The organism is Pseudomonas sp. JL27(2026) (assembly GCF_056933555.1).
Genome location: NZ_CM167794.1, coordinates 5,260,075 through 5,307,500, shown reverse-complemented (window position 1 = coordinate 5,307,500; position 47,426 = coordinate 5,260,075). Strand labels below are relative to the sequence as shown.

Genomic DNA, 47,426 nt, shown 5'->3' with positions numbered 1-47,426 from the left:
TTTAAAGAAAGCGTAATAGCTCACTAGTCGAGTCGGCCTGCGCGGAAGATGTAACGGGGCTCAAACCATACACCGAAGCTACGGGTATCACTTAGGTGATGCGGTAGAGGAGCGTTCTGTAAGCCTGTGAAGGTGAGTTGAGAAGCTTGCTGGAGGTATCAGAAGTGCGAATGCTGACATGAGTAACGACAATGGGTGTGAAAAACACCCACGCCGAAAGACCAAGGTTTCCTGCGCAACGTTAATCGACGCAGGGTTAGTCGGTCCCTAAGGCGAGGCTGAAAAGCGTAGTCGATGGAAAACAGGTTAATATTCCTGTACTTCTGGTTATTGCGATGGAGGGACGGAGAAGGCTAGGCCAGCTTGGCGTTGGTTGTCCAAGTTTAAGGTGGTAGGCTGGAATCTTAGGTAAATCCGGGATTCTAAGGCCGAGAGCTGATGACGAGTGTTCTTTTAGAACACGAAGTGGTTGATGCCATGCTTCCAAGAAAAGCTTCTAAGCTTCAGGTAACCAGGAACCGTACCCCAAACCGACACAGGTGGTTGGGTAGAGAATACCAAGGCGCTTGAGAGAACTCGGGTGAAGGAACTAGGCAAAATGGCACCGTAACTTCGGGAGAAGGTGCGCCGGTGAGGGTGAAGGACTTGCTCCGTAAGCTCATGCCGGTCGAAGATACCAGGCCGCTGCGACTGTTTATTAAAAACACAGCACTCTGCAAACACGAAAGTGGACGTATAGGGTGTGACGCCTGCCCGGTGCCGGAAGGTTAATTGATGGGGTTAGCTAGCGCGAAGCTCTTGATCGAAGCCCCGGTAAACGGCGGCCGTAACTATAACGGTCCTAAGGTAGCGAAATTCCTTGTCGGGTAAGTTCCGACCTGCACGAATGGCGTAACGATGGCGGCGCTGTCTCCACCCGAGACTCAGTGAAATTGAAATCGCTGTGAAGATGCAGTGTATCCGCGGCTAGACGGAAAGACCCCGTGAACCTTTACTATAGCTTTGCACTGGACTTTGAATTTGCTTGTGTAGGATAGGTGGGAGGCTTTGAAGCGTGGACGCCAGTCTGCGTGGAGCCAACCTTGAAATACCACCCTGGCAACTTTGAGGTTCTAACTCAGGTCCGTTATCCGGATCGAGGACAGTGTATGGTGGGTAGTTTGACTGGGGCGGTCTCCTCCTAAAGAGTAACGGAGGAGTACGAAGGTGCGCTCAGACCGGTCGGAAATCGGTCGTAGAGTATAAAGGCAAAAGCGCGCTTGACTGCGAGACAGACACGTCGAGCAGGTACGAAAGTAGGTCTTAGTGATCCGGTGGTTCTGTATGGAAGGGCCATCGCTCAACGGATAAAAGGTACTCCGGGGATAACAGGCTGATACCGCCCAAGAGTTCATATCGACGGCGGTGTTTGGCACCTCGATGTCGGCTCATCACATCCTGGGGCTGAAGCCGGTCCCAAGGGTATGGCTGTTCGCCATTTAAAGTGGTACGCGAGCTGGGTTTAGAACGTCGTGAGACAGTTCGGTCCCTATCTGCCGTGGACGTTTGAGATTTGAGAGGGGCTGCTCCTAGTACGAGAGGACCGGAGTGGACGAACCTCTGGTGTTCCGGTTGTCACGCCAGTGGCATTGCCGGGTAGCTATGTTCGGAATAGATAACCGCTGAAAGCATCTAAGCGGGAAACTAGCCTCAAGATGAGATCTCACTGGAACCTTGAGTTCCCTGAAGGGCCGTCGAAGACTACGACGTTGATAGGTTGGGTGTGTAAGCGCTGTGAGGCGTTGAGCTAACCAATACTAATTGCCCGTGAGGCTTGACCATATAACACCCAAGCAATTTGTTGACCTGAAAAGGCACCAGATTGCGGTGTGTGAAGACGAAATGAACCGAAAGTTCGACTCTTGCAAAACACCGAAACCTACCACATACCCAATTTGCTGAAGCGAGGCCTGCTGGCCACGACTCAGTACCCGAATTTCTTGACGACCATAGAGCATTGGAACCACCTGATCCCATCCCGAACTCAGCAGTGAAACGATGCATCGCCGATGGTAGTGTGGGGTTTCCCCATGTGAGAGTAGGTCATCGTCAAGATTGAATTCCGAAACCCCTATCTGCGTATGCAGGTAGGGGTTTTGTTTTGCCTGCGAAAAAAGCTGTTCCGCTGGGTTTCTATGCAACAGCTCAAGGCATGGCTATCATGCGGGCCTCATTCTGAGGCGAGGCACGCATGCTGACGTTGTTAAAACTCCTGGGGGATGGCCGCTTCCATTCAGGCCAAGTGTTGGGCGCTGCCTTGGGCATCAGTCGTAGTGCTGTGTGGAAGCAACTCCAGCATCTTGAGGCGGAGTTGGGTCTTTCAATTCACAAGGTGCGTGGTCGTGGTTATCAGCTTGCCACGCCGGTTGCACTGCTCGACCCTGTCGAGATATCTCGGTATTCGTCTGCCTGTGCCTGGCCTGTATTCGTCTTTGACTCTATTGACTCCACTAATGCCGAGGCCTTGCGCTTTATTGAGAGAGGTGTGGCTGCGCCGTTTGTTGTGCTTGCTGAGCGACAAGTTTCTGGTCGTGGGCGGCGTGGTCGCAAATGGGTGAGTCCGATCGCAGAGAACATTTACTACAGTCTTGTTCTGCGTATGGATGGCGGGATGCGCCAGCTGGAGGGGCTTAGCCTTGTTGTCGGTCTTGCGGTTATGCAAACACTGCGCGAGCTGGGTGTTACGAGGGCGGGCTTGAAGTGGCCCAACGATGTCCTGGTGGGTCGGAAAAAAATCGCCGGCATATTATTAGAGCTGGTTGGTGATCCGGCTGACGTATGTCATGTGGTTTTGGGGATCGGGATCAATGTGAATATGCAGGTTGCTGATGAAGTTGATCAGCAATGGTCCTCTATGCGGCTTGAGGCTGGGCGGGCATTTGATCGTAATCATGTTGTAGCGCTTCTGAGTGATGTGCTTCGGAAGCATTTGAGTCGCCACCGGTCTGAAGGATTTGTAGCGCTTCAGGGGGAGTGGGAAAAAGGGCATCTGTGGCAGGGGCGCTCGGTTTCATTGGTTGCCGGCGTTAACCAGGTTGATGGTGTGGTCATGGGGATCAATGGGCAAGGTGCTTTGCGTTTGAGTGTTGGTGGTGTGGAAAAGGTCTTTAGTGGCGGAGAGCTAAGTCTGAGGTTGCGCGATGATTCTTGAGCTCGACTGCGGAAATAGCTTCATTAAGTGGCGAGTGCTGCATGCGGATGCTGCGAGTTTGTTTGAGGAGGGGGTGGTTGACTCCGATCTAGCCCTCCTGGAAAGCCTGGGCAGCTGTGATGGCCTTGCTCTTAGACATTGTCGTCTTGTCAGTGTGCGGACGAGTGAGGAGACCTGTGCGCTTGTTTCCTTGTTGGAAGATGCCTTTGCGGTCACTGTTTCCTGTGCCGTGCCCGCTCGTGAGATGTCTGGCGTTCGCAATGGTTATGATGATTACGAGCGGCTAGGGCTTGATCGTTGGCTTGCGATGCTTGGTGGCTTTCATCTCGCTGGGGGGGCGTGCCTGGTGCTCGACTTTGGCACGGCGCTAACTGCAGATTTTATTGCGGCAGATGGCGAGCACCTGGGCGGATTTATTTGCCCGGGGATGCCTTTGATGCGAAATCAGTTGCGCACGCATACCCGGCGAATCCGCTATGACGATCTTTCGGCCGCAAGGGCGCTGGAGAATCTCGAGCCGGGTCGAACAACGGTAGAGGCTGTGGAGCGTGGGTGCGTGCACATGTTGAGGGGCTTTGTTCTTGCTCAGATGGAGCTTGCCCGCAGTTACTGGGGGGGAGAGTTTGCAGTATTCCTCACTGGTGGTGATGCGGTTCTGGTTGCAGGCGTGGTGCCGGAGGCGCGAGTGGTTCCGGATCTTGTGTTTGTAGGATTGGCCATGGCTTGCCCATTGTCCTGAGGTTTCTATGCGTTGGTTGTTTTTGCTGTTGCTGGTTCTCAATGGTTTCTATTATGTCTGGCATCAGCAGGAGGCTCCCCTTCGTGCGAAGGATGTCACGCCGTTGAGTTTGTACCGAGGTTCGCAGCAGGACATACGCTTGCTGAGCGAGACTGGGGATGCTGCTATGGCAAGAGACAAGGGTAAGTTTGCGCCGGTTGAAAGCCATTGCATCTATATGGGAGGATTCGCTCGTCAAGAGGCGCTCCAGCGGCTTGAGCAGAGGATGAGCAGCCTCAATATCAAGGTTCAGCGACTGTCGATGGCTCCCCCTGGTTCTTCAGGTTACTGGTTGCGAATCGCGCCAGAAAGTCAGCATCTGGTGGAGGAATCCTTCATTCAGGAGCTTGTTAATGAATTCAATGAGTTAAAACACAAAATAATGCCGTGCGAGGGGGTTGCAACTGTCGAATAGGTTGCATAGAATGGCGCCCGCTTCGCAGTGAACGTCTCTTGAGACGGAAAGTACGAAGCGGTGTCAATGCAGCTAAGCTCAGGTTTTTAATGAGAAAAATGCTTGACAGAAGGTCGGCGTGATGTAAAATGCCGGCTCGCTTAGGAGGGGTTCCCGAGCGGCCAAAGGGATCAGACTGTAAATCTGACGTCTACGACTTCGAAGGTTCGAATCCTTCCCCCTCCACCATATTTAAGCGTGAGCTGCAAGCTCTGCGGGTATAGTTTAGTGGTAGAACCTCAGCCTTCCAAGCTGATGATGCGGGTTCGATTCCCGCTACCCGCTCCAAGTTTGCAGGTCGTGCAAAGTGTTTCGCTCTTGTAGCTCAGTTGGTAGAGCACACCCTTGGTAAGGGTGAGGTCAGCGGTTCAAATCCGCTCAAGAGCTCCATATAACAAGGCAGATATGAAAATATCTGCCTTTGTTTTAATGGCTTGTGTGACTCGCTAATTCTTCTGCTGGGGTGATTTCGATGGCTAAGGAAAAGTTCGAACGTAATAAGCCGCACGTCAACGTAGGTACTATCGGTCATGTTGACCACGGTAAAACTACTTTGACAGCTGCTCTGACTCGCGTCTGCTCCGAGGTTTTCGGTTCGGCAAAGGTTGACTTCGATAAGATCGATAGCGCCCCAGAAGAAAAAGCTCGTGGCATCACCATTAACACTGCTCACGTTGAGTACGATTCGGCTGTGCGTCACTATGCGCACGTTGACTGCCCAGGTCACGCCGATTACGTAAAAAACATGATTACCGGTGCTGCTCAGATGGATGGCGCTATTCTGGTTTGCTCGGCCGCTGATGGTCCGATGCCGCAAACTCGTGAGCACATCCTGTTGTCCCGTCAGGTTGGCGTTCCGTACATCGTTGTCTTCCTGAACAAGGCTGACATGGTTGACGATGCTGAGCTGCTGGAGCTGGTTGAGATGGAGGTGCGCGATCTGCTGAGCACTTACGACTTCCCGGGTGACGACACTCCGATCATCATTGGTTCGGCTCTGATGGCTCTGAACGGCCAAGATGACAACGAGATGGGCACTACTGCCGTCAAGAAGTTGGTTGAGACGCTGGATAGCTACATTCCGCAGCCTGAGCGTGCTATCGATAAGCCGTTCCTGATGCCAATTGAAGACGTATTCTCGATTTCTGGTCGTGGTACGGTTGTGACTGGTCGTGTTGAGCGTGGTATTGTCCGCATCCAGGAAGAAGTTGAGATTGTTGGTCTTCGTGACACTGTCAAAACTACTTGTACTGGTGTTGAGATGTTCCGCAAGCTGCTCGATGAGGGTCGTGCTGGTGAGAACTGTGGCGTATTGCTGCGTGGCACCAAGCGTGATGATGTTGAGCGTGGTCAGGTCCTGGTTAAGCCGGGTACCGTTAAGCCGCACACCAAGTTCACAGCAGAGGTTTACGTTCTGAGCAAGGAAGAAGGCGGGCGTCACACTCCGTTCTTCAAAGGTTACCGTCCACAGTTCTACTTCCGTACGACTGATGTGACTGGTAACTGCGAATTGCCAGAAGGTGTTGAGATGGTAATGCCAGGTGATAACGTCCAGATGACGGTCACTCTGATCAAAACCATCGCAATGGAAGATGGCTTGCGTTTCGCTATCCGTGAAGGCGGTCGTACCGTCGGTGCTGGTGTCGTAGCCAAGGTTATCGAGTAAATTGTTGTAATGTCTTTTTCGGGCCGGCATAATGGTCGGCCTGATTTTGTTTTAGGTCAGTAGCTCAATTGGCAGAGCGACGGTCTCCAAAACCGTAGGTTGGGGGTTCGATTCCCTCCTGACCTGCCAGATTCACTTCGTGTGTCTGGCTTTCTTTTCACAGGATCTTCATAGATGACTCCTAAGGCTGAAGCTCAAGGCTCTCGCTTCGATCTGCTCAAGTGGCTTGTAGTAGTCGCTTTGGTGGTTGTTGGCGTTGTTGGCAATCAGTATTATTCTGCTTCGCCGATCCTGTACCGTGTACTTGCTTTGCTTGCTATTGCTGCTGTAGCTGCCTTTGTAGGCCTGCAGACTGCCAAGGGCAAGTCTTTCTTTGTACTGGTCAAGGAAGCTCGCACCGAAATTCGTAAAGTCGTGTGGCCAACTCGCCAAGAAACCACGCAGACCACCCTGATTGTGGTGGCTGTTGTTCTGGTTATGGCGTTGCTGTTGTGGGGGCTTGATTCCCTGCTTGGTTGGCTTGTTTCCTTGATTGTTGGCTAAGGGTGTCCCGTGGCTAAGCGTTGGTATGTTGTGCATGCTTACTCGGGTTACGAGAAGCATGTTATGCGCTCGCTGGTAGAGCGCGTAAAGCTGGCTGGCATGGAAGATGGCTTCGGCGAAATTCTGGTTCCCACTGAAGAAGTGGTTGAAATGCGTAATGGCCAGAAACGCAAAAGTGAACGTAAGTTCTTCCCTGGCTATGTGTTGGTCCAGATGGATATGAACGAGGGTACTTGGCACTTGGTCAAGGATACTCCTCGTGTGATGGGTTTTATCGGCGGTACTGCTGATAAGCCTGCACCAATCACCGATAAAGAGGCAGAAGCAATTCTGCGTCGCGTTGCTGATGGTAGCGACAAGCCGAAGCCGAAGACGTTGTTCGAGCCGGGTGAAGTGGTTCGTGTTACCGATGGTCCATTTGCTGATTTTAATGGCACTGTCGAAGAAGTTAACTACGAAAAGAGCCGGATCCAAGTGGCGGTGCTCATTTTCGGTCGCTCTACTCCGGTAGAGCTAGAGTTCAGCCAGGTCGAAAAGGTCTAACTGAACAAGCATCCCAACCCCGCAGCCCTAGGCTGTGGGGTTTTGTCGTCACTGGGATAAACGCGCAAGTAACCGGGGAGCCTCTCGAGGCGTTTGAACCCGTAATTGGAGTGCCTCATGGCCAAGAAGATTACCGCTTACATCAAGCTGCAAGTGAAGGCCGCTCAGGCTAACCCAAGCCCACCTGTTGGTCCTGCTCTGGGTCAGCACGGCGTGAACATCATGGAATTCTGCAAGGCTTTCAACGCCCGTACTCAGGGTCTTGAAGCAGGTCTGCCGACTCCAGTGATCATCACTGTCTACAGCGACCGTAGCTTCACGTTCGAAACCAAGTCGACCCCAGCTTCGGTTCTGCTGAAGAAGGCTGCTGGTTTGACTAGCGGTTCCGCTCGTCCAAACACCGTTAAGGTTGGCACTGTAACTCGTGCTCAGCTGGAAGAAATCGCGAAAACCAAAAACGCGGATCTGACTGCAGCTGATATGGAAGCAGCCGTGCGTACTATCGCCGGTTCTGCTCGTAGCATGGGCCTTAACGTGGAGGGTGTGTAATGGCTAAGCTGACCAAGCGCCAAAAGGCTATCGCCGGCAAAATCGAAGCAGGCAAGGCCTACAGCTTCGTTGACGCAGCTGCTCTCCTGACCGAGCTGTCGACCGTCAAGTTCAGCGAGTCGGTAGACGTCGCTGTAAACCTGGGTGTTGACCCGCGTAAATCTGACCAGGTTGTTCGTAGCGCTACTGTGCTGCCACACGGCACTGGCAAGACTGTTCGCGTTGCTGTGTTCACCCAAGGCCCAGCAGCTGAAGCTGCTCTGGCCGCCGGCGCTGATCGCGTAGGCATGGACGACCTGGCTGCCGAAATGAAAGGCGGCGACCTGAACTATGACGTAGTTATCGCATCCCCGGATGCAATGCGCGTTGTAGGTCAGTTGGGTCAGATCCTCGGTCCACGTGGTCTGATGCCTAACCCTAAAGTCGGCACCGTAACTCCAGACGTAGCTAACGCGGTTAAAAACGCCAAGGCTGGTCAGGTTCGTTATCGCACCGACAAAAACGGCATCATCCACACTTCCGTTGGCAAGGTCGGTTTCGACGCTGTCAAGCTGAAGGAAAACGTTGAAGCCCTGATCGCTGATCTGAAGCGTATCAAGCCGGCTTCTTCGAAAGGTATCTACGTCAAGCGCGTTACCCTGAGCACCACTATGGGCCCAGGTCTGGTCATCGACCAAGGCTCGCTGGACGTATAAGTAATACATTGGCGCGAGCGATCGCGCCAATTGAAAAATTGGGGTCCCTGCCTGGCGGGGGCTATCCAAGACCGTAGGCGACGCAAGTCTTAAACCTCAAGCCTACGCAGATGGTGCTCCCGGTTCCTTACCGAATCAGACACCAAAACGACATCTGGCTTCGGCTGGATGAAACGGTAACAAGCAGGAGTTAAACCCGTGGCAATTAAACTCGAAGACAAGAAGGCCATCGTCGCTGAAGTCAACGAGGCTGCCCAAGTTGCCCTGTCTGCTGTTGTGGCTGATGCCCGCGGCGTGACAGTTGGCGCTATGACCGGACTCCGTAAAGAGGCTCGTGAAGCTGGCGTTTACGTACGCGTTGTACGTAACACCCTGCTCAAGCGCGCCGTTGCTGGCACTCAATATGACGTGCTCAACGACGTGTTCACCGGCCCGACCCTGATTGCATTCTCCAAAGAACATCCGGGCGCTGCTGCCCGTATCTTCAAAGAGTTCGCAAAGGGTCAGGATAAGTTCGAGATCAAGGCAGCTGCGTTCGAGGGCAAGTTCCTCGCAGCTAATCAGATCGACGTACTGGCAAGCCTGCCGACCCGTGACGAAGCAATCTCCCAGCTGATGAGCGTGATTCAAGGCGCTACCAGCAAATTGGCTCGTACTCTGGCGGCACTTCGCGACCAGAAAGAAGCTGCTGCAGCCTAAGGCTGAGCGACTCCTTTCAGCGTTTATTGTTTATTTCGATGGCCGCGTAGGCTGTCACCCCAATACAGGAATTTATAGTCATGTCTCTGACTAACGACCAAATCATCGAAGCAATCGGCGAAAAATCCGTTCTGGAAATCGTTGAGCTGATCAAGGCCATGGAAGAGAAGTTCGGCGTTTCCGCTGCCGCTGCTTCCGCAGGTCCTGCAGCTGTTGCTGCTGTTGTTGAAGAGCAAACTGAATTCAACGTCATGCTGACCGAAGCTGGCGAGAAGAAAGTTAACGTGATCAAGGCAGTACGTGAACTGACCGGTCTGGGCCTGAAAGAAGCCAAGGCTGTAGTTGACGGCGCTCCTGCCATGGTTCTGGAAGCTGTTTCGAAAGACGCAGCTGACAAAGCCAAAGCAACTCTGGAAGAAGCAGGCGCTAAAGTCGAGCTGAAGTAAGCATCGACTTTGCGTCTCCAGCCCGAGCGTTAAGCGAAAGGCTGATGGCTGGTGGCTCTTGCCACCGGCCTTTTTCCGTTATTGGCAGCCGACTGGGTCGGTGCTGATTGCGAGCTGTAACCACCCGATGCGGTGGCGCAAACCATGGGGTTTGCACGATTTTCTGGCTGCTCCCGTCGGGAGGGGCCAAACAAGCAGGTGACCAAGCTGGGGAACGCTGATGGCTTACTCATATACTGAGAAAAAACGTATCCGCAAGGACTTTAGCAAGTTGCCGGACGTCATGGATGTGCCGTACCTCCTGGCCATCCAGCTGGATTCGTATCGTGAATTCTTGCAAGCGGGAGCGACTAAAGATCAGTTCCGCGACGTGGGCCTGCATGCGGCCTTCAAATCCGTTTTCCCGATCATCAGCTACTCCGGCAATGCTGCGCTGGAGTACGTCGGTTATCGCCTGGGCGAACCGGCATTTGATGTCAAAGAATGCGTATTGCGCGGTGTAACTTACGCCGTACCTTTGCGGGTAAAAGTGCGCCTGATCATTTTCGACAAAGAATCGTCGAACAAAGCGATCAAGGACATCAAAGAGCAAGAAGTCTACATGGGTGAAATCCCCCTGATGACTGAGAACGGTACCTTTGTAATCAACGGTACCGAGCGTGTAATCGTTTCCCAGCTGCACCGTTCCCCGGGCGTGTTCTTCGACCACGACCGTGGCAAGACGCACAGCTCCGGTAAACTGCTGTACTCCGCGCGCATCATTCCTTACCGCGGTTCGTGGCTGGACTTCGAGTTCGACCCGAAAGACTGCGTATTCGTGCGTATCGACCGTCGTCGCAAGCTGCCTGCATCGGTACTGCTGCGCGCGCTGGGCTATACCACTGAAGAAGTGCTGGACGCGTTCTACACCACCAACGTTTTCCACCTGAGCGGCGAAACCCTCAGTCTGGAACTGATTGCTTCGCGTCTGCGTGGTGAAATCGCTGTTCTTGATATTCAGGACGAGAAGGGCAAGGTCATCGTTGAAGCTGGTCGCCGTATTACTGCGCGCCACATCAACCAGATCGAAAAAGCCGGTCTCAAGACCCTGGAAGTGCCTCTGGACTACGTCCTGGGCCGCACTACCGCCAAGGCCATCGTGCATCCGGCAACCGGCGAAATCCTGGCAGAGTGCAACACCGAGCTGAACACTGAGATCCTGGCAAAAGTCGCCAAGGCCCAGGTTGTTCGCATCGAAACTCTGTACACCAACGATATCGACTGCGGTCCGTTCGTCTCCGATACTCTTAAGATCGACTCCACCAGCAACCAATTGGAAGCGCTGGTCGAGATCTATCGCATGATGCGTCCAGGCGAGCCGCCAACCAAAGACGCTGCCGAGACTCTGTTCAACAACCTGTTCTTCAGCCCTGAGCGCTATGACCTGTCTGCGGTCGGCCGGATGAAGTTCAACCGTCGTATCGGTCGTACCGAGATCGAAGGTTCGGGCGTGTTGTGCAAAGAAGACATCGTCGCGGTACTGAAGACCCTGGTCGACATCCGTAACGGCAAAGGCATCGTCGATGACATCGACCACCTGGGTAACCGTCGCGTTCGCTGTGTAGGCGAAATGGCCGAGAACCAGTTCCGCGTTGGCCTGGTACGTGTTGAGCGTGCGGTCAAAGAGCGTCTGTCGATGGCTGAAAGCGAAGGCCTGATGCCGCAAGACCTGATCAACGCCAAGCCAGTGGCTGCGGCGGTGAAAGAGTTCTTCGGTTCCAGCCAGCTGTCCCAGTTCATGGACCAGAACAACCCGCTGTCCGAGATCACCCACAAGCGTCGTGTTTCTGCACTCGGCCCTGGCGGTTTGACTCGTGAGCGTGCTGGCTTTGAAGTGCGTGACGTACACCCGACTCACTACGGTCGTGTATGCCCGATTGAAACGCCGGAAGGTCCGAACATCGGTCTGATCAACTCCCTGGCCGCCTATGCGCGCACCAACCAGTACGGCTTCCTTGAGAGCCCGTACCGTGTGGTGAAAGACGCTCTGGTCACCGACGAGATCGTTTTCCTGTCCGCCATCGAAGAAGCCGATCACGTGATCGCTCAGGCTTCGGCCACGATGAACGACAAGAAAGTCCTGATCGACGAGCTGGTAGCTGTTCGTCACTTGAACGAGTTCACCGTCAAGGCGCCGGAAGACGTCACCTTGATGGACGTATCGCCGAAGCAGGTTGTTTCGGTTGCTGCGTCGCTGATCCCGTTCCTCGAGCACGATGACGCCAACCGTGCGTTGATGGGTTCGAACATGCAGCGTCAAGCTGTACCAACCCTGCGCGCTGACAAGCCGCTGGTCGGTACCGGCATGGAGCGTAACGTGGCTCGCGACTCCGGCGTTTGCGTCGTGGCTCGTCGTGGCGGCGTGATCGATTCCGTTGATGCCAGCCGTATCGTGGTTCGTGTTGCTGATGACGAAGTTGAAACCGGTGAAGCTGGTGTCGACATCTACAACCTGACCAAATACACCCGTTCCAACCAGAACACCTGCATCAACCAGCGTCCGCTGGTGAGCAAGGGTGATCGGGTTCAGCGTAGCGACATCATGGCCGACGGCCCGTCCACCGATATGGGTGAGCTGGCTCTGGGTCAGAATATGCGCATCGCCTTCATGGCATGGAACGGCTTCAACTTCGAAGACTCCATCTGCCTGTCGGAACGTGTTGTTCAGGAAGACCGTTTCACCACGATCCACATTCAGGAACTGACCTGTGTGGCGCGTGACACCAAGCTTGGGCCAGAGGAAATCACTGCAGACATCCCGAACGTGGGTGAGGCTGCACTGAACAAGCTGGACGAAGCCGGTATCGTTTACGTAGGTGCTGAAGTTGGCGCAGGCGACATTCTGGTCGGTAAGGTCACTCCGAAAGGCGAGACCCAACTGACTCCAGAAGAAAAGCTGTTGCGTGCGATCTTCGGTGAAAAAGCCAGCGACGTTAAAGACACTTCCCTGCGTGTACCTACCGGTACCAAAGGTACTGTTATCGACGTACAGGTCTTCACCCGCGACGGCGTTGAGCGTGATGCTCGTGCACTGTCGATCGAGAAGACTCAACTCGACGAGATCCGCAAGGACCTGAACGAAGAGTTCCGTATCGTTGAAGGCGCGACTTTCGAACGTCTGCGTTCCGCCCTGGTCGGTCACAAAGCCGAAGGCGGCGCCGGCCTGAAGAAAGGTCAGGAAATCACCGACGAAGTTCTCGACGGTCTTGAGCACGGCCAGTGGTTCAAACTGCGCATGGCTGAAGATGCTCTGAACGAGCAGCTCGAGAAGGCTCAGGCCTACATCGTTGATCGCCGCCGTCTGCTGGACGACAAGTTCGAAGACAAAAAGCGCAAACTGCAGCAGGGCGATGACCTGGCTCCAGGTGTGCTGAAAATCGTCAAGGTTTACCTGGCAATCCGTCGCCGCATCCAGCCGGGCGACAAGATGGCCGGTCGTCACGGTAACAAAGGTGTGGTCTCCGTGATCATGCCGGTTGAAGACATGCCGCACGATGCCAATGGCACCCCGGTCGACGTCGTCCTCAACCCGTTGGGCGTACCTTCGCGTATGAACGTTGGTCAGATCCTTGAAACCCACCTGGGCCTCGCGGCTAAAGGTCTGGGCGAGAAGATCAACCGTATGATCGAAGAGCAGCGCAAGGTTGCCGAGCTGCGTAAGTTCCTGCACGAGATCTACAACGAGATCGGCGGGCGTCAAGAGAGCCTTGACGACTTCTCGGACCAGGAAATCCTGGATCTGGCGAAGAACCTGCGTGGCGGCGTACCGATGGCTACTCCGGTGTTCGACGGTGCCAAGGAAAGCGAAATCAAGGCCATGCTGAAACTGGCAGACCTGCCAGAAAGCGGCCAGATGCAGCTGACTGACGGCCGTACCGGCAACAAGTTTGAGCGCCCGGTTACCGTTGGCTACATGTACATGCTGAAGCTGAACCACTTGGTAGACGACAAGATGCACGCTCGTTCTACCGGTTCGTACAGCCTGGTTACCCAGCAGCCGCTGGGTGGTAAGGCGCAGTTCGGTGGTCAGCGTTTCGGGGAGATGGAGGTCTGGGCACTGGAAGCATACGGTGCTGCATACACTCTGCAAGAAATGCTCACAGTGAAGTCGGACGATGTGAACGGCCGGACCAAGATGTACAAAAACATCGTGGACGGCGATCACCGTATGGAGCCGGGCATGCCCGAGTCCTTCAACGTGTTGATCAAGGAAATTCGTTCCCTCGGCATCGATATCGATCTGGAAACCGAATAACACGTGACGCGAATGAGAGCGGGGCAGGATTGCCCGCTCTCTGCTCCGCCAGGAGGAAAGGCCTTGAAAGACCTACTGAATTTGCTGAAAAACCAGGGTCAAGTCGAAGAGTTCGACGCCATCCGTATCGGATTGGCATCGCCTGAGATGATCCGTTCGTGGTCGTTCGGTGAAGTTAAAAAGCCGGAAACCATCAACTACCGTACGTTCAAACCTGAGCGTGACGGCCTGTTCTGCGCCAAGATCTTTGGCCCGGTAAAGGATTACGAGTGCCTGTGCGGTAAGTACAAGCGCTTGAAGCACCGTGGTGTGATCTGCGAGAAGTGCGGCGTTGAAGTCGCACTGGCAAAAGTTCGTCGTGAGCGCATGGCGCACATCGAACTGGCCTCGCCAGTTGCCCACATCTGGTTCCTGAAATCGCTGCCGTCGCGTATCGGCTTGCTGATGGACATGACCCTGCGTGATATCGAACGCGTTCTCTACTTCGAGAGCTATGTCGTTATCGATCCAGGCATGACCACCCTTGAAAAAGGTCAGCTGCTCAACGACGAGCAGTACTTCGAAGCGCTGGAAGAGTTCGGCGACGATTTCGATGCCCGCATGGGTGCCGAAGCTGTCCGTGAACTGCTGCACGCTATCGACCTGGAACACGAGATTGGCCGTCTGCGCGAAGAAATTCCGCAAACCAACTCCGAAACCAAGATCAAGAAGCTGTCCAAGCGTCTGAAGTTGATGGAAGCCTTCCAGGGTTCCGGCAACTTGCCAGAGTGGATGGTGCTGACCGTTCTGCCGGTTCTGCCGCCAGATCTGCGTCCACTGGTCCCATTGGACGGCGGTCGTTTCGCGACTTCCGACCTCAACGATCTGTATCGTCGAGTGATCAACCGTAACAACCGCTTGAAGCGCCTGCTTGATCTGTCCGCTCCGGACATCATCGTGCGCAACGAAAAGCGTATGTTGCAGGAAGCCGTCGACGCCCTGCTCGACAACGGTCGTCGTGGCCGCGCTATCACCGGTTCCAACAAGCGTCCTCTGAAATCCCTGGCTGACATGATCAAGGGTAAGCAAGGTCGTTTCCGTCAGAACTTGCTCGGTAAGCGTGTTGACTACTCGGGTCGTTCGGTAATTACCGTTGGTCCGACCCTGCGTCTGCATCAGTGCGGTCTGCCGAAGAAAATGGCTCTCGAGCTGTTCAAGCCGTTCATTTTCGGCAAGCTGGAAATGCGTGGTCTCGCGACCACCATCAAAGCTGCCAAGAAGATGGTCGAGCGCGAGCTGCCGGAAGTGTGGGACGTTCTCGCTGAAGTTATCCGCGAACACCCGGTTCTTCTCAACCGTGCACCGACCCTTCACCGTCTGGGTATCCAGGCATTTGAACCGGTTCTGATCGAAGGTAAGGCTATCCAGCTGCACCCGCTGGTCTGCGCCGCGTACAACGCCGACTTCGACGGCGACCAAATGGCCGTGCACGTACCGCTGACACTGGAAGCCCAGTTGGAAGCGCGTGCGTTGATGATGTCGACCAACAACATTCTGTCGCCAGCCAACGGTGAGCCAATCATCGTTCCGTCGCAGGACGTTGTATTGGGTCTGTACTACATGACGCGTGAAGCGATCAACGCCAAGGGCGAAGGTCGTGTGTTCGCGGATCTGCAGGAAGTTGACCGTGTGTTCCGTGCCGGCGAAGCCGCACTGCACGCCAAGGTTAAAGTCCGGATCAACGAAACCGTCAACGACCGTGATGGCGGCAGCGTAAGCAACACCCGTATCGTCGACACCACTGTCGGTCGTGCGCTGTTGTTCCAGGTTGTGCCAAAAGGTCTGTCGTACGACGTCGTCAACCTGCCAATGAAGAAAAAGGCGATCTCCAAGCTGATCAACCAGTGCTACCGCGTGGTTGGTCTGAAAGAGACCGTGATCTTTGCTGACCAGTTGATGTACACCGGTTTTGCCTATTCGACCATTTCCGGCGTTTCCATCGGTGTTAACGACTTCGTTATCCCGGATGAAAAAGCCCGCATCATCAGTGCTGCCACCGATGAAGTGAAAGAGATCGAAAGTCAGTACGCCTCCGGCCTGGTAACCCAGGGCGAGAAGTACAACAAAGTGATCGACCTTTGGTCCAAGGCGAACGACGAAGTTTCCAAGGCGATGATGGCCAACCTCTCGAAAGAGAAAGTCATCGACCGCCATGGCGTCGAAGTCGAGCAAGAGTCCTTCAACTCGATGTACATGATGGCCGACTCGGGCGCACGGGGTTCTGCTGCGCAGATCCGTCAGCTCGCCGGTATGCGTGGCCTGATGGCCAAGCCGGACGGTTCCATCATTGAAACGCCGATTACTGCGAACTTCCGTGAAGGTTTGAGCGTACTTCAGTACTTCATCTCCACTCACGGTGCTCGTAAAGGTCTGGCGGATACCGCGTTGAAAACGGCGAACTCCGGTTACCTGACTCGTCGTCTGGTAGACGTAGCGCAGGATCTGGTTGTAACCGAGATCGATTGCGGCACCGAACACGGTCTGCTGATGACTCCGCACATTGAAGGCGGTGACGTTGTAGAGCCGTTGGGTGAGCGCGTATTGGGTCGTGTTATTGCCCGTGACGTATTCAAGCCAGGTACCGAGGAAGTTATCGTTCCTGCCGGCACTCTGGTAGACGAGAAGTGGGTCGAGTTCATCGAGCTGAACAGCATCGACGAAGTGATCGTGCGTTCGCCGATCAGCTGCGAAACCCGCTACGGCATTTGCGCCAAGTGCTACGGCCGTGACCTGGCTCGTGGTCACCAGGTGAACATCGGTGAAGCTGTCGGCGTAATCGCTGCACAGTCGATCGGTGAGCCGGGTACCCAGCTGACAATGCGTACGTTCCACATCGGTGGTGCGGCAAGCCGGACCTCCGCAGCCGACAGCGTTCAGGTGAAGAATGGCGGTACCGTCCGTCTGCATAACCTGAAGCACGTTGAGCGAGTGGATGGTTGCCTGGTTGCTGTGTCCCGTTCCGGTGAGCTGGCAATCGCTGATGACTACGGTCGTGAGCGCGAGCGTTACAAGCTGCCGTACGGTGCTGTGATTTCGGTTAAAGAAGGTGACAAGGTCGACGCTGGCGCAATCGTGGCCAAGTGGGATCCGCACACTCACCCAATCGTTACCGAAATGAAAGGTACCGTGACCTACGTAGGCATGGAAGAAGGCATCACGATCAAGCGTCAGACTGACGAATTGACCGGTATGACCAACATTGAAGTACTCGACGCCAAAGACCGTCCAGCGGCCGGTAAAGATATCCGTCCTGCTGTGAAGATGGTTGATGACAACGGCAAGGATCTGTTGCTGCCAGGCACTGACGTAATCGCTCAGTACTTCCTGCCAGCCAACGCCCTGGTCGGTGTTGCGGATGGTGCGCGGATCGCGATCGGTGATGTTATCGCTCGTATCCCGCAAGAAACTTCGAAAACTCGCGACATCACCGGTGGTCTGCCGCGTGTTGCCGACTTGTTCGAAGCCCGTCGTCCGAAAGAAGCCTCGATTCTGGCTGAAGTCAGCGGCACCATCGCGTTCGGTAAAGAGACCAAAGGCAAGCGCCGTCTGGTTATCACCCCGAACGACGGTAGCGATCCGTACGAAGAGCTGATTCCGAAGTGGCGTCACCTGAACGTGTTCGAAGGCGAGCAGGTAAACCGCGGCGAAGTTATCTCCGACGGCCCGAGCGATCCACACGACATCCTGCGTTTGCTGGGTGTGAGTGCGCTGGCCAAGTACATTGTTAACGAGATCCAGGACGTTTACCGTCTGCAAGGCGTGAAGATCAACGATAAGCACATCGAGACCATCCTGCGTCAGATGCTGCGTAAAGTTGAAATCGCTGAATCCGGCGATTCCAGTTTCATCAAGGGCGACCAGATGGAATTGACTCACGTTCTGGTAGAGAACGAGCGTTTGGCTGGCGACGACAAGTTCGTTTCCAAGTTCACTCGCGTTCTGCTGGGTATCACCAAGGCGTCGTTGTCCACCGAATCGTTCATCTCGGCGGCCTCTTTCCAAGAGACCACTCGCGTACTGACCGAGGCGGCGGTAACCGGCAAGCGCGATTACCTGCGCGGCCTGAAAGAAAACGTAGTCGTGGGTCGTCTGATCCCGGCGGGTACCGGTCTGGCTTATCACAGCGAGCGTAAGCGCCGCCGTGATGCTGACAAACCGTTGCGCGTAAGCGCCAGTGAAGTGGAAGCTGCACTGACCGAAGCGCTGAACTCGAGCGGTAACTGAGTTCTGCGATAAATAAGTGTGGGGCCCTGGCGCTTCCGCTCATCGAATCGAGGCAATTTGTCGAGGTTCGATGAGTGGGGAGGTCGGGGCCTTGCCTTGACTGGGGGCAAGATCCTCTTTAGACTCTTGTACCCCTAAATTTGGCGGGAATTCGTTCCTGCCATTTTGCTTTTCTTGCAAGACAATAGCGTCGCAAGACAACAGTGGAGCTAGTAGATGGCAACTATCAACCAGCTGGTACGTCAGCCGCGTAAGCGTATCGTCGAGAAATCCGACGTACCTGCGCTGCAGAACTGCCCGCAACGTCGTGGCGTATGCACCCGTGTGTATACCACCACGCCGAAAAAACCTAACTCGGCACTGCGTAAAGTATGCCGTGTGCGTCTGACCAACGGTTTCGAGGTTTCCTCGTACATCGGCGGTGAAGGCCACAACCTGCAAGAGCACAGCGTGGTACTGATCCGCGGCGGTCGTGTAAAAGACTTGCCAGGTGTTCGTTACCACACCGTACGCGGTTCTTTGGATACTTCCGGCGTTAAAGGTCGTAACCAGGGTCGTTCGAAGTACGGTACCAAGAAGCCTAAGTAGTAGCGGCTTTTTGTAAAAACTGAATTATCTATTTTTCTGAGTCGATAAGAGTAAGGTCGGAGGCGTCCCGAAAGGGCACCGATTCCGAGCGAACCTGAAGACCGTTTGAGGGCTTATCCATGCCAAGAAGACGCGTAGCAGCCAAGCGCGAAGTGCTTGACGATCCAAAATACGGAAGCCAAATCCTGGCCAAGTTCATGAACCACGTGATGGAAAGCGGCAAGAAAGCCGTTGCCGAGCGTATCGTTTATGGCGCGCTGGAAAAGGTTAAAGAACGCAAGAACAGCGATCCCCTGGAAATCTTCGAGAAAGCTCTCGACGCCATCGCTCCGCTGGTCGAAGTGAAGTCGCGCCGTGTAGGCGGTGCTACTTACCAGGTTCCGGTCGAAGTTCGTCCGTCCCGTCGTAACGCCCTGGCAATGCGCTGGTTGGTAGACTTCGCCCGTAAGCGCGGTGAGAAGTCTATGGCTCTGCGTTTGGCCGGCGAACTGTTGGACGCTGCTGAAGGTAAAGGTGCTGCTGTTAAGAAGCGTGAAGACGTGCACCGTATGGCCGAAGCTAACAAAGCTTTCTCGCACTACCGCTTCTAATTTTAGCTTCACTAATTTTGCGAGGGCTTTATGGCTCGTACTACTCCGATTAGTCGCTACCGTAACATCGGTATCGTCGCTCACGTGGATGCTGGTAAAACCACCACCACCGAGCGCGTCCTTTTTTACACTGGCAAAAGTCACAAGATGGGCGAGGTGCATGACGGCGCCGCGACCACAGACTGGATGGTTCAGGAGCAGGAGCGTGGTATTACCATTACTTCTGCTGCCATTACCGCCTTCTGGCAGGGTTCCGAGAAGCAGCACAAAGATCAGTACCGTTTCAACGTCATTGACACCCCGGGCCACGTTGACTTCACCATTGAAGTTGAGCGTTCCCTGCGTGTTCTCGACGGCGCGGTCGTTGTGTTCTGTGGTACCTCGGGTGTTGAGCCTCAGTCGGAAACCGTATGGCGTCAAGCCAACAAGTACGGCGTTCCACGTCTTGTTTACGTAAACAAGATGGACCGTGCTGGTGCGAACTTCCTGCGCGTGATCGGTCAGATCAAGCAGCGTCTGGGTCACACTCCGGTGCCAATCCAGTTGGCTATCGGTTCCGAAGACAACTTCCAGGGTCAGATCGATCTGATGTCCATGGAAGCTGTTTACTGGAATGACGCTGACAAAGGCATGACTCCACGTCGCGAGCCTATCCCTGCCGAGCTGCAGGAACTGGCTAACGAGTGGCGCGGCAATATGGTTGAGGCTGCGGCCGAAGCCAGCGAAGAGCTGATGAACAAGTACCTCGAAGGTGAAGAACTCACCAACGCGGAAATCAAGGCCGCTCTGCGTCAGCGTACTATCGCTGGTGAGATCGTTCTGGCTGTTTGCGGTTCTTCCTTCAAGAACAAGGGTGTTCCCCTGGTTCTCGACGCCGTTATCGACTACCTGCCGGCTCCTACCGACATTCCTGCCATCAAGGGTACTGACCCGGATGACGAGGAAAAGCAGATGGAGCGTCATGCGAACGACGACGAGCCGTTCTCGGCTCTGGCGTTCAAGATCGCTACCGACCCATTCGTGGGTACCTTGACTTTCGTCCGCGTTTACTCGGGCGTGTTGGCCTCCGGCGACGGCGTGATCAACTCGGTCAAGGGCAAGAAAGAGCGCGTGGGTCGTATGGTGCAAATGCACGCAAACGCCCGTGAAGAAATCAAGGAAGTGCGCGCTGGTGACATCGCGGCCTTGATCGGCATGAAGGACGTCACCACTGGTGAGACTTTGTGCGACGCTGCCAAGCCAATCATCCTGGTTCGCATGGACTTCCCGGAGCCGGTTATTTCGGTTGCCGTTGAGCCTAAGACCAAGGATGACCAGGAAAAAATGGGTATCGCTCTGGGCAAACTTGCTCAGGAAGATCCATCTTTCCGCGTTAAAACTGATGAAGAGACTGGTCAAACGATCATCTCTGGCATGGGCGAGCTGCACCTGGACATCCTGGTTGATCGGATGCGCCGTGAGTTCAACGTCGAAGCCAACATCGGTAAGCCTCAGGTTTCCTATCGTGAGCGCATCACGAAGAACTGTGAAATCGAAGGCAAGTTCGTTCGTCAATCCGGCGGTCGTGGCCAGTTCGGCCATTGCTGGATTCGTTTTGCTCCTGCTGACGAAGGTCAGGAAGGTCTGCAATTCGTGAACGAGGTTGTGGGTGGTGTGGTTCCTAAGGAATACATCCCGGCGATCCAGAAGGGTATCGAAGAGCAGATGAAGAACGGCGTTGTTGCCGGCTATCCGCTGATCGGCCTGAAGGCTACCGTGTTCGATGGTTCTTACCACGACGTCGACTCCAACGAGATGGCGTTTAAGGTGGCTGCTTCCATGGCGACCAAGCAACTGGCCCAGAAGGGCGGTGGTGAGTTGCTTGAGCCGATCATGGCGGTAGAGGTTGTTACGCCTGAAGACTATATGGGTGACGTGATGGGCGACCTTAACCGTCGTCGCGGCATGATCCTGGGTATGGAAGATACGGTTTCCGGCAAAGTAATTCGTGCCGAGGTTCCGTTGGGTGAGATGTTCGGTTATGCGACCGACGTCCGCTCCATGTCCCAAGGTCGCGCAAGCTACTCTATGGAATTCAAAAAATACAATACAGCTCCGTCGCACATCGTCGAAACTGTTACCAAAAAACAAGGCTGATTCAGCCCTTTAGGCAAGGAGTTAATTGTCGTGGCTAAAGAAAAATTTGACCGTACCCTCCCGCACGTCAACGTTGGCACCATCGGTCACGTTGACCATGGTAAAACCACGCTGACCGCTGCTCTGACTCGCGTCTGCTCCGAAGTTTTCGGTTCGGCCGTTGTTGCTTTCGACAAGATCGACAGCGCTCCGGAAGAAAAGGCTCGTGGTATCACCATCAACACCGCGCACGTTGAATACAACTCGCTGATCCGTCACTACGCTCACGTTGACTGCCCAGGTCACGCTGACTACGTGAAGAACATGATCACCGGTGCTGCTCAGATGGACGGCGCTATCCTGGTTTGCTCGGCCGCTGATGGTCCGATGCCACAAACCCGTGAGCACATCCTGCTGTCCCGTCAGGTTGGCGTTCCGTACATCGTTGTCTTCCTGAACAAGGCTGACATGGTTGACGACGCTGAGCTGTTGGAACTGGTTGAGATGGAAGTGCGCGATCTGCTGAGCACTTACGACTTCCCAGGTGACGACACTCCGATCATCATCGGTTCGGCTCTGATGGCTCTGAACGGCCAAGACGACAACGAAATGGGCACCACTGCCGTTCGTAAACTGGTTGAGACTCTGGATAGCTACATTCCAGATCCAGTTCGTGTTATCGACAAGCCGTTCCTGATGCCAATCGAAGACGTATTCTCGATCTCGGGTCGCGGTACTGTTGTAACTGGTCGTATCGAGCGCGGTATCGTCAAGGTTCAGGATCCACTGGAAATCGTTGGTCTGCGTGACACTACTGTCACCACCTGCACCGGTGTTGAAATGTTCCGTAAGCTGCTCGACGAAGGTCGTGCTGGCGAGAACTGCGGCGTGCTGCTGCGCGGCACCAAGCGTGACGACGTTGAGCGTGGCCAGGTTCTGGTCAAGCCAGGTTCGGTTAAGCCGCACACTACCTTCGAAGCTGAAGTGTACGTGTTGAGCAAAGAAGAAGGCGGTCGTCACACTCCGTTCTTCAAAGGCTACCGTCCACAGTTCTACTTCCGGACCACTGACGTGACCGGTAACTGCGAACTGCCGGAAGGCGTTGAAATGGTAATGCCGGGCGACAACATCAAAATGGTTGTCACCCTGATCAAAACCATCGCAATGGAAGATGGTCTGCGTTTCGCTATTCGTGAAGGCGGTCGTACCGTCGGCGCTGGCGTCGTAGCCAAAATCATCGCCTAAGCGTTGATTGATTAAAAAGCCCCCGCTAGCGGTCTCCGCTGGCGGGGGTTTTTTATTGGGTTGACACTATGTTGGCCCCTCTATAGAATTGCGCCTCCTTTTAACGGGCGTATTGCGCTCGCTGGGAATAGCAGCCGGAGTCTGAAATCCAATGCAAAATCAGCAAATCCGTATCAGGTTGAAGGCTTTTGACCATCGCCTGATCGACCAATCCACCCAGGAAATCGTGGAAACCGCGAAACGTACTGGTGCTCAAGTGCGTGGTCCAATTCCACTGCCTACCCGTAAAGAGCGGTTCACCGTTCTGGTCTCCCCGCACGTCAACAAAGACGCGCGTGACCAGTACGAGATCCGTACTCATAAGCGCGTTCTGGACATTGTCCAGCCAACGGATAAAACCGTTGATGCACTTATGAAGCTTGATCTTGCGGCCGGTGTGGAAGTGCAGATCAGCCTCGGCTAAGACTCGGTCTTAGTCGTGTAACGCTCTGAAATGGGCGGCCATAGCGGGTGAAAGCCCCGTACACTCATGAGGTTTACAACATGACTATTGGTGTAGTCGGTCGTAAATGCGGTATGACCCGTATTTTCACCGAAGAAGGTGTCTCCATTCCGGTCACGGTCATTGAGATCGAGCCGAATCGCGTCACCCAGTTCAAAACTGAAGAAACCGATGGCTATCGTGCAGTGCAAGTCACTGTCGGCGAGCGTCGTGCTTCGCGTGTAACAGCTGCTCAAGCTGGCCACTTCGCTAAAGCGAACGTTGCCGCTGGTCGTACCGTAATGGAATTCCGCCTTGAAGAAGGCGAGTACCAGGCCGGCGATCTGATCAACGCTGAAATCTTCGCTGCTGGTCAACTGGTTGATGTAACCGGTCAGTCCAAGGGTAAAGGCTTCCAGGGTACGATCAAGCGTTGGAACTTCCGCGGGCAAGATAATACCCACGGTAACTCCGTGTCCCACCGCGTTCCAGGCTCTATCGGCCAGTGCCAGACTCCTGGTCGTGTATTTAAGGGCAAAAAAATGTCCGGTCATATGGGCGCTGAGCGCGTGACCGTGCAGTCCCTTGAAGTAGTGCGCGTGGACGCTGAACGCAATCTGTTGTTGGTCAAGGGCGCTGTTCCTGGCGCTACTGGCGGCAACTTGGTTGTACGTCCAGCAGCCAAGGCTCGCGGTTAAGGGGAAGCTGACATGCAATTAAATGTAAATGACGCTCAAGCGATCGAAGTTTCCGAACTGACATTTGGCGGCGAATTCAACGAGACGCTGGTTCACCAAGCAGTCGTGGCCTACATGGCCGGCGGCCGTCAAGGTAGCAAGCAGCAAAAGACCCGTTCCGATGTTCGTGGTGGCGGTAAGCGCCCATGGCGTCAGAAAGGTACTGGCCGTGCTCGCGCCGGTACTATCCGTAGCCCAATCTGGCGTGGCGGCGGTACCACTTTTGCGGCTCGTCCTCAGGATCACTCCCAAAAGCTGAACAAGAAGATGTATCGCGCAGCAATGCGTTCCATCCTTGCTGAGCTGGTGCGTACTGATCGTCTGGTCGTGGTTCAGGACTTCGCTGTTGATGCACCGAAGACCAAAGATCTGCTGAACAAGCTGACCGGCATGGGCCTGACTGACGTCTTGATCGTGTCTGAAGTGGTTGATCAGAACCTGTACCTGGCTGCTCGTAACCTGCCACACGTTGATGTACGTGACGTGCAAGGTTCCGATCCAGTTAGTCTGATCGCATACGACAAGGTGTTGATCACCGTGTCGGCCGTGAAGAAATTCGAGGAGCTGCTGGGATGAACCAGGAACGCGTATTTAAAGTTCTGCTTGGCCCGCACGTTTCCGAGAAGGCTACGGTTCTGGCTGACAAGAAAGGCCAGTTCGTTTTCAAGGTTGCAACTGACGCAACCAAGCTGGAAATCAAGAAGGCCGTCGAAAGCCTGTTCAGCGTGAAAGTAGAGCGTGTTACTACCCTGAATGTTCTGGGTAAGAGCAAGCGCACTGCTCGCGGTCTGGGCAAGCGTAATGACTGGAAGAAGGCAGTTATCTCCCTTCAGCCAGGCCAAGATCTCGATTTCAGCAGCAGTGCTGAGTAAGGAAGGGGTGCATCATGGCAATCGTTAAATGCAAACCGACTTCCCCTGGCCGCCGTTTTGTGGTCAAGGTGGTCAACCAGGAGCTGCATAAAGGCGCTCCTCACGCACCGCTGCTCGAGAAAAAATCGAAGACTGGTGGTCGTAACAACAATGGTCGTATTACCACTCGTCACATCGGTGGTGGCCATAAGCAGCATTATCGTCTGGTCGATTTCCGTCGCAACGACAAAGATGGCATCTCTGCCACTGTCGAGCGTATCGAATACGATCCAAACCGTACTGCTCACATCGCTCTGCTGCTGTACGCAGATGGCGAGCGTCGCTACATCATCGCCCCTAAAGGCGTGAGCGCTGGCGACCAGCTGATCGCAGGTGCTCTGGCACCGATCAAGCCGGGCAACGCTCTGCAACTGCGTAACATTCCAGTTGGTAGCACCGTACACGGCATCGAATTGAAGCCAGGTAAAGGCGCGCAAATCGCTCGTTCCGCTGGTGCTTCGGCTCAGCTGATCGCTCGTGAAGGTGTCTACGTGACCCTGCGTCTGCGTTCTGGTGAGATGCGTAAAGTGCTGGCTGAATGCCGCGCGACCCTGGGTGAAGTCTCGAACTCCGAGCACAGCCTGCGTTCGCTGGGTAAAGCTGGTGCCAAACGCTGGCGTGGCGTTCGCCCAACCGTTCGTGGTGTTGCCATGAACCCGGTTGACCACCCACATGGTGGTGGTGAAGGTCGTACCTCTGGTGGTCGTCATCCGGTATCGCCATGGGGCTTCCCGACTAAGGGCGCGAAGACTCGTGGTAATAAGCGTACCGACAAAATGATCGTCCGTCGTCGCAAGTAAATAGAGGGATACGACAGTGCCACGTTCTCTGAAAAAAGGTCCTTTTATTGATCTTCACCTACTGAAGAAGATCGAAGTGGCGGCGGAAAAGAACGATCGCAAACCAGTTAAGACCTGGTCGCGCCGTTCCATGATCCTGCCACAGATGGTCGGTCTGACCATCGCTGTACATAACGGTCGTCAGCACGTCCCAGTTCTTGTGAACGAAGACATGGTCGGCCACAAACTGGGCGAGTTTGCCGGTACCCGCACATATCGTGGGCACGTGGCAGACAAGAAAGCCAAGCGTTAAGGGGTAAGGAACGATGGAAGTAGCCGCTAAGTTGTCGGGCGCTCGAATCTCCGCCCAGAAAGCCCGCTTGGTCGCCGACCAGATCCGCGGGAAGAAGGTGGGCGAAGCGCTCAACCTGTTGGCTTTCAGCAGTAAGAAAGCCGCCGAGATCATCAAGAAAGTGCTGGAGTCGGCCGTAGCCAACGCCGAGCATAACGAAGGCGCAGACGTTGATGACCTGAAGGTCAGCACCGTTTTCGTCAACGAAGGGCGTTCGCTGAAGCGCATCATGCCACGTGCCAAAGGCCGTGCTGATCGCATCGTCAAGCGGTCTTGCCATATCACTGTCAAGGTTGCTGACAAGTAACGGAGTCGAAGAGATGGGTCAGAAAGTACATCCCATTGGCATTCGCCTGGGAATCGTCAAGGAGCACACCTCCGTCTGGTACGCAGACGGTCGGACTTATGCGGACTATTTGTTCGCTGATCTGAAGGTGCGTGAGTATCTCCAAGACAAACTAAAAAGCGCGTCCGTAAGCCGTATCGATATCCATCGTCCGGCCCAAACTGCACGTATCACCATCCACACCGCTCGTCCAGGTATCGTTATCGGGAAGAAAGGTGAAGATGTTGAGAAACTGCGTCAGGACCTGACCAAGCAAATGGGTGTGCCTGTGCACATCAATATCGAAGAGATCCGTAAGCCGGAGCTCGACGGTATGCTGGTTGCGCAGAGCGTAGCTCAGCAGCTGGAGCGTCGCGTAATGTTCCGTCGCGCTATGAAGCGCGCAGTACAGAACGCCATGCGCATTGGTGCCAAAGGCATCAAAATCCAAGTGAGCGGTCGTCTCGGCGGTGCTGAAATCGCACGTACTGAATGGTATCGCGAAGGTCGTGTGCCACTGCACACCCTGCGTGCCGACATCGACTATGCCAACTACGAAGCTCACACCACTTACGGTGTGATCGGTGTAAAGGTTTGGATCTTCAAAGGCGAAGTAATTGGTGGTCGCCAAGAAGAGCTGAAGCCACAAGCACCAGCGCCTCGTAAAAAAGCTGCTAAGTAAGGGGTACGCCAAATGTTGCAACCAAAGCGTACGAAGTTCCGCAAGCAAATGACTGGCCACAACCGTGGCTTGGCATTGCGCGGTAGCAAAGTCAGCTTCGGCGAGTTCGCGCTGAAGTCTGTTGCTCGTGGTCGTCTCACCGCTCGTCAGATCGAGTCAGCGCGTCGTGCTCTGACCCGTCACGTAAAACGTGGCGGCAAGATCTGGATCCGTGTGTTCCCGGACAAGCCTGTCACCAAGAAGCCACTCGAAGTTCGGATGGGTAAAGGTAAGGGTAACGTGGAATACTGGGTTGCCCAGATTCAGCCAGGCAAAGTCCTGTATGAAATCGAGGGTGTTTCTGAAGAGCTGGCGCGTGAGGCTTTCGCCCTGGCTGCTGCAAAGCTGCCGCTCGCCACCTCCTTTGTTAAACGGACGGTGATGTGATGAAAGCGAATGAACTTCGTGAAAAATCAGCACAGCAGCTGAACGAGCAACTGCTCGGCCTGCTGCGCGACCAGTTCAATCTGCGTATGCAGAAAGCAACTGGCCAGTTGGGGCAGTCTCATCTGCTCTCGCAAGTTAAACGTGACATCGCTCGCGTGAAGACTGTGCTCAACCAGCAGGCAGGTAAGTAATCATGGCTGAAGCCGAAAAAACTGTCCGTACGCTGACTGGCCGTGTTGTCAGCGACAAGATGGACAAGACCATCACCGTTCTGATCGAGCGTCGCGTTAAGCACCCGATCTACGGTAAATACGTTAAGCGTTCGACTAAGCTGCACGCGCACGACGAAACCAATCAGTGCCACATCGGCGACAAAGTCACTATTCGTGAAACTCGTCCGCTGGCCAAGACTAAGTCTTGGGCACTGGTTGATGTTCTCGAACGCGCTGTGGAAGTCTAAGGACTAGGGGTCGGAGAAATTATATGATTCAGACTCAATCCATGCTCGATGTGGCCGATAACAGCGGCGCTCGCCGTGTTATGTGCATCAAGGTGCTGGGTGGCTCCCATCGTCGTTACGCTGGTATCGGTGACATCATCAAAGTTACCGTCAAGGAAGCAATTCCTCGCGGTAAAGTGAAAAAAGGCCAAGTGATGACTGCTGTTGTAGTCCGCACTCGTCACGGCGTTCGTCGTGCTGATGGCTCCATTATCCGCTTTGATGGCAACGCTGCTGTTCTTCTGAACAACAAGCAAGAGCCGATCGGCACCCGTATCTTTGGGCCAGTGACCCGTGAGCTTCGTACTGAGAAGTTCATGAAGATCGTCTCGCTCGCCCCAGAAGTGCTGTAAGGAGATCCGACATGCAAAAGATTCGTCGTGACGACGAGATCATCGTGATCGCCGGCAAAGACAAAGGTAAGCGCGGTAAGGTGCTTAAGGTTCTCGCTGATGACCGTCTGGTCATTGGTGGTCTGAACCTGGTTAAGCGTCATACCAAGCCAAACCCGATGTCGGGCGTACAAGGCGGTATCGTCGAAAAAGAAGCGCCACTGCACGCTTCCAACGTCGCCATTTTCAACGGCGAAACCAACAAGGCTGACCGCGTTGGTTTCAAAGTAGAAGACGGCAAGAAAATTCGTGTCTTCAAGTCGACCCAAAAAGCGGTTGATGCTTGAACACTGCTAGGTAGAAGACCATGGCACGACTAAAAGAGATTTACCGGAAGGAAATCGCACCGAAACTTAAGGAAGAACTTAAGCTTTCGAACGTGATGGAAGTTCCGCGCGTTACCAAAATCACCCTGAACATGGGTCTGGGCGAAGCGATCGGCGACAAAAAAGTCATCGAGCACGCTGTTGCTGACCTGGAAAAGATCACCGGCCAGAAAGTCGTTGTGACTTACGCTCGGAAATCCATCGCTGGCTTTAAAGTCCGTGAAGGTTGGCCGATCGGCGTCAAAGTGACTCTGCGCCGTGAGCGTATGTACGAGTTCCTGGATCGTCTGCTGTCGATCTCCCTGCCTCGGGTTCGCGACTTCCGCGGCCTGAATGCCAAGTCCTTCGATGGTCGTGGTAACTACAGCATGGGCGTGAAAGAGCAGATCATCTTCCCGGAAATCGATTACGACAAGATCGATGCTCTCCGCGGTCTGGACATCACCCTGACCACCACTGCCAAGAACGATGATGAAGGTCGCGCATTGCTGCGTGCTTTCAAATTCCCGTTCCGCAACTGATTGGAGTAGGACCATGGCCAAGATGAGCATGAAAAACCGCGAGCTGAAGCGTCAGCTCACGGTTGCCAAGTACGCCAAAAAGCGTGCAGCACTGAAAGCTATCATCGTTGATCTGAACGCAAGTCCAGAAGCGCGTTGGGAAGCTACAGTAGCTCTGCAGAAGCAGCCACGTGACGCAAGCGCTTCGCGCATGCGTAACCGCTGCCGCCTGACTGGTCGTCCACACGGCGTTTACCGCAAGTTCGGCCTTGGCCGTAACAAACTGCGTGAAGCGGCAATGCGTGGTGACGTACCAGGTCTGGTTAAAGCCAGCTGGTAAGTACTGTCAAAGTCTCGATGTTCGGGGTCGCAAGATCCTGACCATCGGTGGCCTTGAATCTGAATCAAGCCCCTTTTGGGGCTTGATTCATTTCTGGGGTGTGTCTAGAATACCCGGCTCGCCTGAGCCCGTACTTTTTTCGTGCGGCGTTTCTCGGCCGAGGTAGTAGCCGCAAGGCTTATTTTTTTGTATTAGGAGCGTCTAGCCCATGAGTATGCAGGACCCGTTAGCGGACATGCTAACTCGAATCCGTAATGCCCAGATGGCTGAAAAGTCCGTCGTAAGCATGCCATCTTCCACGTTGAAGGTAGCTGTGGCCAAAGTCCTGAAGGACGAAGGTTACATCGCGGGTTATCAGATCAGCAGCGAAATCAAGCCACTGCTGTCCATCGAGCTGAAGTACTTCGAAGGCCGTCCGGTCATCGAGGAAGTGAAGCGCGTTAGCCGTCCAGGCCTGCGTCAGTACAAGTCCGTCGATGATCTGCCAAAAGTTCGTGGCGGTCTCGGTGTGTCTATCGTCTCCACCAACAAAGGTGTGATGACGGATCGTGCTGCGCGCGCTGCCGGTGTCGGCGGCGAAGTTCTTTGCACTGTGTTCTAAGGGGGGATAAGCATGTCTCGCGTCGCTAAGAACCCCGTTAAGCTGCCAGCCGGTGTCGAAGTAAAATTCGCAGGCCAACAGCTTTCGGTGAAGGGTGCCAAGGGCACTCTCGAACTGAACATCCATTCGTCCGTTGAGATCGTTGAAGAAGCTGGTGAGCTGCGTTTCGCTGCTCGCAATGGCGATCAACAAACTCGCGCAATGGCTGGTACCACTCGTGCGTTGGTTAACAACATGGTCCAAGGCGTAAGCCAAGGCTTCGAGCGTAAGCTCCAGCTGGTCGGTGTTGGTTACAAAGCGCAAGCAAAAGGCACAGTGCTGAACCTGGCTCTTGGCTTCTCGCACCCAGTGGATTATGAACTGCCGGAAGGCATCACCGCTGAGACTCCTAGCCAGACCGATATCCTGATCCGGGGTATCGATAAGCAGCTGGTAGGTCAAGTGGCCGCCGAGATCCGCGACTTCCGTCCACCAGAGCCGTACAAAGGCAAAGGTGTGCGCTACGCGGACGAAGTCGTCCGTCGTAAAGAAGCCAAGAAGAAGTAGGGCATAGCAAATGACCGACAAAAAAGTTACTCGACTGCGTCGCGCTCGCAAAGCACGCCTGAAAATGCACGAACTCGAAGTCGTGCGTCTCTGCGTGTTCCGCTCGTCGCAGCACATCTACGCCCAGGTCATTTCGGCCGACGGCAACAAAGTCCTGGCAAGTGCCTCGACTTTGGATAAAGAACTGCGTGATGGCGCCACTGGCAACATCGACGCGGCCACTAAGGTTGGCCAGCTGGTCGCTACGCGTGCTAAAGCCGCTGGCGTCTCGCAGGTGGCTTTCGACCGCTCTGGCTTCAAGTACCACGGTCGCGTCAAGGCGCTGGCTGATGCTGCTCGTGAAGCTGGGCTGGAGTTCTAAGTTATGTCAAATAACGACCAAAAGCGCGACGAAGGCTACATCGAGAAGCTGGTTCAAGTTAATCGCGTAGCCAAAACCGTTAAAGGCGGCCGTATCTTCACTTTCACCGCGTTGACCGTGGTTGGTGATGGTAAAGGGCGTGTTGGCTTCGGCCGTGGCAAGTCGCGTGAAGTGCCTGCTGCGATCCAGAAGGCAATGGAAGCTGCTCGTCGCAACATGATCCAAGTTGATCTGAACGGCACCACTCTGCAGTACGCAATGAAGTCTGCTCATGGCGCTTCGAAGGTGTACATGCAGCCTGCTTCTGAAGGTACCGGTATCATCGCTGGCGGCGCTATGCGTGCTGTCCTCGAAGTTGCTGGCGTTCAGAACGTTCTGGCCAAGTGCTACGGCTCGACTAACCCGGTAAACGTGGTTCACGCCACTTTCAAAGGTTTGAAAGCTATGCAATCTCCTGAATCCATTGCCGCCAAGCGTGGCAAAAGCGTCAAGGAGATCTTCTGATCATGGCTACCGTTAAAGTTACGCTGATCAAAAGCATGACCGGCCGTATCCCTAACCACAAACTGTGCGTTAAGGGTCTGGGTCTGCGTCGCATCGGTCACACTGTAGAAGTACTTGATACTCCCGAGAATCGCGGGATGATCAACAAGGCTTACTACATGCTGCGTGTCGAGGGTTAATCGATGAAACTCAATGATCTGAGTCCAGCGCCGGGTTCCCGTCGCGAAAAGCATCGTCCGGGCCGTGGTATCGGTAGTGGTTTGGGTAAGACCGGTGGCCGTGGCCACAAAGGTCAGTCCTCCCGCTCCGGTGGCACCATTGCTCCAGGCTTTGAAGGCGGTCAACAGCCGCTGCATCGTCGCCTGCCGAAGTTCGGTTTCGTTTCCCTGAAGGCCATGGATCGCGCAGAAGTGCGTTTGTCCGAGCTGGCTAAAGTGGAAGGCGATATCGTCACCGTGCAGTCCCTGAAAGATGCCAACGTGATCAACGTCAACGTACAGCGCGTGAAAATCATGCTGTCCGGCGAAGTTACTCGCGCTGTCACCATCGGAAAGGGAATCGGCGCCACCAAAGGTGCGCGTGCGGCTATCGAAGCAGCTGGCGGCAAGTTCGAGGAATAAATGGCTAAGCAAGGTGCTCTCTCTGCGCTCGGCAAAGGCGGTATGTCTGAACTCTGGGCTCGTCTGCGTTTTCTGTTCCTGGCGATTATCGTCTACCGAATAGGCGCACACATCCCGGTTCCAGGTATTAACCCGGACCGACTCGCGGACCTGTTTCGACAGAATGAGGGGACCATTCTTAGCTTGTTCAACATGTTTTCCGGCGGCGCGCTGGAGCGGATGAGCATCTTTGCATTGGGGATCATGCCGTATATTTCGGCATCGATCATCATGCAGCTGATGACAGCCGTCAGCCCGCAGCTGGAGCAGTTGAAGAAGGAAGGTGAAGCTGGCCGTCGCAAGATCAGCCAGTACACCCGCTACGGCACCGTAGTTCTTGCTCTCGTTCAGGCCATTGGCATGTCCATTGGTCTGGCGGGGCAGGGCGTTGCGTTCACTGGTGACTTTGGCTTCCATTTCGTCGCGGTATCCACTTTTGTGGCTGGTGCGATGTTCATGATGTGGCTGGGTGAGCAGATTACTGAGCGTGGTGTTGGCAACGGTATCTCGATGTTGATTTTTTCGGGTATCGTCGCCGGTCTTCCGAGAGCAATCGGGCAGTCTTTCGAGTCTGCGCGTCAGGGTGATATCAATATCTTCGCCCTGGTTGCCATCGGTTTGCTGGCAGTAGCGATTATCGGTTTCGTGGTGTTCATTGAGCGTGGTCAGCGTCGTATCGCTGTTCACTACGCCAAGCGTCAGCAGGGCCGTAAGGTGTTTGCTGCGCAGACTAGCCACTTGCCGCTGAAGGTGAACATGGCCGGTGTTATTCCGGCTATTTTCGCGAGCAGCATTTTGCTGTTCCCGGCTTCGTTGGGTGCCTGGTTCGGTCAGTCTGAAGGTATGGGCTGGTTGCAGGACATCTCACAGTCGATCGCTCCTGGTCAGCCGTTGAATATTCTGCTGTTTAGTGCAGGGATTATTTTCTTCTGCTTCTTCTATACGGCGTTGATGTTCAATCCGAAAGACGTAGCGGAAAACCTGAAGAAGTCCGGTGCCTTTATTCCGGGTATCCGTCCGGGTGAGCAGTCGGCGCGCTATATTGATGGCGTTCTGACCCGCTTGACCATGTTCGGTGCTCTTTATATGACGGCCGTGTGCTTGTTGCCCCAGTTCCTGGTGGTTGCAGCAAACGTTCCGTTCTACCTTGGCGGGACCTCGTTGCTGATCGTCGTCGTGGTTGTGATGGACTTCATGTCCCAAGTACAATCGCACCTCGTTTCGCACCAGTACGAATCCCTGATGAAGAAAGCCAACCTGAAGGGTTACGGCAGCGGCATGCTGCGCTGACCCATAAGGTTCGAGGAGTTGGTGATGAAAGTTCGTGCATCGGTGAAAAAGCTGTGCCGTAACTGCAAGATTATTCGCCGCGAAGGTGTTGTTCGAGTAATTTGCAGCGCGGAACCGCGTCACAAACAGCGCCAAGGCTGAGTGTGATTGTGCTTCAAGCCCAGCAGCTAGTGCGCTGCTGGGTTGATTATTTGTTATTACAGCGATATTATCTCGCGCCCTATTTCTTGGCTTCCGGGGCGTAGGTAGCTGTCAATTGGAGTCCCACTGAATGGCCCGTATTGCAGGCGTTAACATTCCAGATAACAAGCATACTGTTATCTCGCTGACCTACATCTATGGTGTTGGTCGCACTACTGCGCAGAAGATCTGTGCAGTGACTGGGGTAAACCCAGCAGCAAAGATCAAAGATCTGAGCGACGAGCAAATTGAACAGCTGCGTGGCGAAGTGGCGAAGTTCACCACTGAAGGTGACCTGCGTCGCGAAATCAACATGAAAATCAAGCGCTTGATGGACCTCGGTTGCTATCGCGGTCTGCGTCATCGTCGTGGTCTGCCAGTACGCGGTCAGCGTACCAAGACCAACGCGCGTACCCGTAAAGGTCCGCGTAAGCCGATCCGCAAGTAATCGCCCCAGCGAATCGACAGGAATTTAATCATGGCAAAACCTGCTGCTCGTCCTCGTAAAAAAGTCAAAAAGACAGTGGTTGATGGCATCGCCCACATCCACGCGTCTTTTAACAACACTATCGTGACCATCACCGACCGTCAGGGTAACGCTCTTTCCTGGGCTACCTCCGGTGGTTCGGGTTTCCGCGGTTCTCGCAAGTCCACCCCGTTCGCTGCTCAAGTAGCTGCTGAGCGTGCTGGTCAAGCTGCGCTGGAATACGGCCTGAAAAACCTCGACGTTAACGTCAAAGGTCCAGGTCCAGGTCGTGAATCCGCAGTCCGCGCTTTGAACGGCTGTGGCTACAAGATCGCCAGCATCACCGACGTGACGCCAATCCCGCACAACGGGTGCCGTCCGCCGAAGAAGCGCCGCGTGTAATCCAGGAGATTGTAAAGAATGGCTCGTTACATTGGTCCAAAATGCAAACTCGCTCGTCGCGAAGGCACCGATCTCTTCCTGAAGAGCGGCGTGCGCGCGATCGAATCGAAGTGCAACATTGAAGCAGCACCTGGTATCCACGGCCAACGCCGCGGCCGCCAGTCCGACTACGGCACCCAACTGCGTGAAAAGCAGAAGGTCCGTCGTATCTACGGCGTTCTCGAGCGTCAATTCAGCGGCTACTACAAAGAAGCTGCTGGCAAGAAAGGCGCAACTGGCGAAAACCTGTTGCAACTGCTCGAATGCCGTCTGGACAACGTTGTATACCGTATGGGCTTTGGTTCGACTCGTGCCGAATCCCGTCAGCTGGTATCGCACAAGTCGATCAGCGTAAACGGTCAGACCGTTAACGTTCCGTCCTACCAGGTTCGTGCTGGTGACGTGGTTGCTGTTCGCGAGAAAGCAAAGAACCAACTTCGCATTGTCCAAGCTCTCGATCTGTGTGCCCAACGTGGCCGCGTAGAATGGGTAGAAGTAGACACTGAGAAGAAGTCGGGCGTTTTCAAGAACGTTCCTGCTCGCAGTGATCTGTCCGCCGACATCAACGAAAGCCTGATTGTCGAGCTCTACTCCAAGTAAGGGCTAGAAAATAGGTGCATCCATGCAGATTTCGGTAAATGAGTTCCTGACACCCCGCCATATTGATGTGCAGGTTGTCAGTCCAACCCGCGCCAAGATCACTCTCGAGCCTCTCGAGCGTGGTTTTGGCCACACCCTGGGCAACGCGCTGCGCCGCATCCTGTTGTCCTCAATGCCCGGCTGTGCAGTAGTCGAGGCCGAGATTGACGGTGTGCTCCACGAGTACAGCGCCATCGAAGGTGTACAGGAAGACGTAATTGAAATCCTGTTGAACCTTAAAGGTCTGGCTATCAAGCTGCACGGCCGTGACGAAGTTACGCTGACCTTGTCGAAGAAGGGTTCGGGGGTGGTTACCGCTGCCGATATTCAGCTGGATCATGATGTCGAGATCGTTAATCCCGATCACGTAATCGCTAACCTGGCGTCTAACGGCGCCCTGAACATGAAGCTCACCGTAGCTCGTGGTCGTGGTTATGAACCGGCCGACTCGCGTCAGAGCGATGAAGACGAAAGCCGCAGCATTGGTCGTTTGCAGCTTGACTCTTCGTTCAGCCCGGTTCGCCGTATCGCATACGTGGTGGAAAACGCCCGTGTCGAGCAGCGTACTAACCTGGACAAGCTGGTTATTGATCTGGAAACCAACGGTACTCTGGATCCTGAAGAGGCTATCCGCCGTGCTGCAACCATTCTGCAACAGCAGTTGGCTGCGTTCGTCGACCTCAAGGGTGACAGCGAACCAGTGGTAATCGAGCAAGAAGACGAGATCGATCCGATCCTGCTTCGCCCGGTTGATGATCTGGAACTGACTGTACGTTCGGCTAACTGCCTTAAGGCGGAAAACATTTACTACATCGGCGACCTGATTCAGCGCACCGAAGTAGAACTGTTGAAGACTCCGAACCTTGGCAAGAAATCCTTGACCGAAATCAAGGACGTTCTGGCCTCCCGCGGTCTGTCCCTCGGCATGCGCCTCGACAACTGGCCGCCTGCAAGTCTTAAGAAGGACGACAAGGCGACTGCCTGATCGTCGTAATCACCGAACGTTGTGTTTGGTAAGGAATGAACCATGCGTCATCGTAAAAGTGGTCGTCACCTGAGCCGCACCAGCTCGCACCGCAAGGCCATGTTTCAAAACATGGCGGTGTCGCTGTTCGAGCACGAGCTGATCAAAACTACACTGCCGAAAGCCAAAGAACTGCGCCGCGTTGCTGAGCCGCTGATCACTTTGGCCAAGACAGACAGCCTGGCTAACCGCCGTCTGGCTTTCGACCGTACTCGTTCGAAAGCTATCGTCGGTAAGCTCTTCAACGACCTGGGCAAGCGTTACGCTACCCGTGAGGGTGGCTACCTGCGCATCCTCAAGTGCGGTTTCCGCGCTGGTGACAACGCGCCTATGGCGTACGTTGAGCTGATCGATCGTCCAGTTGGCGGTGAAGCTGTATCCGCTGAGTAAGACGTCAGTCTGAAACGAAAAACCGGGCCTAGTGCCCGGTTTTTTGTGCGCGCTCGAAAAGTAAGGGCCTACGGCTAGCTGATCCCCTTGCTATCTACAAGGACTGTTCGTTAGTTATTTTCTATTGATGTTGATCAATTAATGAATTTGCTGGTGTCATGTTCGTGGTCAATACTTCCTTCCAGCCGATTAGCCGGCAGTTTCCGATTCTGAAGAGGAAGATTGAGCATGAGCCAGAATAAAACGCTGACGACCGCCAGTGGTGCGCCTGTCGCTGACAACCAGAACTCCCGTTCCGCCGGCCCTCGTGGTCCGCTGCTGCTCGACGACTTTCATCTGATCGAGAAGCTTGCCCATTTCAATCGTGAAAACATCCCGGAGCGCCGCGTCCACGCCAAAGGTTCGGGTGCTTACGGTACGTTCACTGTTACCCGTGACATCACTCAATACACCAGCGCGAAGCTGTTTGAATCGGTTGGCAAGCAAACCCCAACGTTCTTGCGGTTCTCCACCGTCGGGGGGGGGCGGGGCTCGGCGGACACCGAGCGCGATCCGCGTGGTTTTGCGCTGAAGTTCTACACCGAAGAAGGTAACTGGGACATCGTGGGCAACAACACGCCAGTGTTCTTCATTCGTGACCCGCTGAAGTTTCCAGACTTTATCCACACCCAGAAACGCCTGCCGCAAAGCAACCTGAAAAGCGCGCAGATGATGTGGGACTTCTGGTCGCACTCGCCTGAGGCGCTCCATCAGGTCACCATTCTGTTTTCCGACCGTGGTATTCCTGATGGCTACCGTCATATGCACGGCTTCGGCAGCCACACCTACAGCCTGATCAGTGCCAAAGGTGAGCGTCACTGGGTGAAGTGGCATTACAAGACCAAGCAAGGCATCAAGAACCTGGCGCCGGCAGAGGCTGCACGACTGGCAGGCACGGATCCTGATTATGCTCAACGCGACCTGTTCGGTGCGATCGAGCGCGGTGATTTTCCGAAATGGCGTGTGTGCATTCAGATCATGACCGAGGCCCAGGCTGCGGCGCATTACGAGAACCCGTTCGACGTGACCAAAACCTGGTCGCAGAAAGAGTTCCCGCTGATCGAAGTTGGCGAGCTTGAGCTGAACCGGAACCCGCAGAACTACTTCGCTGAAGTCGAGCAGGCGGCGTTTGGCCCAAGCAACATGGTTCCAGGTGTGGGTCTGTCGCCGGACCGCATGCTGCAGGGGCGCGTGTTTGCCTACGCCGACGCACATCGCTACCGCGTAGGCACCAATCACCAGCAGCTACCGGTGAACGCGCCGCGCAGTGCGGTCAACAGCTACCAGCGCGACGGCTCAATGGCATTTGGCAGCAACGGTGGTGGTTCGCCGAACTACGAGCCCAACAGCTACGCCGATGCACCGAAACAGGCGCCGCAATTTGCGGAACCTGCCCTGGCCCTTAGTGGCGCGGCTGATCGCTATGATCACCGCGAAGACACCGACTACTACAGCCACGCAGGGGCACTGTTCCGCTTGATGAGCGAGGATCAGAAAGCCCTGCTGATCAATAACATTGCCGGTGCAATGGCTGGGGTATCGAGCGATGTGGTTCAGCGTCAATTGCAACACTTCTGCAAGGCCGACAAGGCTTATGGAGAAGGCATCGCAAAGGCGTTGGGTGTACAGCTTAACTAAGTCTAAACGATAAGCAGAACCGCCCTCATTTGGGCGGTTTTTGCGTTATTTAAACCACTTTTCTCAGAATATCTTCGCTTTTATCGCGCTATTTGAGTGACCAATCGGTCGGCTTGGTTCAAACTACAGCCTTTCAAGCAGGGAGATGTAGGGCGATGCAAGGTCACCCGGACGTAATCGATTACCTCAACACGTTGCTCACGGGCGAACTGGCGGCGCGTGACCAATATTTCATCCATTCACGGATGTACGAAGACTGGGGCTTCACCGAGCTCTACGAGCGCATCAACCACGAGATGGAAGAAGAGGCGGGGCACGCCGATGCGCTGATGCGCCGGATCCTCATGCTCGAAGGTACGCCGCGCATGCGTCCAGACGATCTGGACATCGGCACCACAGTGCCAGACATGTTCGCTGCGGATTTGCGTCTGGAGTACAAGGTTCGCGCCGCGCTCTGCAAAGGCATCGAGCTCTGCGAACTGCACAAGGACTACGTCAGCCGCGACATGCTGCGTATTCAGTTGGCAGACACTGAAGAAGATCACACCTACTGGCTCGAGAAGCAGTTGGGTCTGATCAAGCTGATCGGTCTGGAAAACTACCTGCAATCGCAGTTCTGATGCTATGACCGACTTGTAGGAACCAAGCTTGCTCGCGATGGCGATTTCAAGGACGCCATCGCCGGTAAGCTGTGCTCCTACAAGTCAGGTACAAAAAAGCCCCGGTCACTGATGAAGTGATCGGGGCTTTTTCATGGGGCTGATTTATGCCCGGTCGCGCTCAAGTAGCGGCTTGAGGTAGTAGCCTGTGTGAGACTGCTTCATCTCGGCCACTTCTTCCGGCGTACCCACGGCAATGATCTGCCCGCCCTTGGAGCCGCCTTCCGGGCCAAGGTCCACCAGCCAGTCGGCGGTCTTGATCACGTCCAGGTTGTGCTCGATCACCACCACGGTGTTGCCGTGGTCGCGCAGTCGGTGTAACACGTCGAGCAACTGCTGGATATCCGCGAAGTGCAGGCCGGTGGTCGGCTCATCGAGGATGTACAGGGTCTTGCCAGTGTCGCGCTTGGACAGCTCGCGGGACAGTTTCACCCGTTGCGCTTCGCCGCCAGACAGAGTGGTTGCCGACTGACCGAGCTTGATGTACGACAGGCCGACATCCATCAACGTCTGAAGCTTGCGCGCCAGTGCCGGAACCGGATCGAAGAACACTCGCGCCTCTTCGATGGTCATTTCCAGCGTCTCATGGATGTTCTTGCCCTTGTACTTGATCTCCAGGGTTTCACGGTTGTAGCGCTTGCTCTTGCAGACGTCGCACGGGACATAAATGTCCGGCAGGAAGTGCATTTCTACCTTGATCAGGCCGTCGCCCTGGCACGCTTCGCAGCGTCCGCCCTTCACGTTGAAGGAAAAGCGCCCCGGGCCGTAACCACGCGAGCGGGATTCCGGCACGCCAGCAAACAGTTCGCGGATGGGGGTGAACAACCCGGTGTAGGTCGCCGGGTTGGAGCGCGGCGTGCGGCCGATCGGGCTTTGGTCGATGTCGACCACTTTGTCCAGATGCTCAAGGCCCTTGATGCTGTCGTGGGCCGCAGCCTCAAGGGTGGTCGCGCCGTTCAGTGCGGTGGCGCTGAGCGGGAACAGGGTGTTGTTGATCAGCGTCGACTTGCCCGAACCGGATACGCCGGTCACGCAGGTCAGCAAGCCAATCGGAATGTCCAGATCGACGTCGCGCAAGTTGTTGCCACGTGCGCCCTTGAGCGACAGTGAGAGCTTCTTGTTGCGTGGTGTGCGCTTGGCCGGGACCTCGATCTTCACGCGGCCGGACAGGTACTTGCCGGTCAGTGAGTCCGGGTGAGCCATGACTTCGGCCGGTGTGCCTTCGGCGACGATATGCCCGCCGTGCACGCCGGCGCCAGGGCCGATGTCCACCACGTAGTCGGCCAGTCGAATCGCATCTTCGTCGTGTTCGACCACGATCACGGTATTGCCGATGTCCCGCAGGTGCTTGAGCGTCCCCAGCAGTCGATCGTTGTCACGCTGGTGCAAGCCAATCGACGGTTCGTCGAGGATGTACAGCACGCCTACCAGGCCGGCGCCGATCTGGCTGGCCAGGCGAATACGTTGTGCTTCGCCGCCAGACAGTGTGTCGGCACTGCGATCCAATGACAGGTAGTCGAGGCCGACGTTGACCAGGAACTGCAAGCGCTCGCGGATTTCCTTGAGAATCTTGTCGGCAATTTCGCCGCGTCGACCGGTCAGCTTCAGCGTGCCGAAGTAGTCGGACGCATCACCAATCGGCAGGTTGGTCACCGCAGGCAGCGTCTTCTCGCCGACCCACACGTGCCGCGCTTCACGGCGCAGGCGTGTGCCACGGCAATCCGGGCACGGCTGGGTGCTGAGGAATTTGGCCAGTTCTTCGCGCACGGAAGCGGACTCGGTTTCGCGGTAGCGACGGTCCAGGTTCGGCACGATGCCTTCGAACGGGTGCGAGCGTTTGACGATGTCGCCGCGGTCGTTCAGGTATTTGAAGTCGACATTCTGCGTGCCGCTGCCGTGCAGGATGACTTTCTGCTTATCGGCCGGCAGCTGATTGAACGGCACTTCCAGGCTGAAACCGTAGTGGGCAGCCAGCGAACCAAGCATCTGGAAGTAATAGACATTGCGCCTGTCCCAGCCGCGTATTGCGCCTTCGGCCAGGGTCAGCTCGCCATTGACCAGCCGTTTGATATCGAAGAACTGTTTGACCCCCAACCCATCGCAGGTCGGGCATGCGCCCGCCGGGTTGTTGAAGGAGAACAGCTTGGGTTCCAGCTCGCTGATGGCGTGACCGCAGATCGGGCAGGCGAAGCGTGCGGAGAAGATCATTTCTTCGCCCGGCTCGTCGTCCATCGGCGCAACCAGTGCAATGCCATCGGCCAGCTTCAGTGCGGTCTCGAACGACTCGGCCAGTCGTTGTTGGAGGTCGGCGCGGACCTTGAAGCGGTCGACCACGACATCGATCGAATGCTTCTTCTGTTTATCCAGTTTCGGCAGTTCGTCCAGTTCGCAGAGCTTGCCGTTGACCCGAGCCCGGACAAAGCCCTGGGCGCGCAGTTCTTCGAAGACCGAAAGGTGTTCGCCCTTGCGCTCGCGGATCACCGGTGCCAGCAACATCAGCTTGCTGCCTTCGGGCTGGGCCAGGACCAGGTCGACCATCTGGCTGACGGTCTGGGCTTCCAGTGGAATGTCGTGGTCCGGGCAGCGCGGAATACCGACGCGGGCGTAGAGCAGGCGCAGGTAGTCGTAGATTTCGGTGATGGTGCCAACGGTCGAGCGCGGGTTGTGCGAGGTCGACTTCTGTTCGATGGAGATGGCCGGCGACAGGCCTTCGATGGTGTCGACGTCGGGTTTTTCCATCATCGACAGGAACTGGCGGGCATAGGCCGACAGGGATTCGACATAGCGTCGCTGGCCTTCGGCATACAGCGTGTCGAACGCCAGGGAAGACTTGCCGGACCCGGACAAGCCGGTGATGACGATCAGTTTGTCCCGTGGCAGGGTCAGGTCGATATTCTTCAGGTTGTGGGTTCGAGCCCCACGAATCAGGATCTTGTCCAAGGTGGCCTCGCTCGGCGGGCGTAAAGGCAGGAGTATAAAGCCAAATACTGGATGGATGCACACTATCAAATGATGCTTTCTGAACGGTGTCTGACAAGCCTGCAGAACACGTGCGCGGCAAACCGCCGCATATACCCCCTCCCTCGATGGGACTGGTAGAATCGCCGCCGGTTCACATGAGGTTTTTCCATGCACGATCCCCACAGCGAACGCATGAGTGGCAGTGAGACCCGCGCAGCAAGCGGTCTGGCCCTGGTGTTTGCCTTCCGTATGCTTGGCATGTTCATGGTGTTGCCGGTCCTGGCGACCTATGGGATGGACCTGGCTGGAGCGACCCCGGCCCTGATCGGGTTGGCGATTGGCGCTTACGGCCTGACCCAGGCGCTGTTTCAGATTCCGTTCGGGATCATTTCCGACCGCATCGGTCGGCGGCCGGTGATTTACCTCGGGCTGATTGTCTTCGCCCTCGGCAGTGTGCTGGCGGCTAATGCCGATTCGATCTGGGGCGTGATCGCCGGACGAGTCCTGCAAGGTGCCGGGGCGATTTCCGCAGCGGTCATGGCGTTGCTGTCAGACCTGACCCGCGAGCAGCACCGTACCAAGGCAATGGCGATGATCGGCATGACCATCGGCCTGTCGTTCGCCGTGGCGATGGTGGTCGGGCCGTTGCTGACCCGTGCCTTTGGGCTGTCCGGCTTGTTCCTGGCGACGGGCGGCATGGCGCTATTTGGCATCGTGATCGTGATGTTCATGGTGCCGCGCGCCACCGGACCGTTGCAGCATCGAGAGTCTGGCGTGGCCCGTCAGGCATTGATGCCGACGCTCAAGCACCCGGACCTGCTGCGACTGGACCTGGGCATTTTTGTGTTGCACGCGATGTTGATGTCCAGCTTCGTCGCGTTGCCGTTGGCACTGGTCGAGAAGGCCGGGTTGCCTAAAGAGCAACACTGGTGGGTGTACCTGACCGCGCTGTTGATTTCGTTCTTCGCCATGATCCCGTTCATTATCTACGGCGAGAAGAAACGCAAAATGAAACGAGTTTTACTCGGCGCCGTCATGACGCTGATGCTCACTGAGCTATTCTTCTGGCAGTTCGGCGACAGCTTGCGGGCTCTGGTGATCGGGACGGTGGTGTTCTTCACCGCGTTCAATCTGCTGGAAGCTTCGTTGCCGTCGCTGATCAGCAAGGTTTCACCGGCGGGCGGCAAAGGCACGGCGATGGGGGTTTACTCCACCAGCCAATTCCTCGGTTCGGCACTGGGCGGGATCATGGGCGGCTGGCTGTTCCAGCATGGCGGTTTGTCGGTTGTGTTCCTGGGATGCGCAGGTCTGGCTGCCCTCTGGCTGGCCTTTGCTGTTACCATGCGCGAACCTCCTTATGTGACGAGCCTGCGCTTGCCGTTATCGCCTGAAGCGATCCGCGAAGCCGGTCTGGTCGAGCGCCTGCTGGCCGTCGTTGGGGTAACAGATGCAGTGGTGGTTGCTGATGAGGCGGCCATTTACATCAAATTGGACACCGAACTATTGGATCGCACGACTCTCGAGCGCCTGGTCAACAACCCGGTGCCGACAGCGTGCGAAGCCTAGGAGAACGTTATGGCCCGTGGGGTTAACAAAGTCATATTGGTCGGCACTTGCGGCCAGGATCCCGAAGTTCGCTACTTGCCTAACGGTAACGCCGTGACCAACCTGAGTCTGGCGACCAGCGAACAGTGGACCGACAAGCAAACCGGTCAGAAGGTCGAGAAGACCGAATGGCACCGTGTATCGATGTTCGGCAAAGTGGCGGAAATCGCTGGCGAATACCTGCGTAAAGGTTCGCAGGTCTACATCGAAGGCAAGCTGCAAACCCGCGAGTGGGAAAAAGACGGTATCAAGCGTTACACCACTGAAATCGTGGTCGACATGCAAGGCACCATGCAACTGCTGGGCGGTCGCCCACAGGGCGACCAGCAAGGCCAGGGCGGCGGTAACAACTACCAGCAATCCGCTCCGCGCCAGCAGGCTCCGCGTCCACAGCAGTCGGCTCCACAACAGCGTTCGGCTCCGGCACCACAGCAGGCCGCCCCGCAGCCAGCTCCGGATTTCGACAGCTTTGATGACGATATTCCGTTCTAGGCCTCATCAAAGAAGAGTGCCGCTGAATCCGCTCTAAATAAAAAGGCCCGTCGCTTGATGCGATGGGCCTTTTTTGTGGGAGCGGGCTTGCTCGCGAATGCATCTGGTCAGTCGACACAAATGTTGAATGTCAGTCCGTATTCGCGAGCAAGCCCGCTCCCACCAGGTGATTTGCGTTTTTCAGTCGAGTATCAGGTGCGGCAAAAAGCGGCTTGAGTCCTTGGTGATCAGGCTGTTGTCCTCGCGCACGCCGATACCGGCAGCCTGGTCGCCGATCACCCAGGAGCCGATCAGCGTGTAGCTGTCGCCAAACTGCGGCAGCGGCGCGAACTCCTGGAGGATGAACGGCGCGTCCGTGTACGGCCCGTCTTCCTTCACGACTCGACCATCCTGGGTCTGCAGCTCGATGTTGGCGCCTTCGCGGGAGAAGAACGGCTTGCGCACCCACCCCTTGGGCACCGCTTTATCCGGGGCGACATCCAGGTGCGCCGCGAGCAGGTTTGGGTGCCCTTTGTTGAATTCCCACAGCAGGGGGAGGATGCCTTTGTTGGAGAGGATCGACTTCCAGGCCGGCTCGAAAAACTGCGTATCGCTCCGGGCGATGGCTTCACCAAACGGCTCGTGAAAAATGAATTCCCAGGCGTGCAGTTTGAACAGGTGCGGGATCCAGCGATCTTCGAGGTCGACGAAACGCCCTTCACTGTTGAGGCCGATGTCTTCAAGGTCAATGTGGCGCGATTCGATCCCGACTTTTTCCGCGATCAGGCGCAAGTAGTCGGTGGTGCCTTTGTCTTCGACCGAGGCTTTCATCGAGGCGAAGTAAAATGGCTGTTTGATCTGCAATTGTGCGAAGGCCTGGTGCAGCCTGGTATCGATGCTGTTGAACTGATCGGCATGGCGGGGCAGCAAGCCGCGCTCGATGCATTGCTCCAGCCAGCCCCACTGGAATGCTGCCGCTTCGTACAGGCTGGTGGGCGTGTCGTAGTTGAGTTCCAGCAGTTTGGCGGGGCCGTGGCCGTTGTAGGAGAAGTCCATGCGACCGTAAAGGTGCGGATGGCCTTCGCGCCATGAGGTGCAAATCATGTCGAAGAACGGCGCCGGAATGCTCAGGCGCCCCAGCAGTTCTTCGCTCTGCACCACTCGGCTGACCAGATCCATGCACATCTCATGGATTTCGGTGGTGGGGTCTTCCAGATCATTTTCGATCTGCTTGAGCGTGAATTGGTAATACGCGCTCTCGTCCCAGTAGGGTTCGTCGTCGATGGTGTGAAACATAAAGCCGAGGTGTTCGGCGGTCTGTTTCCAGTCGTGACGCTCCTGGCAGAGGATTTTCTTCATGGCGTTTGCTCCTTAGCTGCTCGATCCGCCTGAGCTTTTCGAGCCACCCCAGCCGCTGCGTGCGCTGGCCTGGCTGCCAAAACCGCCCCGAGAGGTGGACGACGACACCGAGATCGGCTTGGCGCTGCTGCCCGATTTGAATGTCGAGGCGCTGTAGCCCTTGCCGTATTTCGCCTGATTGGACTTAGTGAAACTCGAGCCGCTGGCAATACGCTGGCTGAGGGTTGAGGAGGCGAACTGGCCGCGTGAGTCACGGTAGCGGTAAACCGGCTCGGAGTAGTAGCTGCCACGGTTGTTGCTCAGCATGTTGCCGATCAGCAGGCCGGTCAGCATGCTGCTCATGCCACCCCCGGAGCCTCCCGAATTCGCCTCGGCAGCTGGCAGTTGCGCCTGGGCGGCGTCCATCTGGGCCTGGGTGACCTCGCCGTCGGCCGACAGCTCGAAACCGCCCAGCTTGGGGATGAACTTGCCCGTGGACTCCTGCTGACACCAGTCGGCAACAAAGTCCGCGTCGCAATCGGCCTGGCTGTCATACAGCGGCGCGAGGCGACGGTGTTCGGCCATGGCGGTCATGTAGGCTTCGGAGCAGACGTCCACCGGAATCTTCTCATCGGCGCATTGCTGCACCGATTGAAAGTTGAACTTCTTCTGCACGGGATAGGTTTTTTCTGACGGCCCGCAGCCGGATATCGCGATGGCGACCGACGCCGCCAGGGACAGTTGAACGTACTTGCTTCGTTTCATCGACGTCTCTCTCCGTGGCGCGATCAGTTCTGCGAAGGGGTCATGCACGCGGCATTGAGCAGGCCCACGCTGATGGCGACGGCTGCGACATAGATAGCCGAGGCAATTTCACCGTTGCGGATGCGTTCGGAGGTGCCTTTGAGTACCAGGCTGGTCATCAGGAATGCCAGCAGTTGAACCACGGCGGCAATCAATGCCCACACCGCAAAGTCCAGCAGGCTGACCGAATAGGCAATCACATTACTTGCCGGGATCGCGAAACCGATGATGGCGCCGCCCAGGGCGATAGCGGCAGCGGTGTTGCCGGAGCGGATCAGTTCGAACTCTTTGTGTGGCGTGATGCGGGTGTAGGCGAACTGGAAGATCGCGAACAGCACGGCGGCGCCGATGATGTACGAAACAAATCCCAGGACAGCGGCTTGGTTCAGCGAGATGGAGAGTGCTTCTAGCATGGGCTTTTCCTTTTCAGAGCGTGTTGAGGTCGGTGGTGTACAGCGAGATACCCAGGGAGGTGCTCAGGCTGATGTTGCCGTCGGCGTCTTCTTCGACCGAGAACAGCAGGAATTCGCGTCGATCAGTCAGGCCAGTCGCACGGGCGTAAAGCATCGAGCGATGTTTAATGGTGTAGGACTCATCCGGATTGCTGACGTGTTCGCTCAGGGTAACCAGTTCGGTTTGTCCATTCTCGGTACCCCATTCGCGGGTGAATTCGACGCCTTTGTGGGCGTAGAACGGCAGTCCGATCAGGCTTTCAGGGCCGGCCAGCCGACGCAGCTCTGCCTCACTGTTGATGGTCACATAGCTGAGGTAGTTGAACAGGATGACCGACTCGACCTGCCCGGCGATGTCACCGGTGGTGTGAACTTGCAGCCAGTAATCCTCGTCGTTCATGTAGTAGCGCGAAAGCCAGGTCGACTGCCCGAGGTCGACAGTGCCGACGCTCCAGATCTGCTGGGTATCGGGAATCACGACGCTGGTTTTTTCGTCGAGCAGCAGCTTAAGAGTGGTGTCGAAGGTCACCGCTTTGCCCTGGCCAAGCCCGAGAGGGCCGGCGACTGGCGCAACACCCTTGGGTGTCGGGGCCTCAAGGCCCATCAACTGTTTAAACCATCCCATGGGTGATTTCCTTCAGGCGAGTGGAAGCAATGTAGAAGAGTTCGCCGCCCTGGATGCGAGTAGCGCCGGGCGGGTTGATCGACGGCTGTTGGGCACCCTTGGCGCGGTAGCCGATGAGGGTCGCGTTGTGGCGCTCTTTCAACTGCACATAGAGCTCGCCGAATGCGCCTTCGAAGCTGTCCGGCAGCTTCATCAGGTATTGGGTCGCGCCCTGGCCGACGCACAGCAGTTCGTTGATGACCACCGAGGAGCCGGGGTCCTGGGAGGCGCGCACCAGCATCTCGATGGCCATGCTTGAGGTGCATTCCAGGTTCGGTGCGTAGGA

Annotated in this window: 54 protein-coding genes, 4 tRNA genes and 2 rRNA genes (2 of these 60 only partly in view); 54 read left to right on the top strand and 6 right to left on the bottom strand. The window is 55.7% G+C overall.

Annotated elements, in window-relative coordinates:
• From AC1Z1G_RS24280 to bfr, 52 genes are all read left to right on the top strand, one after another.
• Positions 1 to 1,821, top strand: a 23S ribosomal RNA gene (locus AC1Z1G_RS24280); it begins 1,071 nt to the left of the window's first position.
• 157 nt (positions 1,822 to 1,978) lie between these two features.
• Positions 1,979 to 2,094 (top strand): 5S ribosomal RNA (rrf, locus tag AC1Z1G_RS24275).
• A 136-nt stretch (positions 2,095 to 2,230) separates the two neighbouring features.
• Positions 2,231 to 3,190, top strand: coding sequence for a bifunctional biotin--[acetyl-CoA-carboxylase] ligase/biotin operon repressor BirA (gene birA, locus AC1Z1G_RS24270; RefSeq protein WP_483622835.1), 960 nt, complete (start codon positions 2,231 to 2,233; stop codon positions 3,188 to 3,190).
• The gene (locus tag AC1Z1G_RS24265; RefSeq protein ID WP_483622834.1) at positions 3,180 to 3,929 is read left to right on the top strand and encodes a pantothenate kinase; all 750 of its coding nucleotides are present in this window, start codon (positions 3,180 to 3,182) and stop codon (positions 3,927 to 3,929) included. The genes birA and AC1Z1G_RS24265 overlap by 11 nt, the downstream gene beginning before the upstream one ends.
• A 7-nt stretch (positions 3,930 to 3,936) precedes the next feature.
• Positions 3,937 to 4,383: a hypothetical protein gene (locus AC1Z1G_RS24260; protein ID WP_483622832.1), complete on the top strand. Its 447-nt coding sequence runs from the start codon at positions 3,937 to 3,939 to the stop codon at positions 4,381 to 4,383.
• Positions 4,384 to 4,526: 143 nt separating this feature from the next.
• Positions 4,527 to 4,611, top strand: a tRNA-Tyr gene (locus AC1Z1G_RS24255).
• A 25-nt stretch (positions 4,612 to 4,636) separates the two neighbouring features.
• Positions 4,637 to 4,710 (top strand) — tRNA-Gly (locus AC1Z1G_RS24250).
• A 26-nt stretch (positions 4,711 to 4,736) separates the two neighbouring features.
• Positions 4,737 to 4,812, top strand: a tRNA-Thr gene (locus AC1Z1G_RS24245).
• 82 nt (positions 4,813 to 4,894) lie between these two features.
• Complete coding sequence (gene tuf, locus AC1Z1G_RS24240) at positions 4,895 to 6,088, top strand: elongation factor Tu (protein WP_007896619.1); 1,194 nt, start codon at positions 4,895 to 4,897, stop codon at positions 6,086 to 6,088.
• Between the two features lie 53 nt (positions 6,089 to 6,141).
• Positions 6,142 to 6,217 (top strand) — tRNA-Trp (locus tag AC1Z1G_RS24235).
• A gap of 45 nt (positions 6,218 to 6,262) precedes the next feature.
• On the top strand, positions 6,263 to 6,631 hold the full coding sequence (gene secE, locus AC1Z1G_RS24230) for a preprotein translocase subunit SecE (RefSeq protein WP_009045851.1): 369 nt from the start codon (positions 6,263 to 6,265) through the stop codon (positions 6,629 to 6,631).
• A gap of 9 nt (positions 6,632 to 6,640) precedes the next feature.
• Positions 6,641 to 7,174, top strand: a complete 534-nt coding sequence (gene nusG, locus AC1Z1G_RS24225; protein ID WP_003186097.1) for a transcription termination/antitermination protein NusG — start codon at positions 6,641 to 6,643, stop codon at positions 7,172 to 7,174.
• Between the two features lie 117 nt (positions 7,175 to 7,291).
• Positions 7,292 to 7,723 (top strand): 50S ribosomal protein L11, encoded by a 432-nt coding sequence (rplK, locus tag AC1Z1G_RS24220; protein WP_095147410.1) that lies wholly within the window; start codon positions 7,292 to 7,294, stop codon positions 7,721 to 7,723.
• On the top strand, positions 7,723 to 8,418 hold the full coding sequence (gene rplA, locus AC1Z1G_RS24215; RefSeq protein WP_092306067.1) for a 50S ribosomal protein L1: 696 nt from the start codon (positions 7,723 to 7,725) through the stop codon (positions 8,416 to 8,418). Before rplK ends, rplA begins: the two co-directional genes overlap by 1 nt.
• 198 nt (positions 8,419 to 8,616) lie before the next feature.
• Complete coding sequence (gene rplJ, locus AC1Z1G_RS24210) at positions 8,617 to 9,117, top strand: 50S ribosomal protein L10 (protein WP_259496991.1); 501 nt, start codon at positions 8,617 to 8,619, stop codon at positions 9,115 to 9,117.
• Positions 9,118 to 9,197: 80 nt separating this feature from the next.
• The gene (gene rplL, locus AC1Z1G_RS24205) at positions 9,198 to 9,563 is read left to right on the top strand and encodes a 50S ribosomal protein L7/L12 (RefSeq protein WP_008073881.1); all 366 of its coding nucleotides are present in this window, start codon (positions 9,198 to 9,200) and stop codon (positions 9,561 to 9,563) included.
• A 220-nt stretch (positions 9,564 to 9,783) separates the two neighbouring features.
• Complete coding sequence (gene rpoB / locus AC1Z1G_RS24200; RefSeq protein ID WP_483622829.1) at positions 9,784 to 13,857, top strand: DNA-directed RNA polymerase subunit beta; 4,074 nt, start codon at positions 9,784 to 9,786, stop codon at positions 13,855 to 13,857.
• Positions 13,858 to 13,920: 63 nt separating this feature from the next.
• The gene (gene rpoC, locus AC1Z1G_RS24195) at positions 13,921 to 18,120 is read left to right on the top strand and encodes a DNA-directed RNA polymerase subunit beta' (protein WP_483622828.1); all 4,200 of its coding nucleotides are present in this window, start codon (positions 13,921 to 13,923) and stop codon (positions 18,118 to 18,120) included.
• Positions 18,121 to 18,336: 216 nt separating this feature from the next.
• Positions 18,337 to 18,708 carry a 30S ribosomal protein S12 gene (gene rpsL / locus AC1Z1G_RS24190; protein WP_002555494.1) on the top strand — a complete coding sequence of 124 codons (372 nt, stop codon included), beginning with the start codon at positions 18,337 to 18,339 and terminating at the stop codon, positions 18,706 to 18,708.
• 119 nt (positions 18,709 to 18,827) lie between these two features.
• On the top strand, positions 18,828 to 19,298 hold the full coding sequence (rpsG, locus tag AC1Z1G_RS24185) for a 30S ribosomal protein S7 (RefSeq protein ID WP_002555493.1): 471 nt from the start codon (positions 18,828 to 18,830) through the stop codon (positions 19,296 to 19,298).
• Positions 19,299 to 19,328: 30 nt separating this feature from the next.
• Positions 19,329 to 21,434 carry an elongation factor G gene (fusA, locus tag AC1Z1G_RS24180; RefSeq protein ID WP_347902283.1) on the top strand — a complete coding sequence of 702 codons (2,106 nt, stop codon included), beginning with the start codon at positions 19,329 to 19,331 and terminating at the stop codon, positions 21,432 to 21,434.
• A gap of 30 nt (positions 21,435 to 21,464) precedes the next feature.
• Positions 21,465 to 22,658, top strand: a complete 1,194-nt coding sequence (tuf, locus tag AC1Z1G_RS24175) for an elongation factor Tu (RefSeq protein WP_008145495.1) — start codon at positions 21,465 to 21,467, stop codon at positions 22,656 to 22,658.
• Between the two features lie 151 nt (positions 22,659 to 22,809).
• On the top strand, positions 22,810 to 23,121 hold the full coding sequence (gene rpsJ / locus AC1Z1G_RS24170) for a 30S ribosomal protein S10 (RefSeq protein WP_003186070.1): 312 nt from the start codon (positions 22,810 to 22,812) through the stop codon (positions 23,119 to 23,121).
• Between the two features lie 80 nt (positions 23,122 to 23,201).
• The gene (rplC, locus tag AC1Z1G_RS24165; protein WP_003186059.1) at positions 23,202 to 23,837 is read left to right on the top strand and encodes a 50S ribosomal protein L3; all 636 of its coding nucleotides are present in this window, start codon (positions 23,202 to 23,204) and stop codon (positions 23,835 to 23,837) included.
• 12 nt (positions 23,838 to 23,849) lie between these two features.
• On the top strand, positions 23,850 to 24,452 hold the full coding sequence (gene rplD, locus AC1Z1G_RS24160) for a 50S ribosomal protein L4 (protein ID WP_071553150.1): 603 nt from the start codon (positions 23,850 to 23,852) through the stop codon (positions 24,450 to 24,452).
• Entirely contained in the window at positions 24,449 to 24,748 is a 300-nt protein-coding gene (rplW, locus tag AC1Z1G_RS24155; RefSeq protein ID WP_002555488.1) for a 50S ribosomal protein L23, read from the top strand. The genes rplD and rplW overlap by 4 nt, the downstream gene beginning before the upstream one ends.
• Positions 24,749 to 24,762: 14 nt before the next feature.
• Positions 24,763 to 25,587: a 50S ribosomal protein L2 gene (gene rplB, locus AC1Z1G_RS24150; RefSeq protein WP_003176423.1), complete on the top strand. Its 825-nt coding sequence runs from the start codon at positions 24,763 to 24,765 to the stop codon at positions 25,585 to 25,587.
• Between the two features lie 16 nt (positions 25,588 to 25,603).
• The gene (rpsS, locus tag AC1Z1G_RS24145; protein WP_002555486.1) at positions 25,604 to 25,879 is read left to right on the top strand and encodes a 30S ribosomal protein S19; all 276 of its coding nucleotides are present in this window, start codon (positions 25,604 to 25,606) and stop codon (positions 25,877 to 25,879) included.
• A gap of 13 nt (positions 25,880 to 25,892) precedes the next feature.
• The gene (gene rplV, locus AC1Z1G_RS24140; protein WP_003210077.1) at positions 25,893 to 26,225 is read left to right on the top strand and encodes a 50S ribosomal protein L22; all 333 of its coding nucleotides are present in this window, start codon (positions 25,893 to 25,895) and stop codon (positions 26,223 to 26,225) included.
• Between the two features lie 13 nt (positions 26,226 to 26,238).
• Positions 26,239 to 26,925 (top strand): 30S ribosomal protein S3, encoded by a 687-nt coding sequence (gene rpsC / locus AC1Z1G_RS24135; protein WP_003176422.1) that lies wholly within the window; start codon positions 26,239 to 26,241, stop codon positions 26,923 to 26,925.
• Between the two features lie 12 nt (positions 26,926 to 26,937).
• Positions 26,938 to 27,351, top strand: coding sequence for a 50S ribosomal protein L16 (gene rplP / locus AC1Z1G_RS24130; RefSeq protein ID WP_003186052.1), 414 nt, complete (start codon positions 26,938 to 26,940; stop codon positions 27,349 to 27,351).
• Positions 27,351 to 27,542 (top strand): 50S ribosomal protein L29, encoded by a 192-nt coding sequence (gene rpmC, locus AC1Z1G_RS24125; protein WP_002555481.1) that lies wholly within the window; start codon positions 27,351 to 27,353, stop codon positions 27,540 to 27,542. The genes rplP and rpmC overlap by 1 nt, the downstream gene beginning before the upstream one ends.
• A gap of 2 nt (positions 27,543 to 27,544) precedes the next feature.
• Positions 27,545 to 27,811 (top strand): 30S ribosomal protein S17, encoded by a 267-nt coding sequence (gene rpsQ, locus AC1Z1G_RS24120; RefSeq protein ID WP_003176419.1) that lies wholly within the window; start codon positions 27,545 to 27,547, stop codon positions 27,809 to 27,811.
• 23 nt (positions 27,812 to 27,834) lie between these two features.
• Complete coding sequence (gene rplN / locus AC1Z1G_RS24115; protein WP_002555479.1) at positions 27,835 to 28,203, top strand: 50S ribosomal protein L14; 369 nt, start codon at positions 27,835 to 27,837, stop codon at positions 28,201 to 28,203.
• Between the two features lie 11 nt (positions 28,204 to 28,214).
• Positions 28,215 to 28,529 (top strand): 50S ribosomal protein L24, encoded by a 315-nt coding sequence (gene rplX, locus AC1Z1G_RS24110; protein ID WP_071553151.1) that lies wholly within the window; start codon positions 28,215 to 28,217, stop codon positions 28,527 to 28,529.
• Between the two features lie 20 nt (positions 28,530 to 28,549).
• Complete coding sequence (gene rplE, locus AC1Z1G_RS24105; protein ID WP_003210069.1) at positions 28,550 to 29,089, top strand: 50S ribosomal protein L5; 540 nt, start codon at positions 28,550 to 28,552, stop codon at positions 29,087 to 29,089.
• 13 nt (positions 29,090 to 29,102) lie between these two features.
• Positions 29,103 to 29,408 (top strand): 30S ribosomal protein S14, encoded by a 306-nt coding sequence (gene rpsN / locus AC1Z1G_RS24100; RefSeq protein WP_003176414.1) that lies wholly within the window; start codon positions 29,103 to 29,105, stop codon positions 29,406 to 29,408.
• 208 nt (positions 29,409 to 29,616) lie between these two features.
• Positions 29,617 to 30,009, top strand: a complete 393-nt coding sequence (gene rpsH, locus AC1Z1G_RS24095) for a 30S ribosomal protein S8 (RefSeq protein WP_003186040.1) — start codon at positions 29,617 to 29,619, stop codon at positions 30,007 to 30,009.
• A 12-nt stretch (positions 30,010 to 30,021) separates the two neighbouring features.
• Positions 30,022 to 30,555 (top strand): 50S ribosomal protein L6, encoded by a 534-nt coding sequence (gene rplF / locus AC1Z1G_RS24090; RefSeq protein WP_007896774.1) that lies wholly within the window; start codon positions 30,022 to 30,024, stop codon positions 30,553 to 30,555.
• Between the two features lie 10 nt (positions 30,556 to 30,565).
• A complete protein-coding gene (rplR, locus tag AC1Z1G_RS24085; protein ID WP_003186037.1) occupies positions 30,566 to 30,916 on the top strand; it encodes a 50S ribosomal protein L18 in 351 nt (116 codons plus the stop codon).
• Between the two features lie 3 nt (positions 30,917 to 30,919).
• A complete protein-coding gene (gene rpsE / locus AC1Z1G_RS24080) occupies positions 30,920 to 31,420 on the top strand; it encodes a 30S ribosomal protein S5 (protein WP_003186035.1) in 501 nt (166 codons plus the stop codon).
• A 2-nt stretch (positions 31,421 to 31,422) separates the two neighbouring features.
• Positions 31,423 to 31,599, top strand: a complete 177-nt coding sequence (gene rpmD, locus AC1Z1G_RS24075) for a 50S ribosomal protein L30 (RefSeq protein ID WP_003186033.1) — start codon at positions 31,423 to 31,425, stop codon at positions 31,597 to 31,599.
• A gap of 3 nt (positions 31,600 to 31,602) precedes the next feature.
• Positions 31,603 to 32,040: a 50S ribosomal protein L15 gene (gene rplO, locus AC1Z1G_RS24070; RefSeq protein ID WP_007896782.1), complete on the top strand. Its 438-nt coding sequence runs from the start codon at positions 31,603 to 31,605 to the stop codon at positions 32,038 to 32,040.
• Positions 32,041 to 33,369, top strand: coding sequence for a preprotein translocase subunit SecY (gene secY, locus AC1Z1G_RS24065; protein ID WP_003228718.1), 1,329 nt, complete (start codon positions 32,041 to 32,043; stop codon positions 33,367 to 33,369).
• 24 nt (positions 33,370 to 33,393) lie between these two features.
• Positions 33,394 to 33,510, top strand: a complete 117-nt coding sequence (rpmJ, locus tag AC1Z1G_RS24060; RefSeq protein ID WP_002555468.1) for a 50S ribosomal protein L36 — start codon at positions 33,394 to 33,396, stop codon at positions 33,508 to 33,510.
• A 130-nt stretch (positions 33,511 to 33,640) separates the two neighbouring features.
• A complete protein-coding gene (gene rpsM / locus AC1Z1G_RS24055) occupies positions 33,641 to 33,997 on the top strand; it encodes a 30S ribosomal protein S13 (protein ID WP_003186020.1) in 357 nt (118 codons plus the stop codon).
• 30 nt (positions 33,998 to 34,027) lie between these two features.
• Positions 34,028 to 34,417 carry a 30S ribosomal protein S11 gene (gene rpsK / locus AC1Z1G_RS24050; protein ID WP_002555466.1) on the top strand — a complete coding sequence of 130 codons (390 nt, stop codon included), beginning with the start codon at positions 34,028 to 34,030 and terminating at the stop codon, positions 34,415 to 34,417.
• 18 nt (positions 34,418 to 34,435) lie between these two features.
• Entirely contained in the window at positions 34,436 to 35,056 is a 621-nt protein-coding gene (gene rpsD / locus AC1Z1G_RS24045; protein WP_003176404.1) for a 30S ribosomal protein S4, read from the top strand.
• 22 nt (positions 35,057 to 35,078) lie between these two features.
• The gene (locus AC1Z1G_RS24040; RefSeq protein ID WP_003176403.1) at positions 35,079 to 36,080 is read left to right on the top strand and encodes a DNA-directed RNA polymerase subunit alpha; all 1,002 of its coding nucleotides are present in this window, start codon (positions 35,079 to 35,081) and stop codon (positions 36,078 to 36,080) included.
• 42 nt (positions 36,081 to 36,122) lie between these two features.
• The gene (gene rplQ / locus AC1Z1G_RS24035; RefSeq protein WP_003210053.1) at positions 36,123 to 36,509 is read left to right on the top strand and encodes a 50S ribosomal protein L17; all 387 of its coding nucleotides are present in this window, start codon (positions 36,123 to 36,125) and stop codon (positions 36,507 to 36,509) included.
• Between the two features lie 228 nt (positions 36,510 to 36,737).
• Complete coding sequence (locus AC1Z1G_RS24030; RefSeq protein WP_483622821.1) at positions 36,738 to 38,186, top strand: catalase; 1,449 nt, start codon at positions 36,738 to 36,740, stop codon at positions 38,184 to 38,186.
• Positions 38,187 to 38,341: 155 nt separating this feature from the next.
• Entirely contained in the window at positions 38,342 to 38,806 is a 465-nt protein-coding gene (gene bfr / locus AC1Z1G_RS24025) for a bacterioferritin (protein WP_483622819.1), read from the top strand.
• Between the two features lie 144 nt (positions 38,807 to 38,950).
• On the opposite strand, the gene uvrA is transcribed toward bfr, so the two are convergent.
• Positions 38,951 to 41,785 (bottom strand): excinuclease ABC subunit UvrA, encoded by a 2,835-nt coding sequence (uvrA, locus tag AC1Z1G_RS24020; RefSeq protein ID WP_483622818.1) that lies wholly within the window; start codon positions 41,783 to 41,785, stop codon positions 38,951 to 38,953.
• Positions 41,786 to 41,974: 189 nt separating this feature from the next.
• Between uvrA and AC1Z1G_RS24015 the strand changes: the two genes are divergently transcribed.
• Together AC1Z1G_RS24015 and AC1Z1G_RS24010 are read left to right on the top strand one after the other, a co-directional pair.
• A complete protein-coding gene (locus AC1Z1G_RS24015; RefSeq protein ID WP_483622816.1) occupies positions 41,975 to 43,372 on the top strand; it encodes an MFS transporter in 1,398 nt (465 codons plus the stop codon).
• A 9-nt stretch (positions 43,373 to 43,381) separates the two neighbouring features.
• Positions 43,382 to 43,903: a single-stranded DNA-binding protein gene (locus AC1Z1G_RS24010; protein ID WP_053162823.1), complete on the top strand. Its 522-nt coding sequence runs from the start codon at positions 43,382 to 43,384 to the stop codon at positions 43,901 to 43,903.
• A gap of 180 nt (positions 43,904 to 44,083) precedes the next feature.
• On the opposite strand, the gene AC1Z1G_RS24005 is transcribed toward AC1Z1G_RS24010, so the two are convergent.
• The 5 genes in view from AC1Z1G_RS24005 to AC1Z1G_RS23985 are tightly spaced (at most 23 nt apart) and all read right to left on the bottom strand, a layout consistent with a single transcriptional unit that may run on beyond the window.
• The gene (locus AC1Z1G_RS24005) at positions 44,084 to 45,241 is read right to left on the bottom strand and encodes a glutathionylspermidine synthase family protein (RefSeq protein WP_483622814.1); all 1,158 of its coding nucleotides are present in this window, start codon (positions 45,239 to 45,241) and stop codon (positions 44,084 to 44,086) included.
• Positions 45,242 to 45,253: 12 nt separating this feature from the next.
• Positions 45,254 to 45,985 carry a DUF1190 domain-containing protein gene (locus AC1Z1G_RS24000; protein ID WP_483622813.1) on the bottom strand — a complete coding sequence of 244 codons (732 nt, stop codon included), beginning with the start codon at positions 45,983 to 45,985 and terminating at the stop codon, positions 45,254 to 45,256.
• Positions 45,986 to 46,008: 23 nt separating this feature from the next.
• Entirely contained in the window at positions 46,009 to 46,437 is a 429-nt protein-coding gene (locus tag AC1Z1G_RS23995) for a DUF350 domain-containing protein (protein ID WP_483622812.1), read from the bottom strand.
• A 13-nt stretch (positions 46,438 to 46,450) separates the two neighbouring features.
• Positions 46,451 to 47,101 carry a DUF2491 family protein gene (locus tag AC1Z1G_RS23990; RefSeq protein WP_483622810.1) on the bottom strand — a complete coding sequence of 217 codons (651 nt, stop codon included), beginning with the start codon at positions 47,099 to 47,101 and terminating at the stop codon, positions 46,451 to 46,453.
• A protein-coding gene (locus tag AC1Z1G_RS23985; RefSeq protein WP_483622809.1) for an ion channel crosses the window boundary here: on the bottom strand, positions 47,088 to 47,426 show its 3' portion. It continues 696 nt past the right edge of the window; 339 of the gene's 1,035 nt are visible here — the last part of the coding sequence; its start codon lies off the right edge, out of view; it ends in the stop codon at positions 47,088 to 47,090. Before AC1Z1G_RS23985 ends, AC1Z1G_RS23990 begins: the two co-directional genes overlap by 14 nt.

Excerpts from the sequence above, each read along its gene's own strand:
- birA (WP_483622835.1), top strand. The coding sequence starts at position 2,231 with ATGCTGACGTTGTTAAAACTCCTGGGGGATGGCCGCTTCCATTCAGGC.
- AC1Z1G_RS24265 (WP_483622834.1), top strand. The coding sequence starts at position 3,180 with ATGATTCTTGAGCTCGACTGCGGAAATAGCTTCATTAAGTGGCGAGTG.
- AC1Z1G_RS24260 (WP_483622832.1), top strand. The coding sequence starts at position 3,937 with ATGCGTTGGTTGTTTTTGCTGTTGCTGGTTCTCAATGGTTTCTATTAT.
- tuf (WP_007896619.1), top strand. The coding sequence starts at position 4,895 with ATGGCTAAGGAAAAGTTCGAACGTAATAAGCCGCACGTCAACGTAGGT.
- secE (WP_009045851.1), top strand. The coding sequence starts at position 6,263 with ATGACTCCTAAGGCTGAAGCTCAAGGCTCTCGCTTCGATCTGCTCAAG.
- rplK (WP_095147410.1), top strand. The coding sequence starts at position 7,292 with ATGGCCAAGAAGATTACCGCTTACATCAAGCTGCAAGTGAAGGCCGCT.
- rplA (WP_092306067.1), top strand. The coding sequence starts at position 7,723 with ATGGCTAAGCTGACCAAGCGCCAAAAGGCTATCGCCGGCAAAATCGAA.
- rplL (WP_008073881.1), top strand. The coding sequence starts at position 9,198 with ATGTCTCTGACTAACGACCAAATCATCGAAGCAATCGGCGAAAAATCC.
- rpoB (WP_483622829.1), top strand. The coding sequence starts at position 9,784 with ATGGCTTACTCATATACTGAGAAAAAACGTATCCGCAAGGACTTTAGC.
- rpsL (WP_002555494.1), top strand. The coding sequence starts at position 18,337 with ATGGCAACTATCAACCAGCTGGTACGTCAGCCGCGTAAGCGTATCGTC.
- rpsG (WP_002555493.1), top strand. The coding sequence starts at position 18,828 with ATGCCAAGAAGACGCGTAGCAGCCAAGCGCGAAGTGCTTGACGATCCA.
- fusA (WP_347902283.1), top strand. The coding sequence starts at position 19,329 with ATGGCTCGTACTACTCCGATTAGTCGCTACCGTAACATCGGTATCGTC.
- rpsJ (WP_003186070.1), top strand. The coding sequence starts at position 22,810 with ATGCAAAATCAGCAAATCCGTATCAGGTTGAAGGCTTTTGACCATCGC.
- rplC (WP_003186059.1), top strand. The coding sequence starts at position 23,202 with ATGACTATTGGTGTAGTCGGTCGTAAATGCGGTATGACCCGTATTTTC.
- rplD (WP_071553150.1), top strand. The coding sequence starts at position 23,850 with ATGCAATTAAATGTAAATGACGCTCAAGCGATCGAAGTTTCCGAACTG.
- rplW (WP_002555488.1), top strand. The coding sequence starts at position 24,449 with ATGAACCAGGAACGCGTATTTAAAGTTCTGCTTGGCCCGCACGTTTCC.
- rplB (WP_003176423.1), top strand. The coding sequence starts at position 24,763 with ATGGCAATCGTTAAATGCAAACCGACTTCCCCTGGCCGCCGTTTTGTG.
- rplV (WP_003210077.1), top strand. The coding sequence starts at position 25,893 with ATGGAAGTAGCCGCTAAGTTGTCGGGCGCTCGAATCTCCGCCCAGAAA.
- rpsC (WP_003176422.1), top strand. The coding sequence starts at position 26,239 with ATGGGTCAGAAAGTACATCCCATTGGCATTCGCCTGGGAATCGTCAAG.
- rplP (WP_003186052.1), top strand. The coding sequence starts at position 26,938 with ATGTTGCAACCAAAGCGTACGAAGTTCCGCAAGCAAATGACTGGCCAC.
- rpmC (WP_002555481.1), top strand. The coding sequence starts at position 27,351 with ATGAAAGCGAATGAACTTCGTGAAAAATCAGCACAGCAGCTGAACGAG.
- rpsQ (WP_003176419.1), top strand. The coding sequence starts at position 27,545 with ATGGCTGAAGCCGAAAAAACTGTCCGTACGCTGACTGGCCGTGTTGTC.
- rplN (WP_002555479.1), top strand. The coding sequence starts at position 27,835 with ATGATTCAGACTCAATCCATGCTCGATGTGGCCGATAACAGCGGCGCT.
- rplX (WP_071553151.1), top strand. The coding sequence starts at position 28,215 with ATGCAAAAGATTCGTCGTGACGACGAGATCATCGTGATCGCCGGCAAA.
- rplE (WP_003210069.1), top strand. The coding sequence starts at position 28,550 with ATGGCACGACTAAAAGAGATTTACCGGAAGGAAATCGCACCGAAACTT.
- rpsN (WP_003176414.1), top strand. The coding sequence starts at position 29,103 with ATGGCCAAGATGAGCATGAAAAACCGCGAGCTGAAGCGTCAGCTCACG.
- rpsH (WP_003186040.1), top strand. The coding sequence starts at position 29,617 with ATGAGTATGCAGGACCCGTTAGCGGACATGCTAACTCGAATCCGTAAT.
- rplF (WP_007896774.1), top strand. The coding sequence starts at position 30,022 with ATGTCTCGCGTCGCTAAGAACCCCGTTAAGCTGCCAGCCGGTGTCGAA.
- rplR (WP_003186037.1), top strand. The coding sequence starts at position 30,566 with ATGACCGACAAAAAAGTTACTCGACTGCGTCGCGCTCGCAAAGCACGC.
- rpsE (WP_003186035.1), top strand. The coding sequence starts at position 30,920 with ATGTCAAATAACGACCAAAAGCGCGACGAAGGCTACATCGAGAAGCTG.
- rpmD (WP_003186033.1), top strand. The coding sequence starts at position 31,423 with ATGGCTACCGTTAAAGTTACGCTGATCAAAAGCATGACCGGCCGTATC.
- rplO (WP_007896782.1), top strand. The coding sequence starts at position 31,603 with ATGAAACTCAATGATCTGAGTCCAGCGCCGGGTTCCCGTCGCGAAAAG.
- secY (WP_003228718.1), top strand. The coding sequence starts at position 32,041 with ATGGCTAAGCAAGGTGCTCTCTCTGCGCTCGGCAAAGGCGGTATGTCT.
- rpmJ (WP_002555468.1), top strand. The coding sequence starts at position 33,394 with ATGAAAGTTCGTGCATCGGTGAAAAAGCTGTGCCGTAACTGCAAGATT.
- rpsM (WP_003186020.1), top strand. The coding sequence starts at position 33,641 with ATGGCCCGTATTGCAGGCGTTAACATTCCAGATAACAAGCATACTGTT.
- rpsK (WP_002555466.1), top strand. The coding sequence starts at position 34,028 with ATGGCAAAACCTGCTGCTCGTCCTCGTAAAAAAGTCAAAAAGACAGTG.
- rpsD (WP_003176404.1), top strand. The coding sequence starts at position 34,436 with ATGGCTCGTTACATTGGTCCAAAATGCAAACTCGCTCGTCGCGAAGGC.
- AC1Z1G_RS24040 (WP_003176403.1), top strand. The coding sequence starts at position 35,079 with ATGCAGATTTCGGTAAATGAGTTCCTGACACCCCGCCATATTGATGTG.
- rplQ (WP_003210053.1), top strand. The coding sequence starts at position 36,123 with ATGCGTCATCGTAAAAGTGGTCGTCACCTGAGCCGCACCAGCTCGCAC.
- AC1Z1G_RS24030 (WP_483622821.1), top strand. The coding sequence starts at position 36,738 with ATGAGCCAGAATAAAACGCTGACGACCGCCAGTGGTGCGCCTGTCGCT.
- bfr (WP_483622819.1), top strand. The coding sequence starts at position 38,342 with ATGCAAGGTCACCCGGACGTAATCGATTACCTCAACACGTTGCTCACG.
- AC1Z1G_RS24015 (WP_483622816.1), top strand. The coding sequence starts at position 41,975 with ATGCACGATCCCCACAGCGAACGCATGAGTGGCAGTGAGACCCGCGCA.
- AC1Z1G_RS24010 (WP_053162823.1), top strand. The coding sequence starts at position 43,382 with ATGGCCCGTGGGGTTAACAAAGTCATATTGGTCGGCACTTGCGGCCAG.
- AC1Z1G_RS24005 (WP_483622814.1), bottom strand. The coding sequence starts at position 45,241 with ATGAAGAAAATCCTCTGCCAGGAGCGTCACGACTGGAAACAGACCGCC.
- AC1Z1G_RS24000 (WP_483622813.1), bottom strand. The coding sequence starts at position 45,985 with ATGAAACGAAGCAAGTACGTTCAACTGTCCCTGGCGGCGTCGGTCGCC.
- AC1Z1G_RS23995 (WP_483622812.1), bottom strand. The coding sequence starts at position 46,437 with ATGCTAGAAGCACTCTCCATCTCGCTGAACCAAGCCGCTGTCCTGGGA.
- AC1Z1G_RS23990 (WP_483622810.1), bottom strand. The coding sequence starts at position 47,101 with ATGGGATGGTTTAAACAGTTGATGGGCCTTGAGGCCCCGACACCCAAG.